Source organism: Aureimonas populi (assembly GCF_017815515.1).
Classification (GTDB): domain Bacteria; phylum Pseudomonadota; class Alphaproteobacteria; order Rhizobiales; family Rhizobiaceae; genus Aureimonas; species Aureimonas populi.
This window is the reverse complement of the sequence record NZ_CP072611.1, coordinates 958703-1016373: the sequence shown is the minus strand read 5'-3', so window position 1 is coordinate 1016373 and position 57671 is coordinate 958703. Positions and strand designations below refer to the sequence as shown.

Below are 57671 nucleotides of genomic sequence, written 5' to 3'. Positions count from 1 at the left end.
CACCGCCACGCTGGCGGGCGCGATCTCCATGCTCGGCAATTTCGCCTTCTTCTTCGGCGGCAACAACGGCGACAACCGCAACCCGCTCGGCATTATCGGCGTGCTGCTGGCCATGATCGTGGCGCCGCTGGCCGCCATGATGGTGCAGATGGCAATCAGCCGCACGCGCGAATATTCGGCCGACCGGCGCGGCGCGGAAATCTGCGGCAACCCGATCTGGCTGGCTTCCGCCTTGCAGAAGATCGCCACGGCGGCCGGCCGCACGGTGAATGTCGATGCGGAGCGCAATCCCGCCACGGCCCACATGTTCATCATCAACCCGCTCAACGGCCAGCGCGCCGACGCCCTGTTCTCCACCCATCCCGACACGGGCAACCGCATCGCCGCGCTTCAGGCCATGGCGCGGGAGATGGGGGCGGGCGCGGCGCGGGGCGAAAGCGCCTTCGGCGCGGGGCTGCGCCATTCCGGGCGCGGCGCGAGCAGGCTGCCCTCCGGCGGCTCGCGACGCGGCTCCGGCCGGGGCCCGTGGGGTTGAGCGCGCCCGCCCGCCGCCCCGCCATCGCCACGCAGGACGAGGCGCCGGGCCTTGCCTCCCGGCGCGTCGCCGCGCGGCTTCTCGCCGCCGTCGTGGAGGCCCGCACCTCGCTGGACGGGCTGACGGATGCCGGCGGCGGCCATCCCGAATACCGCCGGCTGGACGCGCGCGACCGCGGCCTCGTCAAGGCCATCCTCATGGCGGCCCTGCGCCGGCGGGGCACGGTGGAGGCGATCCTCGCCGCCTGCCTCGACCGGCCGCTGCCCGGCAAGGCGGCCTCGCTGAGGACGCTGCTGCATATCGGCGCGGCGCAGATCCTGTTTCTCGACGTGCCCGATTCGGCGGCCGTCGACACCTCGGTGGAACTGGCCCGCGCCGACCCGCGCAACGCCCGCTTCACCGGGCTCGTCAACGCGATCCTGCGGCGCGTGTCGCGGGAGAAGGAGGCGTTCCTCGCGCGCTTCGACGATCCGGCGCTCGATTGCCCGCCCTGGCTGTTCGAGCGCCTCGTGGCGGCCTATGGCGAGCCCCGCGCCCGCGCCATCGCGCTGGCGCACCGCCGGCCCGCGCCGCTCGACCTCAGCGTGAAGGCCGACGCGGCGGGCTGGGCGGAGCGGCTGGGGGGCGAGGCCCTGGCCACCGGCACCGTGCGCCTGCCCCCGCTCGACCGCGCGGTGACGGAGCTGGCCGGCTTCGCCGAGGGCGCCTGGTGGGTGCAGGATGCCGCCGCCGCCCTGCCGGCGCGGCTTCTGGGCGAGGTTTCCGGCTCGACGGTCGCCGATCTGTGCGCCGCGCCCGGCGGCAAGACGGCGCAACTGGCGGCGGCCGGCGCGCGCGTGAGCGCCTTCGACATTTCCAAAAGTCGCATGAAGCGCCTTCAGGAGAATTTCGCGCGCCTGGGGCTGAGCGCCGAGACGCATATCGGCGACCTGCGCGCCTTGGCGGCGCGCGAGCCCTTCGACGCGGTGCTTCTCGACGCGCCGTGCTCCTCCACCGGCACGATCCGCCGCCATCCGGACGTGGCCTATACCAAGGACGCCGCCGAGATCGGCAAGCTCGCGGGCGTGCAGGCCGCGCTTCTGGCCGCCGCGGCCGGGCTGGTGCGGCCGGGCGGGCGGCTCGTCTTCTCCAACTGCTCACTCGACCCCGTGGAGGGCGAGGCGGTGGTCGAAGCCTTCCTGGCGGCGCGGCCCGACTATGCCCGCCTTCCGGTGCGGCCCGCCGAGCTGCCGGGGCTGGAGGAGGCCGTGACGAGCGCGGGCGAGGTACGCACCACGCCCGACATGCTGGATCGCGGAACGCCCTCCCGCTCCGGCCTCGACGGGTTCTTCGCGGCTCGGCTGGCGCGGCTCGGCTGAGCGGGACGGCTCCATTTTAGCAAAGCGTTTACCTCGATAGCCGAAACTTGGCTCCAGCAGGGCCGGGGGCAGGATGCCGCCTCGCCTGGCTGAAGTCGGGTGAAGGCGATGACGATTGCTGCGGAACTGGTCGACGACCCGCGCCTTGCGGGTTTGATGGCGAAGGAGGCCTGGCGCCGCGCGCGCCGGCGCCTGCGCACCTCGCCCTCGCTGCTGTGGCTCGTGCATCGGCGCGCCTCCGAATCCGACCGGCTGATGGCGGTGCCGCGCCAGATCGAGCGCGGGGACCGCGCCGTCGCCGAGGCGATCTATGGCGGCCGTTTCGAGCTGGCCGGCCATGTGGCGCTGATGGGCGCGACGACGCCCTTCCGGGTGAGCGAGGCGCCCGAGGGGTGGCAGGCCGAGCTTGCCAGCTTCGAATGGCTGCGCCATCTCGCCGAGGTCGAGGACGCGCTGGCCAGCGCCAATGCCCGTGCCCATGTGGGCGACTTCTACGCGCTGCGCCGCCGCCGGCGCGCGCCGGTCGCCATGCGGCCCGACATCATCGCCCGCCGCCTCATGGCGCTCTTCACCCATGCGCCGCTGGTGCTGGCGCAGGCCGAGCCGGCCTTCACCCGCCGCTTCCTGGAGCGACTGGCGGGCGAGGCGCGGCTCCTGCGGCGCATGGCACCGGAGGTGACGGACGGCCTGCCGCGCCTGCAAGTGCGCATCGCGCTGGCCTATGCCACGCTGTGCCTGCCGGGCGCTTCGGCCATGATCAGGACGGCGGGCGCCAACCTCGCCGCCGAACTCGACCGGCAGATCTTCGCCGATGGCGGCCATGCGTGCCGCAACCCGGACGCCATCGCGCTCCTGCTCAAGCAGCTCCTGCCGCTGCGCCAGCTCTATTCGGCGCGCAACCTGGCGGTGCCGCGCGGCCTCTTCTCCGCCATCGACAGGATGCTGCCGGCGCTGCGCTTCTTCCTCCATGCCGATGGCTCGCAGGCCATGTTCAACGGCGCGGGCCTCGTCTCGCGCTCGCTCCTGGCGGGCCTCCTGCGCTTCGACGAGACCCTGGGCGACCCGGTCGGCCACATGCGCCAGTCGGGCTACCAGCGGCTGGCGCAGGGCGGGGCGGTGCTCATCGCCGATGCCGGGCTCGCGCCCGTGGCGACCATGTCGGGCGAGGCCCATGCGGGCACGCTCGCCTTCGAGTTCTCCTCCGGCCGCCAGCGCTTCGTGGTCAATTGCGGGCCCTCCCCGCGCGACGAATGGCGGCGGCTGGCCCGCGCCACGGCGGCCCATTCCACGGTGACGGTGGGGGACCGCTCCTCCTCGCGCTTCCCGCGCTCCGAGCGCCTCGGGCGCTTCCTCGGCGGCCCGCTGGTGGCCGGGCCGACGCGCGTGCCCGCCACGCGCCAGGACGGACGCGAGGGCCAGCATCTGACGCTCGCCCATGACGGCTACCGCGCCGGCTTCGGCCTGATCCACGAGCGCGAGCTGCTCCTCTCGCCCGACGGAATGCTGCTGGAGGGCGCCGACAGGCTGCACAAGGCCGCCGGGCGCGGCGTGCGCGCGGGCGAGGCGGAGGGCGCGCTGCGCTTCCATCTCCATCCCGACGTGGTGGCCGAGCAGGCCGGCAAGGGGATTCGCCTGGCCGGGGGCGGGGAGGTGTGGTGGTTCTTCGCCGACGCGCCGGTTTCGCTGGAGGATTCCATCGTCTTCTCCTGCCCCGACGCCCCCCGGCCCACCGCCCAGATCGTCGCGCGCTTCGAGCCGGGCCGCGCCGAAATCAACTGGCGCTTCGAACGCCAGCATTGAGCGGACGGAGCGCGGGGCACCGCCGGATCGTGCGCTTCACGGAGGCTCACGTCCCGCCCCCGCCCCGGCCTCGGCCGGCTCCTGCCTTGGCTCTTCGTCATCCCGGATCAAAGCCGGGATGACTACGGGAGGAATGACCAAGGGAGAGCGGATAACCAAAAGGTATGCCGGCGAAAGGTCCGCACGAGGAGCGTTCAGCCATTGAATCGGGCGCGGAACGATCCGATCTTGGGTGGATGCGCCCGATCCTTCTGTTCGCCGTCCTCTTCCTGTCCGCCTGCGGGATGACCCGCACCGTGGGTGTCCTGCCGCAGACGCTGGACAATCTGGAGCGCGACACCGCCGCCGCGCGTGAGGGCCGCGAGGCGCGCTGAACGCAATGAACGGGTTCCGGCCGCCGCCGCAATGGTCTATGGGGCGGCGGAAAGGCCCGGCCGCCGCTCCGGGCCCCCGCTGACGCGCCCGGAGATTTCAGCCCCATGGCCCTTGCCGCCAACACTTTCCCCGCCCCCGACCGCCTCCCCCTGCGCCGCGCGCTCCTGTCCGTCTTCGACAAGAGCGGGCTGGTGGAGTTCGCGCGCGGCCTGTCGGAACTCGGCGTCGAGCTTCTCTCGACCGGCGGCACCGCGAAGGCGCTTTCGGCGGCGGGCCTTGCGGTGAGGGACGTCTCGGACGTCACCGGCTTTCCCGAGATCATGGACGGGCGCGTGAAGACGCTGCATCCCGCCGTGCACGGAGGGCTGCTCGGCATCCGCGCCGACCCGGCGCACGCGGCGGCGATGGAGGCGCACGGCATTCAGGGCATCGACCTTCTGGTGGTCAATCTCTACCCGTTCGAGGAAACCGTCGCCTCCGGGGCCGAGGCGCCCGCGGTCATCGAGAATATCGACATTGGCGGGCCGGCCATGATCCGTGCCGGGGCCAAGAACCACGCCTATGTGGCGGTGGCCACCGACCCGGCGGATTACGGGGCGATCCTCGAGGCGGTGAGGGAGGGGCAGGGCACCGACCTCTCCCTGCGCCGGCGCCTCGCCGCCAAGGCCTTCGGGCTGACGGCCTCCTATGACGGCGCGGTCTCGGCATGGTTCGCGGCAAAGGCGGGCGAAGGCGCGCCGGCGCGCGCCAGCTTCTCCGGCACGCTCGCCGGAACGCTGCGCTACGGCGAGAACCCGCACCAGAGCGCGGCCTTCTACCGCACCGGCGAGGTGCGCGCGGGCGTTTCCACCGCGCGCCAGGTGCAGGGCAAGGAATTGTCCTACAACAATATCAACGACACCGACGCCGCCTTCGAGCTGGTGGCCGAGTTCGACCCGCAACGCACGGCGGCCGTGGCGATCATCAAGCACGCCAACCCCTGCGGCGTGGCGGAGGGTGAGAGCCTGGCGCAGGCCTATGGGCGGGCGCTGGCCTGCGACCCCGTCTCGGCGTTCGGCGGCATCGTCGCGCTCAACCGGCGCCTCGATGCGGCGAGCGCGGCCGAGATCGTGAAGATCTTCACCGAGGTCATCATCGCGCCGGAGGCGGACGAGGAGGCCATCGCGCTGGTGGCCGCCAGGAAGAACCTGCGCCTGCTCCTCACCGGCGGCCTGCCGGACCCGCGCGCCCGGGGCACGCTGGTGAAGTCGGTGGCGGGCGGGCTTCTCGTCCAGTCGCGCGACGCGGGACATATCGACGATCTCGACCTCAAGGTCGTGACGAGGCGCGCGCCCACGGCGACCGAGATGGCCGACCTGAAATTCGCCTTCCGGGTGGCCAAGCACGTGAAGTCGAACGCCATCGTCTATGCCCGGGACCTGGCGACGGTGGGCATCGGGGCAGGGCAGATGAGCCGGGTGGATTCGGCCCGCATCGCCGCGCGCAAGGCGCAGGACGCGGCAAGCGCGGCCGGCGGCGAGCCCCTGACGCGGGGCTCGGCGGTGGCGTCCGACGCCTTCTTCCCCTTCGCCGACGGGCTTCTCTCCGCCGTCGAGGCGGGCGCCACGGCCGTGATCCAGCCCGGCGGCTCGATGCGCGACGAAGAGGTGATCCGCGCCGCCGACGAACACGGCATCGCCATGGTGCTCACCGGCATGCGTCACTTCCGGCATTGAACGAAGCTTCGGCGCCTATCCGGCCCTGCGATCCTCCAGCCTCTCGTGCCGCGGGTCGCGGGTGGTGAGGAGGACGAGCAGGCCGGCGAGGAAGAAGGCGATGAGGGCCGACATGCCGAGGCGCGAGGCGGTGGCGGGGTCGGTGCGCGTGGCTGCAAAGGCGGTGAGGGTGGCGACGCTGAGCGGGGCGAGGAAGGAGCTGACGCGGCCCGTCAGCGCGTAGAGGCCGAAATAGCGGCCGGCCTCGGCCGGCTCGACCGACTGGGCGAGCCAGGAGCGCGAGGAGGCCTGGATCGGCCCGAAAGCGATGCCGATCAGGCCGCCGAAGAGGAGGAAGGCCTTCTCCGCCCCGCTGTCGAAGAAGCCGCCATCGGGCCCGGCCGCGAAGGTGACGAGCCCGAACAGGGTGGAGCCCGGCGCGGTGGAAACGATGCCGATGGTCGCCGCGACAAGGCACAGGATCGAGGCCATCACCACGCTTTTGGAGCCCAGCCGGCGGTCTACCAGCCCGGCCAGCCCGCAGCCGGCGATGGCCGCGACGTTCAGGATGATGCCGAAGAGGCCGCTTTCCACGACGCTCCAGCCGAACATGCCGGCCGCGAAGGGCCCGCCGAGCACGAGGACGCCGTTCACCCCGTCCTGATAGAGCACCCGCGCCAGCATGAAGCGGAAGAGCGCGGCGCGCTTTCGCACCTCCCGCCAGGTGCCGGCCAGCTCCGCCAGCCCTTCGCGAATCGCCCGGGCCGGGGGATCGGCGCGGCGGGAGCGGTCTGGCACCAGCCAGAACATCGGCAGGACGAAGACGAGATACCAGAGCGCCGAGAGCGGCCCCGTCGCCCGCGCGCCTTCGCCCTCGGCGGCGTCCAGCCCGAAGAGCGCCGGCAGGCCCAGAAGCGTCAGTCCCGTATCCGGGTCGGCGGACAGGAAGAGGACGGTGCCGATCAGCGCGATCATGCCGCCGCCATAGCCCAGCCCCCAGGCGATGTTGGAGACGAGGCCGATCGAGGGCCTCTCCACCAGGCTCGGCATCATGGAATCGTTGAGGACGATGGAAAGCTCCGCCGCCACGCTGGCGGTGACGACGAAGGCGGCTGCCAGGAAGAGGCTCGTGCCCGGCGCGGCCGTCCACAGCGCGCAGAGCGCGGCGATCTTGGCGAGGGCAAGGGCGGCAAGCCACGGTTTGCGGGGGCCCGCCCGGTCGGCAACCGCGCCGAGCACGGGCGCCGCCAAGGCGAGAAGGAGGCCCGAGACGGTCATGGCGCCCGCCCATGCCGCCTGCCCCGTCGCCGGGTCCGGCGCGAGCCGAGCGACGAAATAGGGGCCGAAGACGAAGGTGACGACGACCGTGAAGAAGGGCTGGGCCGCGAAGTCGAAGCTGATCCAGCCCCAGACGGAAGGGCGCTTGAGCGCAGGCCGCCCGTCGCCGGGCGAACCCCCTGCGGGCAATGCGGTTTCCATTCGTCCCTCCCTGCCACCGTCCGGCGGCCGGCCCGACTGTAGCGCGGGCCGGCCCGCGCGCCTACCGGGCCGGGCGTTTGCGCAGTTTCTAGCCGGCGAGGTCCAGAAGCAGGCCGACCGCCAGCGTGAGGCGGGCGACGGAAGCTTCGCCCGGCGCGGCGAGGCGGCTGACCTCGGCCACGATGCGCGGCAGCTCGGCGCCCCGGCGGCTTTCCCAGTCCGCGACCGGATCGCCCGATCCGTCGGCGCCCGCCAGCGCCTCGATCGTCATCTTGCGGCGCGCGGCGGAGAGCTGCGCGCCGGCCCGCTCAAGGGCCAGGATGTCGTAATAGTCCGTCGGGCGCATGGAATGGAGGGACGCCTCGATCTGGCCGATGCGCAGGAGGCGCGTGACGCCGAAGAAGACGCCGAGGGCCTGCGCGTGGGTGCATCCTGTTTCACGTGAAACAGCGTCGATCTCCGGGATGAGGGCGATGAGGGGCAGGAGCGCGACGGCCTGCGCCTCCTCGGGCGGCACGCCGGCCTCGATCCAGTCCGCGCGCCGCTTCTCGTACTCGGTGCGGGCCCGCTCGCTGGAGAGGCCCTGAAGCTCGCCGCGCAAGCCGGCGAGGGCGGCGGCGAGCCGCCGGGCGGTCTCGTCCATCGGCCCGCCGGCGCCGCGCAGGATGCGCAAGGTGGCGATGATGAGGAAGTTCGAGATCGCCTGGTAGAGGCCGAGCTGGACCTTACCGCGCACCCGGCCGTCCAGCGCATCGACGGCGGCGATGAGGGGCGCGGCGCCCAGGCCGTCGGCGGCCGCGACATAGGCGGACACGACACGCGCCGCGTCCGCGCCGGTGGCGTCGGACAGGAACGTCGCCGCCGCGATGCCGAGGCGGTTGACGAACTCGTTGGCCAGCGCGGTCGCGATGATCTCGCGCCGCAGGCGGTGCGACCGGATGTCCTCCGGGAAGAGCCTGCGCATCTCCTGCGGGAAATAGGCCTCCAGGCGGCCGGCCAGCGCCGGATCGTCGGGCAGGGCGCTTTCGGCCAGGCGGTCGAAGAGGTCGATCTTGGCGTAGGCGAGGAGGACGGCGATCTCGGGCCGCGTCAGGCCGCGCTCCTTGGCGCGCAGGTCGGCGAGCGCCGCGTCGGTCGGCAGGGCTTCCACCTCCCGGTCGAGCGCGCCGGTCGATTCCAGACGCTGCATGAGCCGCGCCTGGCCAGACAGGCGCTGCGGGCCGCCCGCCTCCTCCAGCGAGATGGCGAGGGATTGCAGATAGTTGTTGGACAGGACGAGAGCGGCGACCTCAGGCGTCATCGCGGCCAGAAGGCGGTCGCGCTCCGCGCGTTCCAGCCGGCCCTCGCCCATCGCCCGCTTCAGCGCGATCTTGAAGTTCACCTCCACGTCCGAGGTGTTGACGCCGGCGGAATTGTCGATGGCGTCGGTGTTGATGCGCACACCCGCGCGGGCCGCCTCGATGCGGCCCTTCTGCGTGGCGCCGAGATTGGCGCCTTCGCCCACCACGCGGGCACGCAGCTCGCGGCCCGTGATGCGCATCGCATCGTTGGCGCGGTCCCCGACATCGGCGTTCGATTCGGAGGTGGAACGGATATAGGTGCCGATGCCCCCGAACCAGAGAAGGTCCACCGGCGCGCGCAGGATGGCCGAGACGAGCTCGGCGGGCGTGCCCTCGCGCCGGTCCCAGCCCAGCGCCTGGGCCGCCTCGGCCGAAAGGCGCACGCGCTTTTCCCGCCGGGAGACGATCAGCCCGCCTTTGGAGAGGAGCGCGCGGTCGTAGTCGTCCCAGGAGGAGCGGGGCTTGTCGAACAGGCGCCTGCGCTCGGCGAAGGAGAGGCGAGGGTCGGGATCGGGGTCGATGAAGATGTGGCGGTGGTCGAAGGCGGCGACGAGCCTGATCTGTTCTGACAGAAGCATGCCGTTGCCGAAGACGTCGCCCGACATGTCGCCGCAGCCGGCGATGGTGAAGGGCTCTGCCTGGATATCCCAGGCCCTGTCGCCCTTGCCCAGCTCCCGGAAGTGCCGCTTCACCGCCTCCCAGGCGCCGCGCGCGGTGATGCCCATGCCCTTGTGGTCGTAGCCGGCCGAGCCGCCGGAGGCGAAGGCGTCGTCCATCCAGAAGCCCTGCACCTGCGCGATGGCGTTGGCGGTGTCGGAGAAGGTGGCGGTGCCCTTGTCTGCCGCGACGACGAAATAGGGGTCCGGCCCGTCATGGGCGATGACCCGCTCGGGCGTGACGGTTTCCTCGCCCACGGCATTGTCGGTGAGCGAGAGCAGCGAGGCGATGAAGACGATATAGGCCGCGCGCCCGGCCTCGAACCAGGCGTCGCGCCTCGAAGGATCGGGAAGGCGCTTGGGGTAGAAGCCGCCCTTGGCCCCGACCGGCACGATGACGGCGTTCTTCACCTGCTGCGCCTTGACGAGGCCGAGCACCTCGGTGCGGTAGTCCTGGCTGCGGTCCGACCAGCGCAGGCCCCCGCGCGCGACCTTGCCGAAGCGCAGATGCACGCCTTCCACCCGCGCGTCGAAGACGAAGATCTCGCGGAAGGGCACGGGGGCGGGCAGGCCGCCCAGCGCGTGCGGGTCCAGCTTGAAGGCCAGCGCCGGGGTGACGGCGTCGGGGCGCGAGCCCTCGTCGGCGCAGGGATCGGGGATGGCGTAGTGGTTGGTGCGCAGCGTGGCGAGGACGACCTGCGCGTAGCGGCGAAGGACGCGGTCGTCGTCGAGGCTCTCCACCGCGTCGAGCGCGGAGAGGATGGCGGCCGCGATGCGTGCGGGTGCGGCCCCCCGCTCGCGGGCCCGGGCGAGGAGCGGATCCTCCTCCTCCCGCGCGCCCTGTTCCGGCGCCTGCGGCTCGGCGGGGAAGGCGGGATCGAAGCTGGCGGCGAAAAGCGCGAAGATCTGGCGGGCGATGGCGGGCTGGCGCAGGAGCACGGAGGCCAGGAAGCCGTTGGAATAGGGCAGGCCCGCCTGGCGCAGATAGCGCCCGTAGGCGCGCAGGATATTGGCCTCGCGCCAGTCGAGCCCGCCCTCCAGCACCAGCGCGTTGAAGGCGTCGTTCTCGATGCGCCCGTCGATGACGGCGCAGAAGGTCTCCCCCAGCGCCGCGCCGTCCTCGGGCAGCGCGGAGCCGCCGCCCTGCCGGCGCGTCAGGTCCATGTCGTGGATGTGGACGGTGGAGCCGTCGGGCCGCGAAATCTCGAAGGTGCGCTCCGAGCCGACCGAGAAGCCCATGTTCTCCAGGATCGGCACGCGCGTGGACAGCGCCAGCGCCTCTCCCAGCACATAGAGCCGGAGGCGCAGGAGCCCCGCCTCGTCCGCGCCGTGGCGGTGGAATTGGACGGAGAGGGGCGCGCCCGGCGCGAGCGCGATGATGCGCCGCCCGTCCGCCACCGCCTCGGCCGGCGAGACGGCCTCGCGATAGCCCACCGGCAGGCCGGGGGCGAGCGCCGTCAGCTCGCGCGTGAGGCCGGTGCCGGCCATGGCCCGATCGAAGGCGTCGAGCCAGTTCTGCGCCATGGCGGTGATGCGCGCTTCCAGGACCGCCGGGTCCGGGCGCGGCGCCGGCCCGCCCCTGCGGCCGATGATGAAGTGGACCTGGACCAGAGGCCCCTCCGGAAAGGAGGGGTGGTAGACGGAGACGTGCCCGTCATAGCTCTCGGCCAGAAGCAGGCCGATCTCCTCGCGCAGGCGCTGGTCGTAGCGCTCGCGCGGCACGAAGACGAGCACGGAGGCGAAGCGGTCGAACGGGTCTATGCGCGGCAGCACGCGCACGCGCGGGCGCTCGCCCAGCTCCAGCACCGTGCCGATGAAGCTCTCCAGAAGATCGGTGTCTATCTGGAAGATCTCGTCGCGCGAATAGGTTTCCAGCGCGTTGAGCAGCGCCTTGGCCGAATGGGACTTGGGGTGCAGGCCGAAACGGTCGATGACCGTCTGCGCCTTCTGGCGCAGATAGGGGATGGAGAGGATGGGCTGGGTGTAGGCGGAGGCGGTGAAGAGGCCGGCGATGCGCAGCTCGCCGCACAGGCGGCCGGCCGAATCGTATTCCTTGACGCCGATATAGTCCATGTAGACGCGCCGGTGCACGATGGAGCGGGCGTTGGCCTTGGCCACGATCAGCGGCTCAGGCGCTTCCAGGAAGGCGCGGTGCTCGGGGCTGGGGCTGCTCTCCTCGCCCTCGCGGCGCAGCACGCGCACCTGCGGGTCGCGCAGGATGCCGAGGTCCGAGCCGGGCTTGCGGCGCATCGCGCCCCCGCCCGCCTGCGTGGCATATTCGAACTCGCGCACGCCCAGGAAGGTGAAATTGTCCGCCACCAGCCATTCCAGGAAGTGCGCGCTCTCCTCCACCCGGGCGCGCACGCCCGCGTCCGCCACATGCTCGGCGCGCCGCGTCAGGGCGAAGGCGGCGCGCGCGACGCGCTCGCGCATCGGGTAGAAGTCCTCGTTGGCGCGCGCGACCTGCTCGAGGATCGCCTCCAGGCGCCCCTTCAGCCGCGCCCCCGCCTCGGGGTCGGCGGGGCGCCCGGTGGCGACCTGGATGAGGCTGACGCGGCCCGGCTGGCCCGAGGCGGCCTTCCGCGAGGCGTGGAAGGAGGCGATGCGGCCCGTCTCGCCGCGCGCCACGTCCAGCACCGGGTGCGAGATGTAGTGAATCTCCGGCGCGGTGTCGGCCAGCTCGGCGATCACCGAATCGAACAGGAAGGGTCGGTCGTCGTTGACGAGGGTGACGAGCTGGAGCGGCTCGCCGCGCAGGCGGAAGCCTTGCGGCGCCTCCACGGCCACGAACGCCTTCTGCGGCTCGTGCGCCTGAAGCGCGGCGAGCGCCCGGCGGGCGGCCAGCGCCAGGGCCTCGGGGCCGAAGGCGGCCAGATCCTCGGCCGGGGGCCGGGCGAAGAGGAGGGGCGCCAGCCCGGCCGCCGCCTCATCCGATCCCAGAGCCTCCACCACGCCGCCGATCACGGCCGCCTTCTGCCTTGCCTCTTCGCCCATTTCCAAACCTTCCCGGCGCCCGCTGCCCGGCGCGCCGTCTCGCCTGCCGTGCCTCCCGCGCGGCCACCCCTCTTCAGGATCGCCGTCACGCGCCCACAGTTGGAGCAGGGCCCCGTACATGTCCATGGTGAAAAGCCGCCCGGCGCGTATCGCGCGCGCCGGCCCCGCCTTGCCCTCGCGGGGCTTTTGCGCCACGGTTCCTTCCATGAACGCCCATCACGACGACGAAGCCCGCAAGCGCGAGGCGGATGCGATCCTCACCCGTCTGCGGCAGGAGACCGAGCCGCAGATCGGCGCTTCCACCGAGCGCATGGTGCTGCGCGCCGGGGAGCATTTCAGCGCCCGCGACGTGGACCAGAGCGACCGCATCGAGGTGGTGGGAACGCGCATCGGCCGTCTGGCGGGGCTGGCCGGCTTCCTCGTCCTCGCCGTCATGTTCGTCGTGAACCATCTCCTGCCCTGATGACGCAGCCGACAGCCGCCGAGGCGACGAACGGAGCCGACAAGCCCGCCGTCATCGCAATCTCCAGCCATGTGGCGCGCGGCACGGTGGGCAACCGCGCGGCCGTGCTGGCACTCGAATCGCTGGGCTTTCCCGTCTGGTCCGTGCCCACGCTGACGCTGCCCTGGCATCCGGGGCGGGGGCCGGCGACGCGGATCGTGCCCGAGGACGACGCCTTCGCGGCGCTGATGGGCGACCTGACGGGCGCGCCGTGGCTGGGCGAGGTTGGCGCCGTGCTGACCGGCTATTTCGGCTCCCCGCGCCAGATCGAGCCGGCCGCGAGCCTGGTGGAGGCGGTGCGCAAGGCCAATCCGCGCGCGCTGTTCCTGTGCGACCCGGTGGTGGGCGACGAGGGCGAGGGCGGCGGGCGGCTCTACCAGCCGCAGGAAACGCTGGAGCAGATCCGCGACCGGCTCCTGCCGCTGGCCGACATCGCCACGCCCAATCGATTCGAGCTGGAGTTCCTGACGGGCCTGGAATTCTCCGACAACACCCATCTGATCGAGGCGGCCTCGACGCTGGGGCCCCCTTGCGTCATCGTCACCTCCGCCTTCGCGATGCTGCGCGGGGGTATCGGCAACCTCCTGGTGGACCGGAACGGCGCCCTCCTGGCCGAGCACCGGCGCATCGAGGGCGCGCCGCACGGGCTGGGGGACCTCACCTCGGCCGTGTTCCTCGCCCGCACCCTGAGCGGCGCCGGCCCGGAAAAGGCGCTGCAGGCGACGACGGCGGCCGTCTACGAAATCCTGGCGCGCACCACCAAGCGCGGGGCGGACGAGCTGACGCTGGAAACCGACGCGCAAAGCCTGAAGACGCCGATGGCGATGGTGCAGATGCGCCGCCTGCCGCTGCCCGGCGGCCGGCGGGCCTGAGAAACCCGTCCGAGACTTCGGGCGGGTCGGTCCTGCGGGTCTTGTCCGCCGCCGCCGCGTCACCGATCCTCGACGACCACGAAAAATCCCTCGCACGCCCTCCGCCGCCGATTTCTCGAACGGTCTCTCGGCGCGGCCCCGAAGGCCGGCGTGGCCGGCTGCGCTTCCGGCGCTTGACGCGCGGGGCCCGGCGGGCTTCAAACCCGGACGGCCTTCGCGCCGTCCTTGCCGCCGCCAACCGTCCCAGGAGCCCGTTCGCCGATGAAGCTGCTTCCCGATCATCTTCTCGAGGGCTATCGCAGCTTCATCGAGGGGCGATATCTGGCAGAGACGCAGACCTATCGGGCTCTGGCGCGCGACGGGCAGACGCCGGAGACGATGGTGATCGCCTGCTGCGATTCGCGCGCCGCGCCGGAGACGATCTTCGGCTCGGCCCCCGGAGAGCTGTTCGTGGTGCGCAACGTGGCCAATCTGGTGCCGCCCTATTCGCCGGACGGCGAATTCCACGGCACCTCCGCCGCGCTGGAATTTGCCGTGGCGGCGCTGAAGGTGAAGCATATCGTGGTGATGGGGCACGGGCGCTGCGGGGGCATCTCGGCCGCGCTCTCGCCAGACGCCGAGCCGCTTTCGAAGGGCGATTTCATCGGCAAGTGGATGAGCCTCGTGCGACCCGCCGCCGAAGCGGTGGGCGCCAACGCGCTGATGACGGCGGGCGAGCGGCAGACGGCGCTGGAGCGCATCTCGATCCGCCATTCCGTCGCCAGCCTGCGCTCCTTCCCCGACATCGCGGCGCGCGAGGCGGCGGGCGAGCTTTCCCTGCACGGTGCCTGGTTCGACATCTCCTCGGGCGAGCTGTGGGCGATGGACCCGCAGACCGGCGATTTCGAGCGCCCGCTGGCGGGGATCGAGCCTCTCCCGACATCGGGCTGAGATCCTTTTCGTGTCCTTGCGGACACGGAGCGGGTGGGGACGCGCGCGGCGGAGAGGGACTTGGCCTTGCGAAAACCGTTAAATATCCATTTAAAAGAGAACGGGACCGGTGCCTTTCGCGACGGCTCCCCATCGACAGGCACGGCTCGAGGAACGGCCCACCCATGATCCACTGGATGAAGACAGGCGCAGCCCTGGCTGCGATCGCGGCGCTTGCAGGCTGCCAGCAGACGGCACCCACCTTCGGCGGCGGCCAGCGGCCGGCGGCCCAGTCGCCCGCGCCGCTGACGCCGGCCCCGCAGGGGCAGGTCTATTCCAACCAGCTTCCGCCCCCGCCCGCCCCCACGGCCCCGGCGACCCCGCCCGTCGCGGACGCTTCCGCCCCCGGCGCCGCCCCCGTGCAGAGCGCCTCGGCCGGTCCGGTCACGCGCGAAGGGCTGGTGGGCGCCTGGCGCGTCTCCTCCGGCGGCGGCAACTGCCAGATCTTCATGGCGCTGACGCAGTGGACGGGCGGCTACCGCGCCGCCTCGCGCGGCTGCCCCGGCCAGGTCGCGGACGTCTCGGCCTGGGACGTCTCGGGCAGTCAGGTGGTGCTGAAGGATTCGGGCGGCGGCACGGTGGCGACGCTGAACAATGCCGGCGGCACCCGCTACGAGGGCTCCACCACCGGCGGGCAGCAGATCTCGCTCTACCGGTAATCCAAAGGCGCGCCGGGCTTCCCGGCGCGGCCTCCGGCGAAGGTCGCCCTTGACCATGAGTTCCCTTGCGGGCCACGGGTCCGTTCCCCCATCGCACGGGCGCGTGCGCGCCGAGATCGAGCGGCGCGTCCTTGCCGGCGAGCTGAGCGCCGATCCCGTGCAGCTCGACCTGGCCAGCGGGCTCGACGCGGTGGAGGCGGGGCTCGCCGCAGCTCCGCCTGCGCCCGGAAAGAGCGCGCTCGGCTGGCTGCTCGGCCGGCGGGCGGCGCCCGAGCCGGTTCGTGGCCTCTACATCTTCGGCGAAGTGGGGCGGGGCAAGTCCATGCTGATGGACCTGTTCTTCGAAAAGAGCGCCGAGAAGAGGAAGCGCCGCGTGCACTTCCACGCCTTCATGGGCGAGGTGCATGAGCGCATCGGCCGGCACCGCGCGGCGGTGAAGGCCGGGCGGGCGCGTGGCGACGACCCCATCCCGCCCGTGGCCGAGGCCATCGCGGGCGCGGTCCGGCTCCTGTGCTTCGACGAGTTCACCGTCACCGACATCGCCGATGCGATGATCCTGTCGCGCCTGTTCGAGGCCCTGTTCGCGCGGGGCATCGTGCTGGTCGCCACATCGAACGTCGCGCCGGACGACCTCTACCGGGACGGGCTGAACCGCCCGCTCTTCCTGCCCTTCGTAACGCTGTTGAAGCGCCATGTGCAGGTGTTCCGGGTGGACGCGCCGACCGATTACCGCCTGGCCTCCATCGGCGGGGACGATCTGTTCCTGCACCCTCCCGGCCCGCAGAGCGCCGCGCGCTTCGAGGCGCTGTGGCGTTCGGTGCTGGAGGGGCGGGAGGAGGCGGCCGAGAGCCTCTCGGTGAAGGGGCGGCGCATCGAGGTGCCGCGCGCGGGCAACGGGGCGGCGCGCTTCACCTTCGACGAACTGGTGGGACGCCCGCTCGGCGCGGGCGACTATCTGGCCCTCGCCGAGCGTTTCGATACGCTGTTCGTGGAGGGCGTGCGGGTGATGGGGCCGGCCGAGCGCAACGAGGCCAAGCGCTTCATCATCCTCGTGGACACGCTCTACGATGCGGGCCGGCGGATCGTGGTGAGTGCCGAGGCGCCGGCCGACCGGCTCTACCAGGGCCGCCGGGGCACGGAGGCCTTCGAGTTCGACCGCACCGTCTCGCGGCTGATCGAGATGCGCTCGGACGATTACGGGGCGCGGTTCGAGGCGGGGCGAAACCGCTCGACCGGGACGGCGCCGGCGGCGCGGCCCGAAGCGGGCGCGGCCGGGCCGGGCGCGACCTCGACGCGGTTGCGGCCCGATTCCTTGGCGAGATAGAGCGCGGCGTCCGCGCGCGCGATGGCCGCGGGCAGGCCCGGCTCGCGCGCATGGGCAAGGCCGATGCTGACCGTCATGAACAGATCGTCCTCCAGCATGTCGAGATGGCGCTTCTCCGCGCTCGCGCGGATGCGCTCGGCGACATGCAGCGCGTCCTCCGGCGCGGTGTCGGGCAGGACCAGGACGAACTCCTCGCCGCCATAGCGCGCCACGAGGTCGCCCGCCCGCGCGCAGGCCCGCAGGATGTCGGCCATGACGCAGATCGCCACGTCGCCCGCCTCGTGCCCGTAGCGGTCGTTGATCGTCTTGAAGCGGTCGATGTCGAGGAGAAGGACGACGAAGCCGCGCGTGGCCGAGGCGGCCATGATGCCCGCCTCCTCCTCCCGCAGCGCGCGGCGATTCGGCAATCCGGTCAGCGGATCGGAATGGGCGTCGAGGATCAGGGCGCGCTCGCGCGCGATCAGCCGGTTCTCCCGGTCCATCATCGTGCCGAGGACCTGGGTGGCGAAAAGGACGGTGATCGACAGGCTGAGGGAAAAGGTGAGGATGAAGTCCAGCGTCAGGGCCACCGGGGCCAGGACGACGAAGACGAGCTGCGAGGAGATTCCCAGGCCGAGATAGAGCAGGCCGAGCGGCGTCACGGGCCGGCGCTTGAACCACAGATTGCGCCAGAGCAGGCCGGCGACGAAGGCGAGGTTCAGCGTGATCAGCCCGACATGGACGCCGGCGCCGCCGAGATAAAGGCGGTAGAGCGCCGCCATGACCATGGCGATGATGCCGGCCTGCAGGCCGACGAAGGCCGCCGCCATCGCGACCATGATGGCGCGTACGTCGAGGATGACGCCGTCGGCGACCAGAACGGGCGTGGCCATGGCGACCATCGCGCCGAAGCCGAAGCACGCGCCGTGCAGGGCCGAGCGCACCCGCCGATGCAGGCGGAGCCGCTCGATGGAACCGTAGCTGATCGCCACGAGAGCCATCAGGCCCAGTCCGTTGATCAAAGTGACGGCGACGTGGACGTGATTCATGAAGCTCCGAGATCCGGGCCTTCCCAAAGGGCATCTTACAGTGCCTGCATCGTAGCAATACATGCCAGCGGCCCAAAGGATGCGTCATCTCGGGCGTGACCACGAAAATTTCCTGCCGCAGTGCGGCAAAGGGGTCCCCTCATTCATGAAACCAAATGACGTTTACGTCAATGTAACTAGGTTTAACCGTTTGAAAAAATTGGGGGCGGCAAAGAACGGTTGCGCGATGGGCCTTCATGGGCTTAATGCCGGAACGAACGGCTGCGACGGCCGTGCGCCGTTCTCGCCGGACGGCGTGGCGGGCCCGCCACGGCGGAACGGCGAGGAGGAGGGGCGCGTGCCGTCCTCCATCAAACGGGGAACATCTTCATGGCTCGTGCAAAGATCGCGCTCATCGGCTCCGGAATGATCGGCGGGACGCTCGCCCATCTGGCGGGGCTGAAGGAGCTGGGCGACATCGTGCTCTTCGACATTTCCGAAGGCACGCCGCAGGGCAAGGCGCTCGACATCTCGCAGTCGGCCCCGGTGGAGGGCTTCGACGCCCGCCTCTCCGGCGCGAACGACTATGCCGCGATCGAGGGCGCGGATGTGTGCATCGTCACCGCCGGCGTGCCGCGCAAGCCCGGCATGAGCCGCGACGACCTCCTGGGCATCAACCTGAAGGTGATGGAGCAGGTGGGCGCGGGCATCGCCAAATACGCCCCGAACGCCTTCGTGATCTGCATCACCAACCCGCTCGACGCCATGGTCTGGGCGCTGCAGAAGTTCTCCGGCCTGCCGAAGAACAAGGTGGTGGGCATGGCGGGCGTCCTCGATTCGGCCCGCTTCCGCACCTTCCTGGCGCAGGAGTTCAACGTTTCGGTGGAGGACGTGACGGCCTTCGTGCTCGGCGGCCATGGCGACACGATGGTGCCGCTCACGCGCTATTCCACCGTCGCGGGCATTCCGCTGACGGACCTCGTGAAGATGGGCTGGTGCACGGCCGAGCGGCTGGAGGAGATCGTCCAGCGCACCCGCGACGGCGGCGCCGAGGTGGTGGGTCTGCTCAAGACCGGCTCGGCCTATTACGCCCCGGCGGCCTCCGCCATCGAGATGGCCGAGAGCTACCTGAAGGACAAGAAGCGCGTGCTGCCCTGCGCGGCGGCCCTGAAGGGCGAATACGGGCAGAGCGACCTTTACGTGGGCGTGCCCTGCGTGATCGGCGAGGGCGGCGTGGAGCGCGTCATCGAGATCGAGCTGGACGGCGAGGAAAAGGCGCAGTTCGAGAAGTCGGTCGGCTCCGTGAAGGGGCTGATGGAGGCTTGCCAGGGCATCGCGCCGAATTTGAAGTGATCCTTCGGGCCGCCTCCTTCCGCGAGGCGGCCCTTCGTTTTTCCGCTCCTGTCCAAGGGACCGTCATTTCATGAACATCCACGAATATCAGGCCAAGCAGGTCCTCAAGGGTTTCGGCGCGCCCGTGGCCGCGGGCGTCGCCATCACCTCGGCGGACGAGGCCGAGGCCGCCGCCCGGCAGCTTCCCGGCCCGCTCTACGTCGTGAAGAGCCAGATCCACGCCGGCGGGCGCGGCAAGGGCAAGTTCAAGGAGCTCGGCCCGGACGCCAAGGGCGGCGTGCGGCTGGCCAGGTCCATCGAGGAGGCCGTCGCCCATTCGCGCGAGATGCTGGGCAACACGCTCGTCACCGCGCAGACCGGCGAGGCCGGCAAGCAGGTGAACCGCCTCTATATCGAGGACGGCGCGGATATCGACCGCGAGCTGTATCTCTCCATCCTGGTGGACCGCGCGGTGGGCAAGGTGGCCTTCGTGGTCTCCACCGAAGGCGGCATGGACATCGAGGCGGTCGCGCATGACACGCCGGAGAAGATCGTCACCGTGGCCATCGACGCCGAGGCCGGCGTGACCGAGGCTGACGTCGCGGCGATCACGCAGGCGCTGAAGCTGGAGGGTGCGGCGGCCGAGGACGGCAAGAGCCTGTTCCCCGTGCTCTACAAGGCCTTCGTGGAGAAGGACATGGCGCTCCTGGAGGTGAACCCGCTCATCGTGATGACGGACGGGCACCTGCGCGTCCTCGACGCCAAGGTCTCCTTCGACGGCAACGCGCTGTTCCGCCACGAGGACATCAAGGCGCTGCGGGACGAATCGGAGGAGGACGCCAAGGAGATCGAGGCCTCCAAATACGACCTCGCCTATGTGGCGCTGGACGGCGACATCGGCTGCATGGTGAACGGCGCGGGCCTGGCCATGGCGACGATGGACATCATCAAGCTCTACGGCAAGGAGCCGGCGAACTTCCTGGACGTGGGCGGCGGCGCGAGCAAGGAGAAGGTCACGGCGGCCTTCAAGATCATCACCGCGGACCCGAACGTGAAGGGCATCCTCGTCAACATCTTCGGCGGCATCATGCGCTGCGACGTGATCGCGGAAGGCGTGATCGCGGCGGTGAAGGAGGTCGGCCTGACGGTGCCACTGGTGGTGCGCCTGGAGGGCACGAACGTGGAGAAGGGCAAGCAGATCCTCAACGAAAGCGGCCTTGCCATCACCGCGGCGGACGATCTCGACGACGCGGCGCAGAAGATCGTCGCGGCGGTCTGAGCCCCTTCAACGGCGGGGCGCGCCAGGCGCCCGCCAGAGCCCCTTTCCGCCGATCGACCCTTTCGGAGTCTCGCTAAAGCCCATGTCCATTCTCGTCGACAAGAACACCAAGATCCTCGTGCAGGGCCTGACCGGCAAGACCGGCACCTTCCACACCGAGCAGGCGCTGGCCTATCACGGCACGCAGATGGTCGCCGGCATCCACCCCAAGAAGGGCGGCGAGTCCTGGAGCTCGGGCGTGGACGGCACCAGCCTGCCGATCTACGCCACGGTGGGCGAGGCGAAGGAAGCCACCGGCGCCAACGCCTCCGTCATCTACGTGCCGCCGGCCGGCGCGGCCGACGCCATTCTCGAGGCGATCGAGGCGGAGATTCCCTTCATCGTCTGCATCACCGAGGGCATCCCCGTTTCCGACATGGTGCGGGTGAAGGCGCGGCTGGACCGTTCCAAGTCGCGCCTCCTCGGCCCGAACTGCCCCGGCGTGCTGACCCCGGACGAGTGCAAGATCGGCATCATGCCCGGCTCGATCTTCAAGAAGGGCAATGTCGGCATCGTCTCGCGCTCCGGGACGCTGACATACGAGGCGGTGTTCCAGACCACCAACGAGGGCCTGGGCCAGACGACGGCGGTGGGCATCGGCGGCGATCCGGTGAAGGGCACCGAGTTCATCGACGTGCTGGAGATGTTCCTGGCCGACGAGGAGACGCAGTCGATCATCATGATCGGCGAGATCGGCGGCTCGGCCGAGGAGGAAGCCGCGCAGTTCCTCCAGGACGAGGCGAAGAAGGGCCGCAAGAAGCCCATGGTCGGCTTCATCGCCGGCCGCACGGCGCCCAAGGGCCGCACCATGGGCCATGCCGGCGCCGTGGTTTCGGGCGGCAAGGGCGACGCGGAATCGAAGATCGCGGCCATGGAGGCGGCGGGCATCACGGTGTCGCCCTCGCCCGCGCGGCTCGGCAAGACGCTGGCCGAGGTCCTGAAGGGCTGAAGGCCGGAACCGGAGAATTCCGGCGGGACGCCACCAAATCGGCGTCTTCACCGGGTCTGAGAAGGCCCGGCAGCATAAGCCGGCGGGCGGCACGGGGGCACATCCCCCGAGCCCCTGCCATTGAGGTTTTCGAAGGAGGCGGCGACCGGGAAGCCGGCGCCCGCGATACGAAAAGATGGCACGCAATCCGGCGAACGAGACCTTCGCGCTCACCTCCTTCCTCTACGGCGGGAACGCCGATTACATCGAGAGCCTGCACGCGGCCTTCGAGAAGGACCGCTCCAGCGTCGCGCCCGAATGGCAGGACTTCTTCGGGCAGATGAAGGACGACCGGGCGAGCGTGGAGAAGAGCGCGTACGGCCCGTCCTGGGAGCGCGCCAACTGGCCGATCCCCGCCAATGGCGACCTCGTCTCGGCGCTGGACGGCAATTGGGCGGAGGCCGAGAAGAAGGTCGGCCAGAAGGTGCGCGAAAGCGCCAAGGCGGCCGGGCGTGAGCCCGCCGAGGGCGAGGTCTCGCAGGCCACGCGCGACAGCCTGCGCGCCCTCATGCTGATTCGCGCCTTCCGCGTGCGCGGCCATCTCCACGCCAAGCTCGACCCGCTCGGCATCGCGACGCCGGAAGAGGACTATAACGAGCTCAGCCCCGAGAATTACGGTTTCACGCCGGCCGACTACGACCGCAAGATCTTCATCGGCAACGTGCTCGGCATGGAGTTCGCGACCGTTCGCGAGATCGTGGACATCCTGACGCGCACCTATTGCTCCACCATCGGCGTGGAGTTCATGCACATCTCCAACCCCGCCGAGAAGCAGTGGATCCAGGAGCGCATCGAGGGGCCGGACAAGGGCGTCGACTTCACCGACCAGGGCAAGCGGGCGATTCTCAACAAGCTGATCGAGGCCGAGGGCTTCGAGAAGTTCATCGACGTGAAGTACAAGGGCACCAAGCGCTTCGGCCTCGACGGCGGCGAGGCGCTGATCCCGGCGCTGGAGCAGATCATCAAGCGCGGCGGGCAGCTCGGCCTCAAGGAGATCGTGCTCGGCATGGCCCATCGCGGCCGGCTGAACGTCCTGGCGCAGGTGATGGGCAAGCCGCACCGCGCCATCTTCCACGAGTTCAAGGGCGGCTCCTTCAAGCCGGACGACGTGGAGGGCTCGGGCGACGTCAAGTACCATCTGGGCGCCTCCTCGGACCGCGAGTTCGACAACAACTCGGTCCATCTGTCGCTGACGGCGAACCCCTCGCATCTGGAGATCGTCAACCCGGTGGTGCTGGGCAAGGCGCGCGCCAAGCAGGACCAGATCTTCGGGCGCACGCGCACCGACGTGGTGCCGCAGGAGGTGCGCAACGAAGTGCTGCCGCTCCTGATCCACGGCGACGCGGCCTTCGCGGGGCAGGGCGTGGTGGCCGAGTGCTTCGGCCTGTCGGGCCTTCGCGGCCACCGCGTGGGCGGCTCGATCCATGTCATCATCAACAACCAGATCGGCTTCACCACCAATCCGCGCTTCTCGCGCTCCTCGCCCTACCCGTCCGACGTGGCGAAGATGGTGGAGGCGCCGATCCTGCACGTGAACGGCGACGACCCGGAAGCGGTGGTCTATGCCGCCAAGATCGCCACGGAATACCGGCAGACCTTCCACAAGCCTGTCGTCATCGACATGTTCTGCTACCGGCGCTTCGGCCATAACGAGGGCGACGAGCCCGGCTTCACGCAGCCGATCATGTACAAGACGATCCGCGCCCACCGCACGACGCTGGAGATCTACAGCGACAAGCTGGTGGCGGCGGGTGTCCTGACGAAAGAGGATGTCGAGACGCGCCGCGGCGAGTGGCGCGCGCATCTGGACGCCGAATTCGAGGCGGGGCAGGCCTACAAGCCGAACAAGGCGGACTGGCTGGACGGCGCTTGGTCCGGCTTCCGGCGCGCGGCCGACGAGGAGGAGCCCCGGCGCGGCGCCACGGGCGTGCCGATCAAGACGCTGAAGGAGATCGGCAAGAAGCTCACCGAGATTCCCGAGGGCTTCAAGGTGCACCGCACCATCCAGCGCTTCCTGGACAACCGGGCGCAGGCGATCGAGAGCGGCGAGAACATCGACTGGGCGACGGGCGAGGCTCTGGCCTTCGCCTCGCTGATGGCCGAGGGCCACCCGGTGCGCCTCTCCGGCCAGGATTCGGAGCGCGGCACCTTCTCGCAGCGCCATTCGGTGCTCTACGACCAGGAGAACGAGAACCGCTATATCCCGCTGGCCAACATCCAAAAGGGCCAGGCCTTCTACGAGGTCATCAACTCGATGCTCTCCGAGGAGGCGGTGCTCGGCTTCGAATACGGCTACTCGCTGGCCGAGCCGAACGCGCTGACGCTCTGGGAGGCGCAGTTCGGCGACTTCGTGAACGGGGCGCAGGTGGTCATCGACCAGTTCATCTCCTCCGGCGAGGCCAAGTGGCTGCGCATGACGGGCCTCGTCATGCTCCTGCCGCACGGCTACGAGGGGCAGGGGCCGGAGCATTCCTCCGCGCGGCTGGAGCGCTTCCTGCAGCAATGCGCGCAGGACAACATGCAGGTCGCCAACTGCACGACGCCGGCCAACTACTTCCACATCCTGCGCCGGCAGATGAAGCGCGACTTCCGCAAGCCGCTGATCCTGATGACGCCCAAATCGCTGCTGCGCCACAAGCGGGCGGTGTCGGACCTGTCCGAGTTCGCCGGCGAGAGCAACTTCCATCGCGTGCTCTGGGACGATGCGGAGCTGAAGAAGGGCTCCACCGTCAAGCTGGTGAAGGACGCGAAGATCCGGCGCGTCGTCCTGTGCACCGGCAAGGTCTATTACGACCTCCTGGAGGAGCGCGAGAAGCGCGGCATCGACGACATCTACCTGCTCCGCGTGGAGCAGCTCTATCCCTTCCCGGCCAAGGCGCTGATCAACGAATTGTCCCGCTTCAAGGACGCCGAGATCGTCTGGTGCCAGGAAGAGCCCAAGAACATGGGTGCCTGGAGCTTCATCGAGCCCTATCTGGAATGGGTGCTGGACCGCATCGGCCCGGAGAAGAAGCGCGCGCGCTACACCGGGCGCCCGGCCGCGGCCTCGCCGGCGGTGGGCACCATGTCCAAGCATCTCGCCCAGCTCGAGGCGTTCCTCGAGGACGCGCTCGGCACACCGAACGCCTGACAAGACGCCTTTTGGCCCCCACGCGACGAACCGGAAACGAACCGATCATGAGCACCGAAGTCAAAGTCCCCACACTCGGCGAAAGCGTGACCGAGGCCACGATCGGCCAGTGGTTCAAGAAGGCCGGCGACAGGGTGGAGCAGGACGAGACCATCGCCGAGCTCGAAACCGACAAGGTGACGGTGGAGGTGCCCGCGCCCGCCGCCGGCATCCTGGCCGAGATCGTGGCGAAGGAAGGCGAGACGGTGGAGCCGGGCGCGCTCCTGGCCGTGATCGGCGAGGGCGAGGGGGCGGCCTCCGGCGCCAGGGCGCCGGCCGAGAAGCCGGCGGCCACCGGCGGCGGCGAGGCGGCCAGCGCCAAGACCGAGGGCTACGGCAACGCCTCCGAGGCGCCGGCCGCGCCGACCGCCGCGGGGCAGGGCGCAGGGCAGGGGGGCGCTTCGGCTATGCCGGCCGCGCCCTCGGCGCAGAAGCTTCTGAACGAGAAGGGCCTTTCGGCCGGTGACCTCGACGGCTCGGGCAAGCGCGGGCAGGTTCTCAAGGGCGACGTGCTGGAGGCCATCGCCAAGGGCGCGGGCGCCGCGCAGGCCAAGGCCCCGGCCGCGCCGCGCGCGCCTTCGGGCGCGGCGGACGAGGCGCGCGAGGAGCGGGTGAAGATGACCCGCCTGCGCCAGACCATCGCGCGCCGCCTGAAGGACGCGCAGGACACGGCCGCCATGCTCACCACCTTCAACGAGGTGGACATGACGGCGGTGATGGAGCTGCGCAAGAAGTACAAGGACCTGTTCGAGAAGAAGCACGGTGTGAAGCTGGGCTTCATGGGCTTCTTCACCAAGGCGGTGACGCACGCGCTGAAGGAGATTCCGGCGGTGAACGCCGAGATCGACGGCACGGACCTCATCTACAAGAACTACGCCCATATCGGCGTGGCGGTGGGCACGGACAAGGGCCTCGTCGTGCCCGTGGTGCGCGACGCCGACCAGATGAGCATCGCCGAGATCGAGAAGGAGATCGGCCGCCTGGGGCTCGCCGCGCGCGACGGCAAGCTCGGCATGAGCGACATGCAGGGTGGCACCTTCACCATCTCGAACGGCGGCGTCTACGGTTCGCTGATGTCCACGCCCATCCTCAACGCGCCGCAGTCGGGCATCCTGGGCATGCACAAGATCCAGGAGCGGCCGGTGGCGATCGGCGGGCAGGTCGTCATCCGCCCGATGATGTATCTGGCGCTCTCCTACGATCACCGGATCGTCGACGGCAAGGAGGCCGTGACCTTCCTCGTGCGCGTGAAGGACAGCCTCGAGGACCCGGAGCGCCTCGTCCTCGATCTGTAAGACCTCCGGCCGGCCCCCTGCCGGGGCCATGCCCGCAGCATCTGGCCGAAGGGAGAGGGCCGACATGCAGAGCAGCTATCTTCCAGAGCCTGCGGCCCTCATGGCGGTCTTCTCTTTCGCCATCGTGGCCGGCGCGCCGATGCTGTGGTTCGTCGGCGTGTCGCGCTTCTTCACCGTTCCCGCAAGCCGGCAGGGCTTCCTCAGGGCCGGCCGCCGGATCATGCGCGCCACGGGGCTCGTCTTCATCGGGCGGGGGCTGAGGCTCGCCACGGAGCGGATGCATGGGTGAACGCGCGGCCCTTTCGCTGATCGCCGGGCTCGCCTTGCAGGCCGCCCTCGCCGCGCCGGCTTTCGCGCAACCGGCGCCCGCCGGCGATGCGGTGCCGGACTACCGCGACGACCGCTCCACGCCCGAGGCGCTGATCGCCTCGCTTTACAACGCCGTGGAGCGCAAGGAATATCTGCGCGCCTGGTCGTATTTCCGCGAGGAGCCGGGCCGGCCTGACGCCGAGACCTTCGCGGCCGGCTATGCCGATACGGCGCATGTGCGCGTAAGGACCGGGACGGGCACGAGCGAGGGGGCGGCCGGCTCGATCTTCTTTTCGCTGCCGGCGGTGGTGGAGGCCACCGGCACGGATGGCGCGCCGACTGTTTACGCGGGCTGCTACGAACTGCGCCTCGTCCAGCCCGTCAACCAGATTGAGCCGCCGTTCCGGCCGCTCGGCATCGTGGCGGCCGAGTTGAAGGAGGTTTCGGCCTCCTTCGAGGCGGCCGAAGGCGATTGCCCCGAGGAGGGCCTTTGAGATGGAAAGCCTGCCGGCCGAAATCCTCGTTCTGGCCCTCGGGGTCGTGCTTCTCTTCGTCCACACCACGCTTCAGGGCATGCTGGCCACGAAGGAGCGGGGTTCGCAATGGAACGCGGGCCCGCGCGACGGGGAGGCCAAGCCCCTCGGCGTCCATGCCGGGCGTGCCCAGCGGGCGCTCGACAATTTCAAGGAAACCTTTCCGGCCTTCATCGCGCTGGCGCTGGCGCTTTCCGTCACGCAGCGCACCGGGGGGATCGGGGCCGTGGGCGCCTGGCTGTGGCTCGTGGCCCGCATCGCCTATATCCCGCTCTACCTTCTGGGCGTGCCCTATGTGCGCAGCCTCGTCTGGCTGGCCTCGCTCCTCGGCCTCGTCCTGATGCTCATCCGCCTTTTCTGACCCGAACCGAAAGACCGTCCGAGCCATGTCCGAAACAACCGCCTTCGATCTCGTCGTCATCGGCTCCGGCCCCGGCGGCTATGTCTGCGCCATCAAGGCCGCGCAGCTTGGCCTGAAGGTCGCCGTCGTCGAAAAGCGCAAGACCTATGGAGGCACCTGCCTGAATGTCGGCTGCATCCCCTCCAAGGCTCTCTTGCACGCCTCGGAGATGTTCGAGGAGGCCGGGCACAGCTTCGCCGATCTCGGCATCGAGGTGACGCCGGCGCTGAATCTGCCCCGGATGCTGGAGCACAAGGACAAGACCGTGAAGTCGAATGTCGACGGCATCGGCTTTCTGTTCAAGAAGAACAAGATCGAGGGCATCATCGGCACGGGGCGCATCAAGGCGCCCGGCACGGTGGAGGTCGTGGCCGAGGACGGCGCGACGCGTGCGCTCGCGGCGAAGTCCATCGTGATCGCCACCGGCTCCGAGGTGGCGGGCATTCCCGGCCTCGCGGTGGAGTTCGACGGGCAGGTTGTGGTCTCTTCCGACCATGCCATCGCGCTTCCCAAGGTGCCGGAGACCATGGTGGTCGTGGGCGGCGGCGTGATCGGGCTCGAGCTCGGCTCGGTCTGGTCCCGCCTCGGCGCCAAGGTCACGGTGGTCGAGTATCTCGACAAGGTGCTCGGGCCGATGGATTCGGAAGTGTCCACCGCCTTCCAGAAGCTTCTCGCCAAGCAGGGCTTCGATTTCAAGCTGGGCGCCAAGGTGACGGGCATCGCCCGTGACGGCGACAAGGCGAGCGTGACCTTCGAGCCGGCCAAGGGGGGCGAGCCCGAGACGCTTTCGGCCGATGTGGTGCTGGTGGCGACCGGCCGGCGGCCCTACACGCAGGGGCTGGGCCTCGAGGAGGCGGGCGTCGCGCTCGACAAGGCAGGGCGCGTGGAGATCGACGCGCACTACAAGACCAATGTGGACGGAATCTACGCCATCGGCGACGTGGTGAAGGGGCCGATGCTGGCCCACAAGGCCGAGGACGAAGGCGTGGCGCTGGCCGAAATCCTGGCGGGGCAGGCCGGGCACGTGAATTACGGCGTGATCCCCTCCGTCGTCTACACCCAGCCGGAGGTCGCCTCGGTGGGCGTGACGGAAGACGAGCTGAAGGCCTCGGGCGTCGCCTACAAGGTCGGCAAGTTCCCCTTCATGGCCAACGGGCGGGCGCGCTCCATGCTCTCCACCGACGGCTTCGTGAAGATCCTGGCCGACAAGGAGACCGACCGTGTGCTGGGTGTGCATGTGCTCGGGCGCGGCGCGGGCGAGCTGATCGCCGAGGCGGCGGTGCTGATGGAGTTCGGCGGTTCCTCAGAGGACCTCGCCCGCACCTGCCACGCGCACCCCACCCTGTCGGAGGCCATGCGCGAGGCCGCCTTCGCGACCTTCGCCAAGCCCATCCACATCTGACCGGCCGACCGGAAAAGCGAAAGCCGCCGTGCGGGACGACGCACGGCGGCTTTTTTCATCGCGCCAAGGGCGCGATGAAACCTTATCGGGCGGCAGCCGCGCCGTTGCCGGCCGCATTGTCGTTGGCGGCGCCGCCACGCCCGCGATAGGCCGCCAGCGCCTCGTCCACGAGGGAGATGGCGGTGGCGGCGTCCTCGTAGCCGTTCAGCTCCACGCGCTTCCGGCCGGCGGGCAGGTCCTTGTAGACACGGAAGAAGGCTTCCAGCCGCTCGAGCTCGACGGCCGGCATGTCCGCCAGCTCTGCGATGGCGTCATATTGCGGGTCCACGTCGGAGACCGGCACCGCCACGACCTTGTCGTCCTCCTCGCCGCCGTCGATCATCTTGAGGATGCCGATGGCGCGGGCGCGGATGATCGCGCCGGGAACGATGGGCTCGCGCGTGTAGACGACGGCATCCAGCGGGTCGCCATCTCCGGCGAGCGAGGAGGGGATGGAGCCGTAATTGGCGGGGTAGACGACGGGCATCGACTGGAAGCGATCGACGATCACATGGCCGTTGTCGGGGTCGATCTCGTATTTGGTGAAGCTGCCTGCCGGGATCTCGATCACGACGTTGAACTCGCCGCCCTCCTCGGGCTGCGGGTAGGCGTAGGGTGCGACGAAGCCCTGTGCGAGGGAGGGCGTGCTGGCGAGCGCGAGAAGGGCGGCGGCGCGCAGAAGAGTCTTCATGACGGTCTCTTTCGACAGTTGTCCGGGACCGCCTGCCGATAGGGCCCTTGCACGAACTCTACGCGACGATGCGATGACGCTCCGATGACGGGGGGCGATGTTTCACGTGAGTCAATCCGCCCGTGAAACGCGCCAGCCTTGCGCGCGCAGCAGCTCCACCAGGCCTTCCTCGCCCGGCAGGTGAAGGGCGCCGACGGCGACGAAGACGCCGCCCGCCTCGATGGTGGGCGCCAGGCGTTCGGCCATGGTGCGGTTGCGCGACAGGATCACCCGGTCCTCGAAGGCCGCATAGGCGGCGGCCGTCCGCTCGTCGCTCCGCGTCTCGGCCAGCCCTTCGAGGGCCGGGCGAATCGCGCCGATGCGCCCCTGCAGGTAAAGATCGATCATCGTCTCGAAAAGGTCGGGCAGGCGGTCGATCATGTCGAGCGTGGCGAGGAGGTTCAGCGCCTGGAGATCCTGCGGAAGCGCGGCGAGGGCCTGCATCTGCTCCTCGGCGGACTCAAGGCCCACGAGGGCCTTGCCGTCCTCGCTCGCGCGCTCGGCGAGGCGCAGATCGAGAATCGTCTCGCCCGCCGCGCTCCGCTGCGCCTCGCAGGGCGGCGCGACGAGTGCGAGCGTGACGAACCAGGGCTGAAGCGTCGTGACCGAGTGCGCCGGCACGCCCTGCGCCTCGAGCGCGGCCGCAAGGCCCGCGCGCCGCTCGGCCGGAAGCAGGTCTTCCAGCGCCGTGCCGGGCGGCAGGAGCGTCAGGTCGGGACGGGAGAGGAGGAGGCCGGCCAGCCGGCTCTCGTCCGTCAGGTCCGTGGTCTCGATGACGAGCGTCCGCGCGCCCGCAAAGGCGCTTTCCGCCTCGGCGGTCAGCGCGACCACCCGTGGATCGGACAGATGCATCGTGCCGAACAGGAAGGAGGCGGGGCGTTCGTCGCGCTCGATGCGGAAGAGCCGCCCCTCGCCATTCGGAACGCCGGCCGCTTCGCCTTCGATCCTCTCGATCAGCGCGGGCTCGGCGTCCGCCATCAGGCTGGCGCCGGCCTGGCAGGCTTCCTGCGCCCGCGCGGCGCCCGTGAAGGACAGGCACACGAGGAGGCCGGGCAGGACAGCCGACCGGATGGCGGCCGCGAGGCGGCCGGTTCGCAGTGAAGGCATCGGGATACTCGCCGCTCGGTTGCGATCGGATCGTTCAATAGAGCATTCGCGCGGAAAACCGAATCGGGAAGGACGAGCAGGCTCGCCCGTTTCCCCTCTGCCGGTTGACCGGCGCTCAGCGGCGCGCGCGGGGGTGGGCGTTCTCGTAGACCGCCATCAGCCGCACGGAATCGACGGCCGTATAGGCCTGCGTCGTGGAGAGGGACGCGTGGCCGAGCAGGTCCTGGATGGTGCGCAGGTCGCCGCCGGCCGCCAGCAGATGCGTGGCGAAGGAGTGCCGGAGGGCATGGGGCGTCGCCGATTCGGGCAGGCCGAGAAGCCCGCGCAGCCGCGCCATCTCGCGCTGGACGATCTGCGGCCGCAGCGGCCCGCCCCGCGCGCCGCGAAACAGGGGCGCCTCTCCCGTCAGGTCGAAGGGGCAGAGCCGCCGATAATCGGCCACCGCCGCCAGCACGGCCGGCAGCAGGGGGACGAGGCGCTCCTTGCCGCCCTTGCCGGCCACGGCGATGGACCGGGCGCGGGGGTCTGCCAGCGCGTTGCCCGGCAGGCCCAGCGCCTCGGAGATGCGCAGGCCGCAGCCGTAGAGAAGCGTCAGCACCGCCACGTTGCGCGCCGAGATCCAAGGCTCGGTGGCCATGGCCCCCGCCTCCTCGGTCACGGAGAGCGCATCGACGGGGCTGAGCGGGCGGGGCAGGGAGCCGCCGTGCCGGGGCGCGCGCAGGGCGCTGGCACCGGCCGTGGAGGCCAGCCCCTCCCGCTCCAGATGGCGCAGGAAGGAGCGCAGGCCGGCCAGGCCCCGGCCGAGGCTGCGCGCGCCGACGCCCTCCCGCCGCCGGTCCGCCAGGAAGGCGCGCAGATCGGCCGGGCGCAGATCGGCCAGATCGGCGAGGCGCGCCGGGCGCCCCTCGTGCCGGGTGAGGAAGACCAGGAACTGGCGCACGTCGCGCTCATAGGCCGCAAGGGTCTGCGGCGAGGCGCGCCCGCCGGCCGCGAGGCGCTCCAGCCATTCGGCCTTGCGCGCCAGAAGCGCCGGCTCGCCATGAACGAGAAGAGACGTGGTCATCGAATCGATCCCCCCTCGGGACAGGACATGCGCGGGCACGGGGCGCGGCGAAGGCCCGCACTGGACGAAACGAGCATACGGACCATTTGCGATGCTGACGCGGCGCGCGGCCCGACCGGACGCCCGCACGCTGAACCCCACAGGGAGACGTTTTTCCATGAAACGACACGCAACCGCCATCTGGAACGGCGCGCTCGGCGACGGCAAGGGCACGATCACCACCCAGTCCGGCGCGCTCGATGCGCATGGCTATTCCTTCAAGGCGCGCTTCGAGGACGAATCGGGCCGTTCGGGAACCAACCCGGAGGAGCTTCTGGCCGCCGCCCATGCCGGCTGCTTCGCCATGCAGCTTTCGCACTTCCTGGCCGAGAACGGCACGCCGGCCGAAGAGTTGAAGGCGCGCGCGGTGGTGAGCGTCGAGCAGGGCGCGGCCGGCTTCGAGATCACGCAGAGCGCCATCACGCTCGAGGCCAAGGTTCCGGGCATCGAGGAGGCGGCGTTCCGGGAGCTGGCCGACAAGGCCAAGGCCGGATGCCCCGTTTCCAAGGCGCTGGGCGCGATCACGGTCTCGCTCGACGCCAAGCTCCTCTGACGAAGGGCGCCGCCCGGGCCGATCAGCGCGGGCGGCGCTTCCTGGCATAAAGCTCCAGCCGGTGCGAGACGATCTCGTATCCCAGCTCCTTGGCGATCTCCTCCTGAAGCGCCTCGATGCGTTCGGAGCGGAACTCGATGACGTCGCCCGAATCGATGTCGATCAGGTGATCGTGGTGGGCGCCGTCCGCCTGCTCGAACCGCGAGGGCCCGTCGCCGAAGGCATGGCGATGGATGGCGCCCTTCTCCTCCAGCACCTTCATGGTGCGGTACACGGTGGAGAGGGAAATGGACGGATCGACCGCGCAGGCGCGGCGGAAGATCTCCAGCGCGTCCGGGTGATCGCCGCCGTCCGTCAGGATCGTCAGGATCGTGCGGCGCTGGCGCGTGATCCGCACGCCGGCCGCGCGCAGCAGCGATTCGTAGTCTTGTGCTGGCTGCGCCGGCTCTGCCATGGATCGTTCCGCTTCCCTCAACTGGCTGTGCACGGCGAGCGCCGGACCCCCGTTTTGTCAGAAAGGCCGCGCGAGGAAAACCGCCCGCACACAAGGGTGCGGCGAGATCGGCCGGGCGAGGCGCCGGCGCGGGGGCCGAAAGAAGAGTGGGGGAACCAGCGCACGGGCCACCGCGTTCAACCGGCGATCATCAAGGAGGCCGGCATGCGGGTTGAGACGTTCGTATCTGTGTTCGTGAATCTGACCTTCTTCACCCTCTTCCTGACCGGCGGGACACTGGCCTTCAACATCCTCTTTCCCTGACACGAGCCGGGGCCTGCTTGCCGAACCCGGCATGAGCCTGGACGACAAGGGCGCGAAGTCTCGCCGGCCCGCCCGTTGTCGTCAGGACAGGATATCCAGCCGCACGCTGCCGACGCCCGAGCTGACGATGCCCAGCCTGCTGGCCGCGGCGCGGGAGAGGTCGATGACGCGGTTGCCGTGGAACGGCCCGCGATCGTTGATGCGCACCGTGACGGTCCGCCCGTTGTTGCGATTGGTGACGCGTACCTTGGTGCCGAAGGGCAGGGAGCGATGGGCGGCCGTCAGCCCGTTCATGTCGAAGCGCTCGCCATTGGCTGTCTTGCGGCCGTGGAACCCGGGCCCATACCAGGAGGCGGGGCCGGAAACGGTGCGCACCACGGCCGGCTCCGCGAGAGCCGGGACGGCCATGGAGGCCGTGGACAGGGTGCAGGTGAGACAGGCCAGGGCGAAGGCCATCCTCGGCATGAGCGTCATGTGATCATCCGTGCTCGTTTCGGGGCGCTTGAAAGCAGCGGCCTCTTGGGCATCGGACATGTCGAGAATGAGGGGGGCGACCGGCGCAAATAAGGTCATTTCGCGACGCGGGAACCAATTCGGCTCTCGCGCAACCCCTTGCGGGGGCTCGCTTTCGGCCTCAGCCGGCCGGGGGCGGGGGCGAGTTTTCCAGGATCGACAGGGGCATCCGGCAGCGGAACAGGGTGCCTTGCGCCAGGCGCTCGGCCTCCAATGTCGCGTCGAGCTGCCGGGCCAGATTGAGGATGATGCGCATCCCGAAGCTGGGGCGCGGGGCGGCGAGATCGAAATCCTCCGGCAGCCCGGCGCCGGCGTCGCGCACCTCCAGCACAAGCTCGCCTTCCTTGCGCGCCAAGGCGACGTTCACGGTGCCGCACCCGTCGGAATAGGCGTATTTCAGCGCGTTGGTGACGAGCTCGTTGACGATCAGGCCGATGGGAATCGCCTGATCCGCGCCGACGGACAGAGGCTCGATCGCACTTTCGATGACGATTCCCCCGGCGCTCTCGGCCAGGTTACGGCATAGATCGCCCAGGAAGGCGGGCAGGGCGACGACGCCCACCGTGCCGCCGCGCCAGAGGTGGTCGTGCACCTTGGCGATGGTCATGACGCGGGCCTCGGCGTCTTCCAGCGCCGCCTGCGCGCCCGGATCGCGCGTCGTCTTGGCGTTGACGCGCAGCAGGCTGGCCACGATGCCGAGGCTGTTCTTGACCCGGTGGCTCATCTCGCGCGTGACGAAGGCCTGCCGCTCCAGCGCCTCGCGGAGCCTGTCCTCCGAGCGCAGGCGCTCGATCGCCACGCCCAGAATGCCGGCGCAGCCCGCCAGGAACTCGGCATCGGCCGCGTCGAAGCTGCCAGGATCGGGACTGTCGACCTCCAGCACGCCGTAGCGATCCTGCTCCTCGCCGCCGCGCTCGATCAGGACGTTGAGGGCGCGCCTTATCCGGTAGCGCACGAGGAGATCGGGCGTGCGGAAACGGCTCTCGCTGCTCAGATGGTTGGAGAGGACCGGGGTTCCGTGCTGGAACGCATAGCCGGCCGGCGAGGCGGGGTCGATCTGCAGGACGACCGCGCCGATCTCCTCGCGTGCCCAGCCCACGCCCGCTCGCAGGAGCAGGTCGCCCGACTCGGGCCGGTATTCCAGCACCTTGCCGTAACTCGCCTCGAGCCCCTGGGCCGCCAGCGCGCTTGCTTCATCGAGAAGCTCCTCGTGCGTGGAGGCCTGCAAGGCCATGCGCGCGAAGGCCACGAGCAGCCTCTGCTGGCGAAGCCGGTAGGAAAGCTCGTCGGCCCGTCCCGGCCCCTCGCTCTCGCTGTGCATGATCAACCCCCTTCGGCGATCCGTATCCCCGGGCGGATGCGCGAACGCCGCTCCCAGATAAGCGTGGCGATGCGCCGGGAAAAGGGCGAAACGCGCAGGAACAGGCCCGTGAGGCCCGATGAACAGGCGTTTGAGCGCGCATCGACGCGCCGGTGACCGGGGGATGACGGGCCGATGACGATTGCGCAGCCGCCAAGTTATTGACCGGAAAAGCCTTTCGAAAAAAGTTCGGCTGACCGCCAAAAAAGCGATTGACCCGGATCGGGAATGCCCCCTATAAGCCGCTCATCGACGACGGCGGTGGGCGCCGGGGCGGTTTGGACGGGGCGGGGACGCTGTGTTCTGGACTGCCGGAAAGTTGAGCTGGCGGTTGGGTTTCGGGGATTTTCCTTGGGGTTCGGCTGTACCGGCTCGGTTTTGCGCCTTTGGATGCTGTAGTTGGTACGATATTCGGAGTGTCTTTGGATGCTTTGAGGCTGGGTTCCCGGAAGGGGGTTTTGGCCGAGCGGCGAGCTTTTGGGTTTTGCCGGGTTCTTTGAGAATTGAAGATTGAAGAAGAAAGAGAGACGTGGACGGCGGTTGTCTGCGGGGACCGAGGGGTCTGGCTTTGGCTGGGTCTTGAGGTTTCTGGAGAGATGAACCGACGGTTCACAGGTCTCTGACGATAGAGAGTGTACGTTTCTCATCTGGCGCGGGGCTGGTTTTGGCTGGTTTTGCGAGGATGGGGAGTGGGATCGGTTGATTTTGTCTGGTTGGCTTTGGCTGGCCGGGCGTTTGGCCGTTTTCGATAACTCTCGTCGATGCTTTGAGACAGTGACTAGTCGGGATAGCTCTTATTACAAACCTGAGAGTTTGATCCTGGCTCAGAACGAACGCTGGCGGCAGGCTTAACACATGCAAGTCGAACGCATCCTTCGGGGTGAGTGGCAGACGGGTGAGTAACGCGTGGGAATCTACCCAACCCTACGGGATAGCTCCGGGAAACTGGAATTAATACCGTATACGCCCTTTGGGGGAAAGATTTATCGGGGATGGATGAGCCCGCGTTGGATTAGCTAGTTGGTGGGGTAAAGGCTCACCAAGGCGACGATCCATAGCTGGTCTAAGAGGATGATCAGCCACATTGGGACTGAGACACGGCCCAAACTCCTACGGGAGGCAGCAGTGGGGAATATTGGACAATGGGCGCAAGCCTGATCCAGCCATGCCGCGTGAGTGATGAAGGCCCTAGGGTTGTAAAGCTCTTTCAGTGGGGACGATAATGACGGTACCCACAGAAGAAGCCCCGGCTAACTTCGTGCCAGCAGCCGCGGTAATACGAAGGGGGCTAGCGTTGTTCGGAATTACTGGGCGTAAAGCGCACGTAGGCGGACATTTAAGTCAGGGGTGAAATCCCGGGGCTCAACCCCGGAACTGCCTTTGATACTGGGTGTCTTGAGTCCGGAAGAGGTGAGTGGAATTGCGAGTGTAGAGGTGAAATTCGTAGATATTCGCAGGAACACCAGTGGCGAAGGCGGCTCACTGGTCCGGTACTGACGCTGAGGTGCGAAAGCGTGGGGAGCAAACAGGATTAGATACCCTGGTAGTCCACGCCGTAAACGATGGAAGCTAGCCGTCGGGGGGTTTACCTTTCGGTGGCGCAGTTAACGCATTAAGCTTCCCGCCTGGGGAGTACGGTCGCAAGATTAAAACTCAAAGGAATTGACGGGGGCCCGCACAAGCGGTGGAGCATGTGGTTTAATTCGAAGCAACGCGCAGAACCTTACCAGCTCTTGACATGCCACGACGGTTGCCGGAGACGGCTTCCTTCCTTCGGGACGTGGACACAGGTGCTGCATGGCTGTCGTCAGCTCGTGTCGTGAGATGTTGGGTTAAGTCCCGCAACGAGCGCAACCCTCGCCCTTAGTTGCCATCATTCAGTTGGGCACTCTAGGGGGACTGCCGGTGATAAGCCGAGAGGAAGGTGGGGATGACGTCAAGTCCTCATGGCCCTTACGGGCTGGGCTACACACGTGCTACAATGGCGGTGACAATGGGCAGCCAGCCAGCGATGGTGAGCGAATCCCAAAAAGCCGTCTCAGTTCGGATTGTTCTCTGCAACTCGAGAGCATGAAGTTGGAATCGCTAGTAATCGTGGATCAGCATGCCACGGTGAATACGTTCCCGGGCCTTGTACACACCGCCCGTCACACCATGGGAGTTGGTTCTACCCGAAGATGGTGCGCTAACCCGCAAGGGAGGCAGCCAGCCACGGTAGGGTCAGCGACTGGGGTGAAGTCGTAACAAGGTAGCCGTAGGGGAACCTGCGGCTGGATCACCTCCTTTCTAAGGACGATCCCTCACGGCCCTCCGGCCCGTCATCCTGTCCTTCGGGATTGGGCGACTGCCCGGACAGAACCGTATCGGATTGTTTTAGAACAAGGTGTCGACCAGTCAGGTTGATGCCGCGCATACAAAAGCGCCATGCCATCCTCGGATGGTTGTGGTCAGGCAGGCGCCGCCGCCCTCGTTTCTCTTTCTTCACTGGATGTTTGGCCCGTGCAGCCCTTGGGTTGCCGGGCGAGCCGAGATCGGGCCCGTAGCTCAGTTGGTTAGAGCGCACCCCTGATAAGGGTGAGGTCGGTAGTTCGAATCTACCCGGGCCCACCAGACCTGACGCTCGTTTGTCGGGTCTGGTGGACCCGGGCAGGCGATCGGGGCTTTAGCTCAGCTGGGAGAGCACCTGCTTTGCAAGCAGGGGGTCGTCGGTTCGATCCCGACAAGCTCCACCACTTCTTTCGGGGAGTGCGTGTCGAGCGCGGGGTCGTCATCCAGGGGAAAGAAAAGGTTTGCAGCCTTGGCCAACGGGTCGAGTGTCTGCCTGTTCTGATGACAATGTGAAGAGAAGACGGGTCCTGAGGGATCGCTGGCGCCTGAGTGCGATGCGATCCCGTCCGGGGCAGGGTGCCAGGAGGTTCATCGCCTCCTGGAGTTCATTCTGCGCCATACCCGCCCGAGCGGTTCGCCGTTCGGGTCGAGCGATTGATGTGCCTGACCGCCATCATCGGGTCCCGTCTCTGGAAGCTGGTCTTTCGTCAATTCCGTCCCGAGCGGATGGAGTTGGCATGAAGCGCCGTCGCAGGACGCCGATCCCCGTTGCACGCGGGCCGGTGTTGTCGGCGCTTCTGAAGAGAATGAAGCGACAATGCTCGTCTCTCTCTTGTTCGAGTTGTTCATCCTCCGAAGGACGTGACGCCGATCGAACCCTTTTGGGTTCGCGAGGCCGAACGGCCGTCGGTCCTGATGGACCGCGCCCTGCGCAGACGGCGATCCCGATGGATCGCCGGCGTGAGCAGGCGGGCAATGATGAGCATTGGCGATGAGAACGATCAAGTGTCTTAAGGGCATCTGGTGAATGCCTTGGCATGCACAGGCGATGAAGGACGTGATACGCTGCGATAAGCCATGGGGAGCTGCGAATAAGCTTTGATCCGTGGATTTCCGAATGGGGCAACCCACCTTTGATCCTTGGAAAATCGGAACGGCACTGGAGGGCGCGAGCTTTCCGGTGGCGCTGCGGTTTCCAAGGATCGTCAAAAAGGTATCTGACTCTGAATACATAGGGGTTAGAAGCGAACTCGGGGAACTGAAACATCTAAGTACCCGAAGGAAAGGACATCAACCGAGACTCCGTCAGTAGCGGCGAGCGAACGCGGACCAGGCCAGTGGCCTCATATGAGAGAAGCCGAACAGGTTGGAAAGCCTGACATGAGTGGGTGATAGTCCCGTAGGCGCAATGCTCTTTGAGGTCCTCGAGTAAGGCGGGACACGTGAAATCCTGTCTGAAATTGGGGGGACCACCCTCCAAGCCTAAGTACTCGTGCATGACCGATAGTGAACCAGTACCGTGAGGGAAAGGTGAAAAGCACCCCGACAAGGGGAGTGAAAGAGAACCTGAAACCGGATGCCTACAAACAGTGGGAGCCATCATTGGTGACCGCGTACCTTTTGTATAATGGGTCAGCGACTTAGTCTGGCGAGCGAGCTTAAGCCGGTAGGTGTAGGCGCAGCGAAAGCGAGTCTGAACAGGGCGTTCAGTTCGTCGGATTAGACCCGAAACCGAGTGATCTAGCCATGAGCAGGTTGAAGGTGCGGTAACACGCACTGAAGGACCGAACCCGCATCTGTTGCAATAGATTGGGATGACTTGTGGCTAGGGGTGAAAGGCCAATCAAACTCGGAAATAGCTGGTTCTCCGCGAAATCTATTTAGGTAGAGCGTCGGATGAACACTCCAGGGGGTAGAGCACTGGATGGGCTAGGGGGACTCACCGTCTTACCAAACCCAACCAAACTCCGAATACCTGGAAGTGCTGTCCGGCAGACACACGGCGGGTGCTAACGTCCGTCGTGGAGAGGGAAACAACCCTGACCACCAGCTAAGGTCCCCAAGTTATGGCTAAGTGGGAAAGGATGTGAGAATCCCAAAACAACCAGGATGTTGGCTTAGAAGCAGCCATCATTTAAAGAAAGCGTAACAGCTCACTGGTCTAGATTTAAGGGTTCTTGCGCCGAAAATGTACCGGGGCTCAAGCCATACACCGAAGCTGTGGGTTTGCATCTATGATGCAAGCGGTAGCGGAGCGTTCCCTAGGCCGTTGAAGCCGGACCCGTGAGGGCCGGTGGAGGTATGGGAAGTGCGAATGCTGACATGAGTAACGATAAAGGGAGTGAGAGACTCCCTCGCCGAAAGTCCAAGGGTTCCTGCTTAAAGTTAATCTGAGCAGGGTTAGCCGGCCCCTAAGGCGAGGCCGAAAGGCGTAGTCGATGGGAACCACGTTAATAATCGTGGGCCTGGTGGTGAGTGACGGATCCTGTGTGTTGTCGATCCTTATCGGATTGGTTCGGCAGCGAAGGGGTCCCAGGAAATAGCCCCACCGTATAGACCGTACCCGAAACCGACACAGGTGGACTGGTAGAGCATACCAAGGCGCTTGAGAGAACTGCGTTGAAGGAACTCGGCAAATTGCACGCGTAACTTCGGAAGAAGCGTGACCTCCATGCGGGCAACCGTATGGTGGTGGCACAGACCAGGGGGTAGCGACTGTTTATCAAAAACACAGGGCTCTGCGAAGTCGAAAGACGACGTATAGGGTCTGACGCCTGCCCGGTGCTGGAAGGTTAAGAGGAGAGGTGCAAGCTTTGAATCGAAGCCCCAGTAAACGGCGGCCGTAACTATAACGGTCCTAAGGTAGCGAAATTCCTTGTCGGGTAAGTTCCGACCTGCACGAATGGCGTAACGACTTCCCCGCTGTCTCCAACGCAGACTCAGTGAAATTGAATTCCCCGTGAAGATGCGGGGTTCCTGCGGTCAGACGGAAAGACCCCGTGCACCTTTACTATAGCTTTACACTGGCATTCGTGTCGGCATGTGTAGGATAGGTGGTAGGCTTTGAAGCGTGGGCGCCAGCTCGCGTGGAGCCATCCTTGAAATACCACCCTTATCGTCATGGATGTCTAACCGCGGCCCGTCATCCGGGTCCGGGACAGTGTATGGTGGGTAGTTTGACTGGGGCGGTCGCCTCCCAAAGAGTAACGGAGGCGCGCGATGGTGGGCTCAGACCGGTCGGAAATCGGTCGTCGAGTGCAATGGCATAAGCCTGCCTGACTGCGAGACAGACAAGTCGAGCAGAGACGAAAGTCGGTCATAGTGATCCGGTGGTCCCGAGTGGAAGGGCCATCGCTCAACGGATAAAAGGTACGCCGGGGATAACAGGCTGATGACCCCCAAGAGTCCATATCGACGGGGTTGTTTGGCACCTCGATGTCGGCTCATCGCATCCTGGGGCTGGAGCAGGTCCCAAGGGTTTGGCTGTTCGCCAATTAAAGCGGTACGTGAGCTGGGTTCAGAACGTCGTGAGACAGTTCGGTCCCTATCTGCCGTGGGTGTAGGAATATTGACAGGATCTGTCCCTAGTACGAGAGGACCGGGATGGACGTACCTCTGGTGGACCTGTTGTGGCGCCAGCCGCAGTGCAGGGTAGCTATGTACGGTCGGGATAACCGCTGAAGGCATCTAAGCGGGAAACCCACCTGGAAACGAGTATTCCCTATCAGAGCCGTGGAAGACCACCACGTCGATAGGCCGGGTGTGGAAGTGCGGCAACGCATGAAGCTTACCGGTACTAATAGCTCGATCGGCTTGATCGTTCTCATTCGCCAATGCTCATCGCTCTCGCGACGGCAATGGCGCTTCGTCTCAATACCAGCTTCCAGAACAGATGTGATTTGCCGACCTGGTGGTTCCAGCGAGGTGGCTGCACCCGATCCCATTCCGAACTCGGCCGTGAAACGCCTCAGCGCCTATGATACTTCGTCTCAAGACGCGGGAAAGTCGGTCGCTGCCAGGTCTGCAAATCACATCCCCCTCCCTTCACACCCCATCCAAGCCCTCGCACGGTCAAAACCGGCGGGGGCTTTTTGCGTTCGCACACCCACGCGGAACGCCCCGGCGATCCCGGGCACATAGCCGCGATCACCGAGCAGCCACTGTGCCTTGGGCAGATCGTCCAGCAGTGCGGCAGCCCCGGTGTAGTCGCTGACCGGTCCGGCGGTCACGAAGAAGCTCAAGGGACGACCCTCCGCATCGGCAACGGCGTGGAGCTTGGTGTTCATGCCGCCTTTGGTACGACCGATCAGGCGTCCGAGACCCCCTTTTAAACCACCAAGCTCGACGTCGTGCGATGCGCCTTCAGATAGGTCGCGTCGATCATGATCGTCTTCCGCTCGGCACCTGCCGCAGCCAGCCCCTCCATCATCCGACGAAGACGCCCATTTCATCCCAACGCTTCCAGCGATTGTAGAGCGTCATCGCGGGCTGTTCAGTCCCTGATATGGCATTTAATAATCGTAGCTATCGCCGAATCCCATGAGCCCGTCAAGCAACGAAGACCGTCGCACATCGTCCAGAAAGGCGGTCTGCACGCGCTTGCCGGTTTCGCCGTCTCGTCGGATTATGCAGACCGGCACGGGCTGTGCAGGGTGAAGCGGCCTGAACGTTAGCCTGTAACGGCTGCCGGCCATGGCAGTGAGCGAATCGACGAGCGTCACGCCGATGCCTGTTTCGGCCAGAAGGCAAGCAAGGGTGCTGTATCGCACCTCTGCCACGGCCTCGGCCCGCATTCGCTCGGTCACGAATCCTTCTCCCAACATAAGATTCAGCCGGCTCTGCGGCTCGTAGAGCACGAGCGGATGGCCCTGGAGATCGGCCGCCGTCACGGCGAGCTTGTTCTCCAGAGGATGCCCCGGCACGAAGGCGCAGACCACCTGCCCCCAGGCGATCCGCTCGCTGACCAGCCCATCGCGCGTCGGCGGGTTGAGCGCGAAGCCGACATCGGCACTGCGCGTTTCCACCGCCTCGAGAACGCCGTCGATACGCCGCGTGTCGAGGCTGACGCGTACGCCCGGCCGCGCCGCCAGGAAATTCCTGATCGCCAACGGCGCCAGGGCGTTTGCCAAGGGCGGCGTGCAGACAATGCGCAGATTGCCCGCGGCGCTGTTGCGCCGGCTTTCGATCCGGTGCGTCAGCGCGTGATAAAGGCTGAAGATCGCCTCGCTGTCGCGATACATCTCCTCCGCGTCCGGCGTCGGGATGAGACGATTGCCGATCCGTTCGAAGAGTTCGAACCCCACCTGCCCTTCCATCTGCTTGATGGCGTTCGACACGGCCGGTTGCGAGACGCGCAACGCCTTTGCCGCGCCCACGGTCGTGCGCGTGCGCATGACATGACGAAACGTCTCCAACTGCCGGAAGGTGAGCATAAAATCTCCTGTCAGCATCCTTCTTGGGCACCATCACCCAATCTTATAAAGAAGGTCTGATTTTTAATAATGAGATGATGTTGCGGCTCAAGCCTTGGCTGTGTTGATCTCGCGTCCAGGCGACAATCTCGTTCCCTCGCCCCAACCGATCACTCTCCCGGCCGACCGGGATGGACCGCTCGCAACATGCGTCGTCGGCAAACGATGGCGCGCGCCCATCAGGAGTTTCGACATGAAGCTGCATCGCACCGCCATGAGCCTGGGGCTGGCCACGCTCCTCTGCGGAACGGCGTCCGCCGAGACCCTGCGCTGGTCCTCGCAAGGCGACGTCGTGACCCTGGACCCCTACGCTCATACCGAGAGCTTCACGGCCAGCGTGCTCCATCATGTCTACGAACCGCTGGTGCGGCGCTCGCGATCGCTGGAGATCGAGCCCGCGCTGGCCACGTCCTGGGAGATCGAGGAACCCACGCGCTGGCGCTTCAAGCTGCGCGAAGGCGTGACGTTCCATAACGGAAACAGCTTCACGGCCGACGACGTGGTCGCCTCGCTCGAACGGCTGATGCATCCGGATGCGCGGGCACGCGGCAATATCTCGGGCATCGCCCGGGTGGAAAAGATCGACGACCTGACCGTCGATTTCCATCTCGAAGGCCCGCATCCGCTCCTCCTGAACGAATTGTCCGGCGTCTACATCATGGATCGGGAATGGATGGAGGAGCATGATGCCCTCGCACCCGGCAACGTCTCCACCGGCACCACCTCCTACGCCTCGACGAACGCCAACGGCACGGGGCCCTTCGTGCTCGACAGCTACCGCCCCGACATGGGCACGGTGATGAGCGTGAACGAGGAGTGGTGGGACACGCCCGAGCACAATCTCACAGGCATCGAGTTCCGGCCCATCACCTCGGATGCGACGCGCGTGGCCGCCCTTCTCTCGGGCGAACTCGACATGATTGCTCCAATTCCCCTGCAGGATATTCAGCGGGTGGAGAGCGCGGACGGCTTCACGGTGGAGCAGGAGCCCGCGCTGCGCCTGATCTATCTGGGCTTCAACTTCAACGAACATCTCCACGCCATGCCCGGCGAGCCCAATCCGCTGCTCGACGAGCGCGTGCGCAAGGCCCTGTGGCACGGGATCGACCACGACGCCCTGCGCGAGCGCATCATGCGCGGGAACTCGCGCACGGTGGGCATCATGGTCGCCCCCCAGGTGCCGGGCTACGAGGAATCCATCGACCAGCCCTATCCCTACGACCCGGAACAGGCGTCGGCGCTCCTGGCCGAAGCCGGCTATGGCGAGGGCTTCACCGTCAAGCTCGACTGCTCCAACGACCGTTACATCAACGACGAGCAGATCTGCGTGGCGGTCAAGGCGTTCTGGGAACGGCTCGGCATCACGGTCGACCTGACCACCGAGAGCCGGTCCACCTTCTTCCCGAAGGTCGACCGGGGGGAGACCGACATCTACATGTCCGGCTGGGCCACGCTCCCGGCCATGGACGGTTTCAGTGTTCTGCACGCCCTCCTCGCCACGCGCGATGGCTCTCGCGGCGGCAACAATCCCAATGGCCTGTCCGATCCGCGCATCGACGAACTGGACGTCAGCGCCGCTACGGAGCTGGACGAGGAGGCACGCAGGGCCATGCTGGCGGAAGCCTTCCGGATCACGCGCGATAAAGCCTATTACCTGCCCCTGCACCAGCAGCCGGTGGCGATGGCGGTGCGCGAGGGGGTCAGCGTCCCGCAGTTCGCGGACGAATATGTCCGCCTCTGGTTCGCGACGATCGGCGAGTAGGTTCGGTGGCGCGCCTCTTTCTCGCGCGGCTGGCTCAGGCGGTTCTCGTGATGCTCGCGGTGACCGCCATCGCCTTCGCCATGTTCCGTTTCGTGGGCGATCCGGTCCAGTTGATGGCGCGAGAGGATGCGAGCATCGCCGAGCGAGAGGCGCTGCGCGCGAGTCTGGGGCTGAACGACGCGATCGTCATCCAGTATGGGCGCTTCCTCGGCCGCGTCGTCCAGGGCGATCTGGGCATCAGCTACCGCAACCAGCGGGAGGTGTTGGCCCTGATCGCCGAGCGCGCGCCGGCCACGCTCGAGCTGGTGCTGGCCGCCACGATCCTCGCTCTGGCCCTCGGGATCCCGGCGGGCGTCCTGTGCGCGCTGCGGCCGAACGGGGTTCTCTCGCGCCTCGTGCAGGCCGTTTCGCTGGTCGGCATATCCGTGCCGACCTTCGTGACGGGCACCTTCCTGATCCTCGTCTTCGCCGTGAACCTCCAGCTTCTGCCCTCCTTCGGACGAGGGCAGATCGTGGACATCGGCGGCTGGAGCACCGGCTTCCTGACACCTTCGGGACGGCGCGCCCTGATCCTGCCGGCCCTGACGCTCGCCCTCTACTCCACCACGCTGATCATGCGGCTCGTGCGCTCGGAGATGATCGACATCATGTCCACCGACTATATCCGATACGCCCGTGCGCGCGGTCTTCCCGCCCGCCGTATCCATTTCCGGCTGGCGCTGAAGAACGCCCTGATGCCCGTCATCACCGTGACGGGCCTCCAGGTCGGCTCCCTGATCGCCTTCGCCATCGTCACGGAGACCGTGTTCCAGTGGCCGGGCCTCGGCCTTCTCTTCATGCAGGCGGTGATCTTCGTCGACATCCCGGTGATGACGGCCTACCTCCTGTTGGTCGCGCTCGTCTTCGTCGCGATCAACACCGTGGTGGACATCCTCTACGCGGTGATCGATCCGCGACTTCGCGAGAGGGCGGGCTGATGGGCGCCGCCATCCGCCGCCTGCGCCGCGCCATGCCGCCCTATGTGATGCTTGCCTGCGCCCTGTGCTGCGCCATCATCCTGACAGCCCTCCTCGCGCCGCTGATCGCCCCCAGCGACCCCACCTCGACCTCGAGCTTCAACCTCCTCGACAGCGAGCTGCCGCCTGCCTTCCTGGAGGGCGGCGATCCCCGCTACGTGCTGGGAACCGACAATCAGGGCCGCGACCTTCTGTCGGCCATCCTCTACGGGACGCGCATCTCTGTGATGATCGGGCTCGGCGCGGTCGCGTTCGCGGCCACGATCGGCATCTCGCTCGGCCTTCTCTCGGGCTATCTCGGGGGCTGGGCGGACGTGCTCGTCATGCGGATCGCCGACGTGTTCCTCAGTCTTCCCACGATCCTTCTCGCTCTTCTGGTCGCGGGGATCGCACGGGCCGTCATCCCGGGGGCGAACACCGTGTTCTGGGCGCCCATCATTCTGATCGGCGCCATCGGCATCAACGAATGGGTGCAGTATGCGCGCACCGTGCGCGCGGCCACCATGGTGGAGGCGTCGCGCGACTATGTGCGCGCCGTGCGCATCATGGGCCTGCCGGTGCGGCGCATCCTGTTCCGCCACATCCTGCCGAATGCGATGGGGCCGATCCTGGTGATCTCGACCATCAACCTGGCCGCCGCCGTGCTCACCGAGGCGACGCTCTCCTTCCTCGGCGTGGGCATGCCGCCGGACTACCCCTCGCTCGGAACGCTCATCCGCATCGGCAACGAATACGCTTTTTCCGGCATATGGTGGATATCGACCTTCCCGGCGCTCACGCTGGTCGTGCTGGTGCTGTCGGTCAACATCGTCGGAGACTGGCTGCGCGACCGTTTCAACCCGAAGCTGGAGGAGCGTTCGTGAGCGCGGCGCTGGCCATAGAGGGACTGCGGGTCGAGTATCCGGTGCCCGACGCCGAGCCGTTCGTGGCCGTGCGAGACCTCGACCTCAGGATCGAACCCGGCGAGATACATGCGCTGGTCGGGGAATCGGGCGCGGGCAAGTCCACGGTCGGCAACTGCGTCATGGGCCTGCTCGACCGGCCCGGACGGATCGTGGCGGGCAGCCTGTCGATCGCCGGCCGGCCTGTCGATACGCGCACCGGGCGGGCCGAGGGCATTCGTCCGGGCCGCGACATCGGCGCGATCTTCCAGGATCCGATGACGAGCCTGAACCCGCTCTTCACCATCGAGGAACAGCTCTGCGAGACGATGCGCCACCATCTGGGGTTCTCGCGCGCGCAAGCGCGGACCAAGGCGCTCGATCTCCTGCGCGCGGTGAAGATCCCGGAGCCCGAGCGCCGGCTGCGCCAATATCCGCACCAGCTCTCGGGCGGCCAGCGTCAGCGGGTGGTGATCGCCGCCGCGCTCTCCTGTGATCCGGGCCTCCTCGTGGCCGACGAGCCCACCACAGCGCTGGACGTCTCGGTGCAGGCGACCATCCTGGAGCTTTTGCGCGATCTGGCGACCCGTCGGCACGTGGGCGTCCTCCTCGTCACGCACAATATGGGCGTCGTGGCGCAGATCGCCGACAGGGTCACGGTCATGCGCCATGGCGAGGTGGTCGAGCAGGGGCCGACGCGCGAGATCCTGGGCGCACCGAAGGCGCCCTATGCACGCGCGCTGATCGCCGCGGTGCCGCGGCTCGACCGAAAGCTCGACCGCTTTCCCGTCACCGATCCGCAGAACCCGGGCGAAGCCGAGGCACAGGCCCGTCTCGGGACGATCGCCGCCCATCGCGGCGAGGGGGAACTGCTGGCGGTGGAGAAGCTGTCGGTGGTCTACGGCGGCGGATTGTTCAACCGCACCGCCGGCTACCGGGCGGTGGACGATGTGAGCTTCTCGGTCAAGCGCGGCGAAATCTTCGGGATCGTCGGCGAATCGGGCAGCGGCAAGTCCACCCTTGCCGCCGCGATCGCCGGTCTTGCGACGCCGACATCCGGCCGTATCGCCTTCGACGGCCGGGAACTTGCCGCGCGCCGGCCCAGGGCGGTTCGGCAAGCCATCCAGATGATCTTCCAGGATCCCTATTCCTCGCTCAACGCGCGCATGCGCGTGGGCGCGGCAATCCAGGAACCGATCGCCTTCTTCGGCACGGGCGACGCATCGGGGGCCCGGACGCTGATCGAAGCGGTGGGCCTGCCACCGGAATCGGCCAGGCGCTTTCCCCATGCCTTCTCCGGCGGCCAGCGCCAGCGCATCTCCATCGCCCGCGCGCTCGCCAGCCGGCCGGAGCTTCTGATCTGCGACGAGCCGACTTCCGCGCTGGACGTGTCGGTGCAGGCGCGCGTGCTCAACCTCCTGAAGGACCTGCGCGACCGCACCGGCCTCACGATCCTCTTCATCAGCCACGACCTCGCGGTGGTGCGCCAGATGTGCGACCGGATCGCGGTGATGAAGGCCGGGCGGATCGTCGAGCTGGAAGCTTGCGAAACCCTCTTCGACCAGCCGCGCGATCCCTACACGCGCGAACTCCTTTCCCTCATCCCCTCGCTCGACGGACTCGCCCCGGCGTCTCCGCCGGCGATAGCCACCGGAGCTTGAATTGGCAGACCTGATCGTCACCAACGCCGTCGTCGTCACCGTGGACCCGCAGCGGCGTGTCCTGCACGACGCCGCCATCGCCATCGAGGGGGAGCGGATCGTCGATATCGGTCCTACCGGCGAGGTCGCGGCACGCCATCCCGCCCGTGAGGTGATCGACGGAACCGATATGGTGGTGCTGCCCGGCCTCGTGGACGTGCATGCCCATGCGGGCCACGGCTTCATCAAGACGCTGGCGAGCGGCGATAGCGCCCGCTGGTTCGAGGCCTGCCGCATCGCCTACACCGTCGCGTCCACGCCGGAGTTCTGGCACGCGGAGGCGCAACTCGCCGCGCTGGAGCGCACGCGTTTCGGCGTGACGACCGGCGTCTCGCTGCTGGGCGGCGGCGATTCCATCATGCGCACCGACGACCCCGCCTATGGCGACGCCCATTGCGAGGGCGTTCTGGAGGTCGGAACGCGCTCCGTGGTGGCCGTCGGCACCACGCGTCCGCCTCATCCGCTCACCTACGCGCGCTGGAACGGGGAGGAACGGCACGACTATCCCGTCGATTTCGAGACGCAGCTTGCCACCGCCCTCGACCTTCTCGCCCGCTGGCATGGCACGCATGGACGGCGCATCAACATCGCGCTGCTCACCCCCACCTTGCGGCCGGAGGAGGGCGACGCGGCCGCCGATGCCCATCGGGACGAAGCGACCCGACAGGCCCGGCGCGTCAGCCAGGAAGCGCGCGCGCATGGCGTCGTCTTCACGCAGGACGGTCACCGGCGCGGGTCGGTGGCTTACGCGAACGAACTCGGGATTCTCGGGCCGGAGGCCCTGCTCTCCCATTCCACCGGCCTGACGGAGGAGGAGATCGCGATCTGCGCCGCCACCGGCACCAGGATCGCCCACAATCCCAGCGCCATCGCCTCGGTGTTCGACCGCTGCCCGGCCACGGAGCTGATGGAGGCGGGCGTATGCGTCGCGCTGGGCTCCGACGCGACCGCGCCGGACCGCTCCGGCGACATGTTCCGCCACATGCAGCAGCTGATGCACTATCACCGCCGCCACCATCGCGACCCATCCTGGGTTCCGCCCGGCAAGGCGCTGGAGATGTGCACCATCGAGGGAGCGAAGGCGCTCGGCATGGAGGACGACATCGGTTCGATCGAGATCGGCAAGAAGGCCGACCTCACGCTGGTCGACATGCGCCGGCCCCACCTCTACCCCGCCAACATGCACGTCTCTCACGTCATCAACTTCGCCAACGGCAACGACGTGGACACGGTGATCTGCAACGGTCGCATCCTGATGCGCGGCCGCAAGGTTCTCACCGTGGACGAAGACCGCGTCCTGGACGAAGCCCAGCGCCAGACCGAGCTGATGCTGGAGCGCGGCGGACTGACAGCCCTCACGAAGCTGCCCGAGACATTCTGGAATTCGCTTCGCATGGGAGGCGGCCGCGCCTGACGCGAACCAGCGCCGGTCAACGCCGGGCGCGAAGCCCGGCGCTTCGCGTATCGTGCGCTCCGCGGACGATGCCGTCTCAGTCCGCCGCGGTCACGCCGGCCTGACCGGCGAAGGGCTGAGCGCGGGAAGCGGCGCGACGTCGCGACCGGGCGCGAGAAGCGTTGTGATCGTAGCCTCCTCGACGGGTTCCTAGAGTTCCAGGGAGAACGAGCGAACGTGTCTGCCGCTGGCCCTCGACAGACGCTTCTTTCACGACGGCCCCGGACGGTTCTCGTGTTCGTGGGGGAGCCAGCGGGAATCTTTTCTGATCGCCATACCGAGCAACGCCTCGCTTCGGGTTATCAGGTCTTAGGACTGCCACGTTGTCCCGGTGGCTCGATCATGATGACCTCTGACACCCGCTCCCGCAAAATCCGTTTTGCAGCGATGGCAAAGCGTTCGAAATCCTCGGATCGAGCGCTGGTTTTGCGCCAGGCGATACCGATCGCCCGGAAGGGAACGTCGCCAGCAATCGACCTCGCTACCACCAACTCCTCCCGTTGCACCTCCGAGCGTACGTAGAGCGACGGCAGGAGCGCGATCCCCATGCCCATCGCCACCATTTGGCGAAGCGTGTCGAGGCTCGTACCCTCATAATCGTTCGACACGAAGGCACCTGCTTCCGCGCAGATCTGGCTGACCAATTCGAACAGCCTGTGTCCGCGCTCCATCGTGAGAACCGTTTCGCCCTTGAGGTCGGCGCGCTCGATGGTCTCGCGTCCAGCCAGTGGGTGGGATCGAGGAACGACGACCTGCAACGGCTCGCGGAAGATCGGCGCGAAGGTGAAGTCGTCACGCAGCATGGGAAGCGGGCAGATCACGATGTCATGCCGTCCCTCGTCGAGATGATCGAGGAGGATGTCCGGCAATTCATCACGCACGTAAAGCCGCAGGCCCGGATAGGTTTCGCGCAGGCTCGGGACGAGGATCGGCAGCAGGTAAGCGCCGAGCGTGTTGACGACGCCCACGCGCAGCACGCCTGTCAGGCCGCCCGCGCCGGCCTTTGCGAGCGAGTGTATGTCCGCGACCTCGTTCAGGATCGCCCGCGCGCGCCGCACGATCTCGTTTCCGACGGGTGTCAGGAAGACGCGGGATCGATTGCGCTCAACGAGCCGCGTACCAAGCCTTCGTTCCATATCGCGCAACTGCATCGAGAGCGTTGGCTGGGTGACATGGGTCAAACGAGCGGCGCGACTGAAGCTTTTCGTATCGGCGATGGCGACAAGATAACGAAGCTGCTGCAGGGACGGCATTGCACGCCTCTTATAGATTTTCTCGATCCTCTATCGCTTGGTTTTCGATTTTACAAATCCGTCTTGCGTGGCCATGGTCGTGTTCGTGGGCGTTGGCCCGCAAGAGATGGCTTCAAGCAAAGCAGACGGGCGCCGTACTGCGGGGCGAGAACTCGAAACCATATGGACCGCACAGCTTCGAGACCGTCCGCTTTCACAGGTTTGTTGCGTTTCTTGCCCGCCGGCTTTCTTACGGCTCTGTTCGTCGCGTTCGCCGCCGCGCTTCCGGTTATCGCCGCCGGCCAGGTTCTCGACTGGAACGCCGAGTGGGTGCCGTCTCTCGGGATAGGCTTCGCCGTCCGCCTCGATGGCCTGTCGCTGGCCTTTGCTCTCCTCGTGACGGGGATCGGCGCCCTGGTGATGCTCTACGCCGCCAGCTACTTTCGCACCGACGCGCGGCTCGGCCGTCTGCTCGTTCTTCTGTCGCTCTTCGCTGCCTCGATGCTCGGCCTCGTTCTGGCCGACGACGTCATCACCTTCTTTCTGTTCTGGGAAGGCACGACGATCACCTCCTTCCTTCTCGTCGGCTTCGATCACGAGAAGTCGAGCGCGCGCAGAGCTGCGCTTCAGGCGCTTATGATCACCTCCATCGGCGGGCTCGCCCTTCTGGCCGGCCTCGTCCTCATGGCGACGACCACCGGAAGCTGGCGCTTTTCGCAGATCAACGCCGGCGGCGAGCTTCTTCAGGCGAGCGCGGCCTATCCGGCCATCCTCGTGCTGGTCGCGCTCGGGGCGCTGACCAAGTCGGCGCAGATGCCGTTCCATTTCTGGTTGCCGAACGCCATGGCCGCGCCGACGCCGGTGTCGGCCTATCTGCATTCGGCGACCATGGTGAAGGCCGGCGTGTTCCTCCTGGCCCGTCTCTCACCCTCTCTGGGGGGGAGCGATCTCTGGCTCTGGCTTTTGGTGCCGTCGGGTGCGGCGACCATGCTGATCGGCTCGGTGTGGGCGCTGCGGCAGACCGACCTGAAGCTGATGCTGGCCTTCACGACGCTGATGGCGCTGGGGCAGATCGTGATGCTGCTCGGCCTCGGCACGGTGGCGGCCGTGACGGCCGCGATGGTGATGCTCCTTGCTCATGCTCTGTATAAGGCAGCGCTGTTCTTGGCCGTCGGCATGATCGACAAGGGCGCGGGCACACGCGAATATCCCGAACTCGGCGGGCTCGCGCGAGCCATGCCCGTGACTTTCACCGCTATCGCCCTCGCCGCGCTTTCCATGGCGGGGGTCGCCCCGTTTCTCGGCTTCGTGGCCAAGGAACTGGTCTACGACGGCTCTCTCCACGCGCCATGGGCGATCGCCGTGGTGTCGGCCGTGCTCCTTTCCAATGCGCTGATGGTGGCCGCGGCCGCGATGGTCTCCCTGCGCCCCTTGCGCGGAGCCCTTCGCGCACCCAAGGCTTCGCCCCGAGATCCAGGCTGGACATTGGCCGCCGGCCCGATGCTGCTCGCTGGCGCCGGTCTGATCTGCGGTCTCATGCCGGCGGCGATCGGACAGCATCTTGTCGGGCCGATGGTCGAGGCCGTGACCGGCGCTCCGATGAGCGGCGATCTCGGCCTCTGGCACGGGTTCAACGTGGCCCTTCTCCTCAGCGTCGCCACCTGGGGACTCGGCGCGCTTCTCTATGGGCGGCTCGATGCGATCCGCGACGCGCTTGCCGCTGCGCAGGGCCGGCTGCCGCGCTTCGAAGGCTGGTACGACGCGATGATGGTCGTGATCGTTCAAGGGTCCAAGGCCGTCACCGCCCGCATTCAGTCCGGCCGCATGACCGCCTACCTCGCGATGAGCTTCGCAACGCTCGCCGCGCTTCTCTGGGTGGCGGTCCTCTCCGGTGAGGCGGCATGGCCTGCCCTTCCCAGATTGGCACTGATGGAGGTCGCCATTCTCGTGACGATCTTCGCCTCGATCGCCGCCGTCCTGCGCGCGCGCTCGCGCCTTGCCGCGATCACGGCGCTCGGCGGCGTCGGCGCGGGCGTCGCGATGATCTTCACCCTTTACGGCGCCATCGACGTCGCCATGACGCAGCTTTTCGTGGAGATCCTCGTGGTGATCTTCATCGCGGTCGCCTTCGTGGGCCTGCCGATGGGTGAGCGGCCACGCTTTCGCCCCGGCCATGCCGGCATCGCGCTCGCCCTCGGGCTCGGCGTCACGCTGACCATGCTCTCGGTGCTCGGCACCGACATGGACCGCAGGCTGACGGACTTCTTCGAGGCGGCGAGCTATGAGGAGGCCCATGGGCGCAACATCGTCAATGTGATCCTCGTCGATTTCCGTGGGTTCGATACGCTGGGCGAGATCGCCGTCCTGGTGATCGCCGGCATCGCCACCATCGCGGCGCTGCGCGCCGGGCGGACGACACGCAGGACATGAACTCGCTCATTCTCACGACGATGACGCGTCTCCTCGTGCCTTTGATCCTCGCGCTGGCGATCTTCATCCTCCTGCGCGGGCACAACGCGCCCGGCGGCGGCTTCATCGGCGGGCTGCTGGGGGCCATCGCCTTTGCCCTCATCGAGAAAGCGCAAGGGCTGGCGGCCGCGCGCAAGGCCCTTCGCTTCGAACCGATGACCGTTGCCGGGCTCGGGCTTGGCGCCGCGCTTCTCGCCGGCCTGTGGGGCGGTCTTGCGGAAGGCGATTTCCTGCGGGGAATGTGGCCGTTCTACGCGCCCGTGCCCGAAGGGGGCATGACCGGCTGGCCGATCGGCTCGGTGCTGCTGTTCGACATCGGTGTCTGCCTCGTGGTGCTCGGCTCGGTGACGGGCATCCTCTTCGCGCTGGAGGAAACGGTGAGCGAGGCCAAGGAAACCGGAAAGGACGCCTCGTGGAAGTGATGATCGCGGTGAGCGTCGGCGTGCTGGTCGCGGCGGGCTCCTATCTGATGATGTCCGGCCGCCTCCTGCCCTATCTGTTCGGGCTCGTGCTTCTGAGCAACGCCGGCAATCTCGCCATCTTCGGATCGGGCCGGCTGACCTACGCGCGGCCGCCTTTGGTGCCCGAGGGCGCGCAGGCTCTCGAACTGGCGAACGCCCTGCCGCAGGCGCTGATCCTGACCGCCATCGTGATCGGCTTCGGCCTGATGAGCTATACGCTGGCGCTCTCCCTGCGCAGCTGGCAGGAGACCGGGACCACCCGCATGGACGAGATGCGTCTGGCCGAGCCCGAGGAACGGGGCTGATGCTGCTCGTCTGGCCGGTGGCCGTGCCGATGGGCGCTGCGGTGCTCACATTGCTGGCCGCTCGCTCCGTACGCGCGCAGCGGGTGCTGTCGCTCGCCGGAGCGCTGGCGCTTCTCGCGGCGGGAACGGTTCTTCTCGTCACGGTGCTTCGGGAAGGACCGCAGGCCGCGCAGATGGGCGGCTGGGCGGCGCCTTACGGCATCACCATGGTAGCCGACCTCTTCTCGGCCGCGCTCGTCTTCGCCACCGGCCTGATGGCCGTCCTGACGATCTTCCACGGTCTCGTCCGCCCTGGCGACACCGGTGAGCACTTCGGCCACCATCCGCTGACGCAGTCCCTCCTGCTCGGCATCTGCGGCGCGTTCCTGACGGGCGATCTCTTCAATCTCTACGTCTGGTTCGAGGTGATGCTGATCGCCTCCTTCGGCCTCCTGGTCGTCGGCGGGCGACGTGAGCAGTTCGACGCCGCCGTGAAGTATGCCGGCCTCAATCTCGTGGCGACGCTGACCTTCCTCACCGGCGTCGGGCTTCTCTATGGCGCTGCCGGCACGCTCAACATGGCCGACCTGCATCTGACCTTGGCCGGGCGTTCCGGCGAGACCGCCGTCCTGGGGGCGGCGATGCTGCTTCTCTTCGCCTTCGGCGCCAAGGCCGCGCTGTTCCCGGTATTCTTCTGGCTGCCGGCCTCCTATCACACGCTCTCGATCACGACCTCGGCGCTCTTCGCCGCCTTGATGACGAAGGTTGGCGTCTACGCGCTGATCCGGGTGTTCACGCTCGTCTACGACGCCGGCGAGCCGCCGATCGCCAGCCTGCTTCTGTGGGGCGGCGTGCTCTCCATGGTGGTGGGCGTTCTGGGCGCGGCCGCTCAGATGGAGATCCGGCGCATCCTCGCCTTTCACAGCGTCAGCCAGATCGGCTACATGGTGCTCGGCCTCGCGCTCCACACCGGTCTCGGTCTGGCCGGAGCGATCTACTATCTCTTCCACCACATCGTGGTGAAGTCGAACCTCTTCCTCATCGCCGGCGCGGTGCGCGATCGGACGGGTTCGGAAGATTTGCGGACAATCGGCGGATTGTGGAAGCGCTCCCCCGGCCTTTCGATCCTGTTTCTCGTCTCGGCCCTTTCGCTCGCCGGGCTGCCGCCTTTCACCGGCTTCTGGGCGAAGCTTCTGGTGCTGCGCGCAAGCCTTGACGCCGAGCGTTATGTCGCGGCCTTCGCGGTCCTTGCCGTCGGCCTCCTCACCTTGTTCTCCATGACGAAGATCTGGAACGAGGCCTTCTGGAAGCCGCATCCGGGAGACGCGCGAAGGCGCTTTTCGTCACGTCTTGCGCTGATACCCGTGGCGCTGCTCGCTGCGATTACGTTGGCAGCCGGCGTCGTGGCCGAACCGTTCATCGACGCCGCCACGGAGGCGGCCGCGCAGATCGTCGACCCAGCCCGATATCTCCAGGCCGTCGGTGTGACGAGGGAGCTTTCCCCATGACCGTTCTTCGCAAGCTCTGGTTCGCCGCCCTGCTCGCCGTGCGGTTCCTGTTCGACCTGACGATGTCGAGCATTGCGGTCGCCCGGGTGGTGTTGTCGCCTCGCGCACAGGTGCGTCCGCGATTCGTGTCGATCCCCCTGGCCTCGCGCAGCCCCCTGGAGGTGACGCTGGTCGCCAACTACATCACTCTGACGCCCGGCACGCTGACGGTGGATGTCAGCACCGATGCCCGAACTCTCCTGATCCACGATCTGAGCGCCGGCGACGACAGCGCGTCGAGCCGAGCGGGTGTCACGGAAGGCATCGAGCCGCGTGTGCTCAAGGTGACGCGATGATCGTGATCGAAACCGCTGGCGGCGGCATCTTCGCTCTTGCCCTGAACCTCACCGCCGCGATGCTCGCCCTCGCGCTCCTCGCAGCGATCTGGCGCCTGATCGTCGGCCCGACCGGGCCTGACCGCGTCGTCGCCCTCGACATGGTGGCGATGCTTCTGGTGGTGTTCCTGCTGGTCTTTGCCATGGCGACGGCAACCTACGCCTATGTCTACGCCGCGATCGCGCTCGCCCTGATCGCCTTTCTCTCCACCGTGGCCTTCGCCCACTATATCGAGCGCACGATGGACAAGAGCGATGAGTGACTGGTTTGCAGCGCTTCTTCTGGTCTCAGGCGGCTTCTTCTGCCTTGTCGCCGGCATCGGCGTGCTGCGGCTCGGCGACGTCTACTGCCGCATGCACGCCGCCACCAAGGCCGGAACGATGGGTCTGGCGCTGGTCGCTCTTGCCATGATGGTCCGAGCCGATAGCCTGGTCGCGATGGTGGAGCCCTTCGCCGTCTTCCTGTTCATGATCGCGACTGCCCCCGTGGGCGCCCACCTCATCGGCCGAGCGGCTTTGCGCAGCGCTTCCCCGGTCGTGCCGGAGACGAGCGCCGACGAGGGGTGCGAAGCTTTCGACATTCCGGCGAAGCAAAGCAGCGAAAGCTGACCGAACCAAGCCGGATGCGGGTCATGCACTGTGTCCGCTCCACGACATCATCAAAGCCCATGTCCTGACCGCCGAGCGCCTTTACAGCGACGATACGACCGTGCCGATCCTCGCCAGGGGCGAGACGGTCGAGGCGGAGGCACGCCGGGAACCGGCAAAGAGTATCACACTATACTTCCCGTCGCCTCCCCAAAACCCGACAATCACGTTTCAAAAGGGGAGCAAGGCATGTCGCCGTGATCTTGAAGCCTTGCGGGAGGAGAAACGCATGAACCGCCGAATGATCATTCTGGCAGCAACACTGGCCCTCGTCGCGCCCTGGAGCGCGCCGGCGCTGTCGCAGGCAGCCTATCCCTCGCAGCCGGTGATCTGGGTGGTGCCCTTTCCGCCCGGGGGGGCGATGGACGTCATGGCGCGCGCGCTCGGCGGCGAGCTGGCGCAAGCCCTTGGCCAGCCTTTCGTGATCGAGAACAAGCCCGGAGCGGGCGGCAATATCGGCCTGAGCGAAGTCGCGCGCGCCGAGGCGGATGGCCACACCATCGTCATCGTCGCCAACGGAATGGCGGTGAACCCGTATCTCTACACCGAGCCGGGCTACGATCCCGTGGAGGATTTCGAGCCCGTCGTCATGGTGGGCGTGGTTCCCAACGTGCTCGTCGCCAACCCGCAATACAATTCCGCCGAGACGGTGGAGGAGGTCATCGCCCAGGCGAAGAAGGCGCCCGGCGAGATGAGCGTCGGTTCGGCGGGCATCGGTACCTCGATCCATCTCGCCTCGGAACTGTTCCAGTCGCTCACCGGGACGGAGTTCCTGCACGTTCCCTATCGCGGCAGCGGGCCGGCCATCCCCGACATCCTGGGCGGCCGGATCGACTACATGTTCGACAGCGTCACTTCCGCTCAGCCGCATATCGCCTCCGGCGCGCTGCGCGCGATCGCCGTCACGACCCCGCAGCGATCCGCCGCCCTGCCCGACGTGCCGACCATCGCGGAAGCGGGCGTGCCGGGCTACGAATTGATCCCGTGGTTCGGGGTGTTCACACCGGATGGAACGCCGCCCGAGACCATCGCCGTTCTCAACGAGGCGATCAACGAAGCGCTCGCCAGCCCGCAGGTGCTGGAGCGTTTCGCGGCGATCGGGGCGGAACCGATCGGCGGAACGCCGGAGGAGCTTCGGGACCATCTCCGGCACGAGATCAATGTCTGGGGCGTCCTGGTCCCCGAGCGGGGCATCCGGGCCGAATAGGGCGCGCTCCGACCCTGTCGCACAACGCTATCACCCGCTGCGCGCGCGCAGGCCCGCCGAGGTCTGCCGGACGGGGCGCCTGCACCACCGGGACCATCCCGCGCGGATCGATCGCCCGAGAGGCCCGGACCGCCTCCCGCCCCGTTGCGGGCGGCTTCAGACCGCCCGGGAGACCGGATGCACTGTCCGTCGCTTCTCCCGGTCGAAGAAGGCGCAAGGGTCGGGGTCCGGTTGGACGCCGATCCCCGGCCCCGCCGGCAGTTCCACGGCGAAGTCGCGATAGACAAGGGGCTTGGCCAGTATCTCGTGGGCGAAGAGAAGGGGGCCGAAGAACTCCGTTCCCCATTCCAGCGTCTCGGCGGTGGCGAAGAGATGCAGCGAGGCCGCCGTCGCCACCCCCGATTCC

The 57671-nt window shown here is 67.7% G+C and carries 44 protein-coding genes, 2 tRNA genes, 3 rRNA genes and 2 pseudogenes (2 of these 51 running past the window's edge); 38 read left to right on the top strand and 13 right to left on the bottom strand.

The genetic code is table 11. From position 1 onward, the window contains the following. The 5 genes from htpX to purH all read left to right on the top strand — a co-directional run. Positions 1 to 535, top strand: partial view of a zinc metalloprotease HtpX gene (gene htpX / locus J7654_RS04690; RefSeq protein WP_209738640.1) — the 3' portion only. Its footprint begins 434 nt before the window's first position; 535 of the gene's 969 nt are visible here — the last part of the coding sequence; its start codon lies beyond the left edge, outside the window; the stop codon is at positions 533 to 535. Next, positions 532 to 1893, top strand: a complete 1362-nt coding sequence (locus tag J7654_RS04685; RefSeq protein WP_245195644.1) for an RsmB/NOP family class I SAM-dependent RNA methyltransferase — start codon at positions 532 to 534, stop codon at positions 1891 to 1893. Before htpX ends, J7654_RS04685 begins: the two co-directional genes overlap by 4 nt. 108 nt (positions 1894 to 2001) lie before the next feature. Then, entirely contained in the window at positions 2002 to 3693 is a 1692-nt protein-coding gene (locus tag J7654_RS04680) for a heparinase II/III family protein (RefSeq protein ID WP_209738636.1), read from the top strand. A gap of 236 nt (positions 3694 to 3929) precedes the next feature. Next, entirely contained in the window at positions 3930 to 4067 is a 138-nt protein-coding gene (locus J7654_RS04675; RefSeq protein WP_209738635.1) for a hypothetical protein, read from the top strand. Positions 4068 to 4172: 105 nt separating this feature from the next. Further along, positions 4173 to 5783: a bifunctional phosphoribosylaminoimidazolecarboxamide formyltransferase/IMP cyclohydrolase gene (gene purH / locus J7654_RS04670; protein ID WP_209738634.1), complete on the top strand. Its 1611-nt coding sequence runs from the start codon at positions 4173 to 4175 to the stop codon at positions 5781 to 5783. 15 nt (positions 5784 to 5798) lie between these two features. Here the strand turns inward: purH and J7654_RS04665 are convergent, their stop codons facing one another. Then, positions 5799 to 7241: an MFS transporter gene (locus tag J7654_RS04665; protein WP_209738633.1), complete on the bottom strand. Its 1443-nt coding sequence runs from the start codon at positions 7239 to 7241 to the stop codon at positions 5799 to 5801. An 88-nt stretch (positions 7242 to 7329) separates the two neighbouring features. Beyond that, the gene (locus tag J7654_RS04660; RefSeq protein WP_209738632.1) at positions 7330 to 12231 is read right to left on the bottom strand and encodes an NAD-glutamate dehydrogenase; all 4902 of its coding nucleotides are present in this window, start codon (positions 12229 to 12231) and stop codon (positions 7330 to 7332) included. 118 nt (positions 12232 to 12349) lie between these two features. On the opposite strand from J7654_RS04660, the gene J7654_RS04655 reads away from it, so the two are divergent. The 5 genes from J7654_RS04655 (at position 12350) to zapE (ending at position 16557) form a co-directional block, all read left to right on the top strand. Then, positions 12350 to 12694: a hypothetical protein gene (locus J7654_RS04655; protein ID WP_209738631.1), complete on the top strand. Its 345-nt coding sequence runs from the start codon at positions 12350 to 12352 to the stop codon at positions 12692 to 12694. After that, a complete protein-coding gene (gene pdxY, locus J7654_RS04650) occupies positions 12694 to 13605 on the top strand; it encodes a pyridoxal kinase PdxY (RefSeq protein ID WP_209738630.1) in 912 nt (303 codons plus the stop codon). The genes J7654_RS04655 and pdxY overlap by 1 nt, the downstream gene beginning before the upstream one ends. A 261-nt stretch (positions 13606 to 13866) precedes the next feature. Then, positions 13867 to 14535: a carbonic anhydrase gene (locus tag J7654_RS04645; RefSeq protein WP_209738627.1), complete on the top strand. Its 669-nt coding sequence runs from the start codon at positions 13867 to 13869 to the stop codon at positions 14533 to 14535. Positions 14536 to 14699: 164 nt separating this feature from the next. Further along, complete coding sequence (locus J7654_RS04640; protein ID WP_209738625.1) at positions 14700 to 15233, top strand: protease inhibitor Inh/omp19 family protein; 534 nt, start codon at positions 14700 to 14702, stop codon at positions 15231 to 15233. Between the two features lie 55 nt (positions 15234 to 15288). Then, positions 15289 to 16557 carry a cell division protein ZapE gene (zapE, locus tag J7654_RS18290; protein WP_245195643.1) on the top strand — a complete coding sequence of 423 codons (1269 nt, stop codon included), beginning with the start codon at positions 15289 to 15291 and terminating at the stop codon, positions 16555 to 16557. Between the two features lie 17 nt (positions 16558 to 16574). On the opposite strand, the pseudogene J7654_RS04635 reads toward zapE, so the two are convergent. Then, a pseudogene (locus tag J7654_RS04635) lies at positions 16575 to 17429 on the bottom strand (GGDEF domain-containing protein); the annotation flags it as partial. Between the two features lie 525 nt (positions 17430 to 17954). Between J7654_RS04635 and mdh the strand changes: the two are divergent. From mdh to lpdA, 9 genes are all read left to right on the top strand, one after another. Then, a complete protein-coding gene (gene mdh / locus J7654_RS04630) occupies positions 17955 to 18917 on the top strand; it encodes a malate dehydrogenase (protein ID WP_209738622.1) in 963 nt (320 codons plus the stop codon). A 70-nt stretch (positions 18918 to 18987) separates the two neighbouring features. Continuing rightward, positions 18988 to 20175, top strand: coding sequence for an ADP-forming succinate--CoA ligase subunit beta (gene sucC / locus J7654_RS04625; protein ID WP_209738621.1), 1188 nt, complete (start codon positions 18988 to 18990; stop codon positions 20173 to 20175). Between the two features lie 82 nt (positions 20176 to 20257). Further along, positions 20258 to 21163, top strand: a complete 906-nt coding sequence (gene sucD / locus J7654_RS04620; RefSeq protein ID WP_209738620.1) for a succinate--CoA ligase subunit alpha — start codon at positions 20258 to 20260, stop codon at positions 21161 to 21163. A 175-nt stretch (positions 21164 to 21338) separates the two neighbouring features. Then, complete coding sequence (locus J7654_RS04615) at positions 21339 to 24332, top strand: 2-oxoglutarate dehydrogenase E1 component (protein WP_209738619.1); 2994 nt, start codon at positions 21339 to 21341, stop codon at positions 24330 to 24332. Positions 24333 to 24379: 47 nt separating this feature from the next. Beyond that, positions 24380 to 25666: a 2-oxoglutarate dehydrogenase complex dihydrolipoyllysine-residue succinyltransferase gene (gene odhB, locus J7654_RS04610; protein ID WP_209738618.1), complete on the top strand. Its 1287-nt coding sequence runs from the start codon at positions 24380 to 24382 to the stop codon at positions 25664 to 25666. A gap of 64 nt (positions 25667 to 25730) precedes the next feature. Further along, positions 25731 to 25955, top strand: a complete 225-nt coding sequence (locus J7654_RS04605) for a hypothetical protein (RefSeq protein WP_209738617.1) — start codon at positions 25731 to 25733, stop codon at positions 25953 to 25955. Next, on the top strand, positions 25948 to 26469 hold the full coding sequence (locus J7654_RS04600; protein ID WP_209738616.1) for a hypothetical protein: 522 nt from the start codon (positions 25948 to 25950) through the stop codon (positions 26467 to 26469). The genes J7654_RS04605 and J7654_RS04600 overlap by 8 nt, the downstream gene beginning before the upstream one ends. A 1-nt stretch (position 26470) precedes the next feature. Next, the gene (locus tag J7654_RS04595; protein WP_209738615.1) at positions 26471 to 26869 is read left to right on the top strand and encodes an MAPEG family protein; all 399 of its coding nucleotides are present in this window, start codon (positions 26471 to 26473) and stop codon (positions 26867 to 26869) included. Positions 26870 to 26894: 25 nt separating this feature from the next. After that, positions 26895 to 28310 carry a dihydrolipoyl dehydrogenase gene (lpdA, locus tag J7654_RS04590; RefSeq protein ID WP_209738614.1) on the top strand — a complete coding sequence of 472 codons (1416 nt, stop codon included), beginning with the start codon at positions 26895 to 26897 and terminating at the stop codon, positions 28308 to 28310. An 82-nt stretch (positions 28311 to 28392) separates the two neighbouring features. Here lpdA and J7654_RS04585 read toward each other — a convergent pair whose 3' ends face one another. The 3 genes from J7654_RS04585 to J7654_RS04575 form a co-directional block, all read right to left on the bottom strand. Continuing rightward, positions 28393 to 29040 (bottom strand): inorganic diphosphatase, encoded by a 648-nt coding sequence (locus tag J7654_RS04585; RefSeq protein ID WP_209738613.1) that lies wholly within the window; start codon positions 29038 to 29040, stop codon positions 28393 to 28395. Positions 29041 to 29151: 111 nt separating this feature from the next. Further along, a complete protein-coding gene (locus J7654_RS04580) occupies positions 29152 to 30186 on the bottom strand; it encodes a TraB/GumN family protein (protein WP_209738612.1) in 1035 nt (344 codons plus the stop codon). 115 nt (positions 30187 to 30301) lie between these two features. Further along, positions 30302 to 31249, bottom strand: coding sequence for a tyrosine recombinase XerC (locus J7654_RS04575; RefSeq protein WP_209738611.1), 948 nt, complete (start codon positions 31247 to 31249; stop codon positions 30302 to 30304). A 157-nt stretch (positions 31250 to 31406) separates the two neighbouring features. Here J7654_RS04575 and J7654_RS04570 point away from each other — a divergent pair, with 157 nt between their 5' ends. Beyond that, positions 31407 to 31841 (top strand): OsmC family protein, encoded by a 435-nt coding sequence (locus J7654_RS04570; protein WP_209738610.1) that lies wholly within the window; start codon positions 31407 to 31409, stop codon positions 31839 to 31841. A gap of 22 nt (positions 31842 to 31863) precedes the next feature. Here the strand turns inward: J7654_RS04570 and J7654_RS04565 are convergent, their stop codons facing one another. The 3 genes from J7654_RS04565 to J7654_RS04555 all read right to left on the bottom strand — a co-directional run bounded on the left by J7654_RS04565 (position 31864) and on the right by J7654_RS04555 (position 34432). Then, the gene (locus tag J7654_RS04565; RefSeq protein WP_209738609.1) at positions 31864 to 32295 is read right to left on the bottom strand and encodes a Fur family transcriptional regulator; all 432 of its coding nucleotides are present in this window, start codon (positions 32293 to 32295) and stop codon (positions 31864 to 31866) included. A gap of 384 nt (positions 32296 to 32679) precedes the next feature. Next, on the bottom strand, positions 32680 to 33072 hold the full coding sequence (locus J7654_RS04560) for a septal ring lytic transglycosylase RlpA family protein (RefSeq protein ID WP_209738608.1): 393 nt from the start codon (positions 33070 to 33072) through the stop codon (positions 32680 to 32682). Between the two features lie 160 nt (positions 33073 to 33232). Continuing rightward, complete coding sequence (locus tag J7654_RS04555) at positions 33233 to 34432, bottom strand: sensor histidine kinase (protein ID WP_209738607.1); 1200 nt, start codon at positions 34430 to 34432, stop codon at positions 33233 to 33235. A gap of 840 nt (positions 34433 to 35272) precedes the next feature. On the opposite strand from J7654_RS04555, the gene J7654_RS04550 reads away from it, so the two are divergent. The 5 genes from J7654_RS04550 to rrf all read left to right on the top strand — a co-directional run bounded on the left by J7654_RS04550 (position 35273) and on the right by rrf (position 40820). Beyond that, positions 35273 to 36757 (top strand): 16S ribosomal RNA (locus tag J7654_RS04550). 247 nt (positions 36758 to 37004) lie between these two features. Next, a tRNA-Ile gene (locus tag J7654_RS04545) sits at positions 37005 to 37081 on the top strand. 46 nt (positions 37082 to 37127) lie between these two features. After that, positions 37128 to 37203 (top strand) — tRNA-Ala (locus J7654_RS04540). Positions 37204 to 37798: 595 nt separating this feature from the next. Beyond that, positions 37799 to 40620: ribosomal RNA gene (locus J7654_RS04535) — 23S ribosomal RNA — on the top strand. Between the two features lie 85 nt (positions 40621 to 40705). Next, a 5S ribosomal RNA gene (gene rrf, locus J7654_RS04530) occupies positions 40706 to 40820 on the top strand. Together the 16S, 23S and 5S rRNA genes with 2 tRNA genes alongside form the textbook arrangement of a ribosomal RNA operon. A gap of 115 nt (positions 40821 to 40935) precedes the next feature. On the opposite strand, the pseudogene J7654_RS04525 reads toward rrf, so the two are convergent. Both J7654_RS04525 and J7654_RS04520 read right to left on the bottom strand, forming a co-directional pair. Further along, positions 40936 to 41287: pseudogene (locus J7654_RS04525) on the bottom strand (transposase); the annotation flags it as partial. A gap of 23 nt (positions 41288 to 41310) precedes the next feature. Next, positions 41311 to 42231, bottom strand: coding sequence for a LysR family transcriptional regulator (locus J7654_RS04520; RefSeq protein WP_209738606.1), 921 nt, complete (start codon positions 42229 to 42231; stop codon positions 41311 to 41313). 232 nt (positions 42232 to 42463) lie between these two features. Here J7654_RS04520 and J7654_RS04515 point away from each other — a divergent pair, with 232 nt between their 5' ends. From J7654_RS04515 to J7654_RS04495, 5 genes are read left to right on the top strand one after another with little or no spacing between them, the layout of a single operon-like run. Continuing rightward, positions 42464 to 44032: an ABC transporter substrate-binding protein gene (locus J7654_RS04515; RefSeq protein ID WP_209738605.1), complete on the top strand. Its 1569-nt coding sequence runs from the start codon at positions 42464 to 42466 to the stop codon at positions 44030 to 44032. A 50-nt stretch (positions 44033 to 44082) separates the two neighbouring features. Then, positions 44083 to 45009, top strand: a complete 927-nt coding sequence (locus J7654_RS04510) for an ABC transporter permease (protein ID WP_209740219.1) — start codon at positions 44083 to 44085, stop codon at positions 45007 to 45009. Continuing rightward, positions 45009 to 45911, top strand: coding sequence for an ABC transporter permease (locus tag J7654_RS04505; protein WP_245195642.1), 903 nt, complete (start codon positions 45009 to 45011; stop codon positions 45909 to 45911). Before J7654_RS04510 ends, J7654_RS04505 begins: the two co-directional genes overlap by 1 nt. After that, positions 45908 to 47590, top strand: coding sequence for a dipeptide ABC transporter ATP-binding protein (locus tag J7654_RS04500; RefSeq protein ID WP_245195641.1), 1683 nt, complete (start codon positions 45908 to 45910; stop codon positions 47588 to 47590). Before J7654_RS04505 ends, J7654_RS04500 begins: the two co-directional genes overlap by 4 nt. Before the next feature lies 1 nt (position 47591). Further along, positions 47592 to 49043 carry an amidohydrolase family protein gene (locus J7654_RS04495; RefSeq protein ID WP_209738603.1) on the top strand — a complete coding sequence of 484 codons (1452 nt, stop codon included), beginning with the start codon at positions 47592 to 47594 and terminating at the stop codon, positions 49041 to 49043. 341 nt (positions 49044 to 49384) lie between these two features. On the opposite strand, the gene J7654_RS04490 is transcribed toward J7654_RS04495, so the two are convergent. Next, positions 49385 to 50335, bottom strand: coding sequence for a hydrogen peroxide-inducible genes activator (locus tag J7654_RS04490; protein WP_209738602.1), 951 nt, complete (start codon positions 50333 to 50335; stop codon positions 49385 to 49387). Positions 50336 to 50548: 213 nt separating this feature from the next. Between J7654_RS04490 and mbhE the strand changes: the two genes are divergently transcribed. The 8 genes from mbhE (at position 50549) to J7654_RS04450 (ending at position 57265) form a co-directional block, all read left to right on the top strand. Beyond that, positions 50549 to 52744: a hydrogen gas-evolving membrane-bound hydrogenase subunit E gene (gene mbhE / locus J7654_RS04485; protein ID WP_209738601.1), complete on the top strand. Its 2196-nt coding sequence runs from the start codon at positions 50549 to 50551 to the stop codon at positions 52742 to 52744. After that, positions 52741 to 53205, top strand: coding sequence for an MnhB domain-containing protein (locus tag J7654_RS04480; protein ID WP_209738600.1), 465 nt, complete (start codon positions 52741 to 52743; stop codon positions 53203 to 53205). Before mbhE ends, J7654_RS04480 begins: the two co-directional genes overlap by 4 nt. Further along, positions 53205 to 53549, top strand: coding sequence for an NADH-quinone oxidoreductase subunit K (locus J7654_RS04475; RefSeq protein WP_245195742.1), 345 nt, complete (start codon positions 53205 to 53207; stop codon positions 53547 to 53549). Before J7654_RS04480 ends, J7654_RS04475 begins: the two co-directional genes overlap by 1 nt. Continuing rightward, the gene (locus J7654_RS04470) at positions 53549 to 55036 is read left to right on the top strand and encodes a proton-conducting transporter transmembrane domain-containing protein (RefSeq protein ID WP_209738597.1); all 1488 of its coding nucleotides are present in this window, start codon (positions 53549 to 53551) and stop codon (positions 55034 to 55036) included. The genes J7654_RS04475 and J7654_RS04470 overlap by 1 nt, the downstream gene beginning before the upstream one ends. Beyond that, positions 55033 to 55371, top strand: coding sequence for a Na+/H+ antiporter subunit E (locus J7654_RS04465; RefSeq protein WP_209738594.1), 339 nt, complete (start codon positions 55033 to 55035; stop codon positions 55369 to 55371). Before J7654_RS04470 ends, J7654_RS04465 begins: the two co-directional genes overlap by 4 nt. Then, positions 55368 to 55673 carry an MrpF/PhaF family protein gene (locus J7654_RS04460; RefSeq protein ID WP_209738592.1) on the top strand — a complete coding sequence of 102 codons (306 nt, stop codon included), beginning with the start codon at positions 55368 to 55370 and terminating at the stop codon, positions 55671 to 55673. The genes J7654_RS04465 and J7654_RS04460 overlap by 4 nt, the downstream gene beginning before the upstream one ends. Continuing rightward, complete coding sequence (mnhG, locus tag J7654_RS04455; protein WP_209738590.1) at positions 55666 to 56019, top strand: monovalent cation/H(+) antiporter subunit G; 354 nt, start codon at positions 55666 to 55668, stop codon at positions 56017 to 56019. Before J7654_RS04460 ends, mnhG begins: the two co-directional genes overlap by 8 nt. A gap of 268 nt (positions 56020 to 56287) precedes the next feature. Then, positions 56288 to 57265, top strand: coding sequence for a Bug family tripartite tricarboxylate transporter substrate binding protein (locus J7654_RS04450; protein ID WP_209738588.1), 978 nt, complete (start codon positions 56288 to 56290; stop codon positions 57263 to 57265). 156 nt (positions 57266 to 57421) lie between these two features. Here the strand turns inward: J7654_RS04450 and J7654_RS04445 are convergent, their stop codons facing one another. Next, on the bottom strand, positions 57422 to 57671 hold the 3' portion of the coding sequence (locus tag J7654_RS04445) for a muconate/chloromuconate family cycloisomerase (protein WP_209738586.1). Its footprint extends 905 nt past the window's final position; only the last 250 of its 1155 coding nucleotides appear in the window; its start codon lies off the right edge, out of view; its stop codon occupies positions 57422 to 57424.

Coding starts and splice junctions, on each gene's coding strand:
- J7654_RS04480 (WP_209738600.1), top strand. CDS start 52,741: ATGAACTCGCTCATTCTCACGACGATGACGCGTCTCCTCGTGCCTTTG.
- odhB (WP_209738618.1), top strand. CDS start 24,380: ATGAGCACCGAAGTCAAAGTCCCCACACTCGGCGAAAGCGTGACCGAG.
- J7654_RS04640 (WP_209738625.1), top strand. CDS start 14,700: ATGATCCACTGGATGAAGACAGGCGCAGCCCTGGCTGCGATCGCGGCG.
- zapE (WP_245195643.1), top strand. CDS start 15,289: ATGAGTTCCCTTGCGGGCCACGGGTCCGTTCCCCCATCGCACGGGCGC.
- J7654_RS04595 (WP_209738615.1), top strand. CDS start 26,471: ATGGAAAGCCTGCCGGCCGAAATCCTCGTTCTGGCCCTCGGGGTCGTG.
- J7654_RS04615 (WP_209738619.1), top strand. CDS start 21,339: ATGGCACGCAATCCGGCGAACGAGACCTTCGCGCTCACCTCCTTCCTC.
- J7654_RS04565 (WP_209738609.1), bottom strand. CDS start 32,295: ATGGCAGAGCCGGCGCAGCCAGCACAAGACTACGAATCGCTGCTGCGC.
- J7654_RS04460 (WP_209738592.1), top strand. CDS start 55,368: ATGATCGTGATCGAAACCGCTGGCGGCGGCATCTTCGCTCTTGCCCTG.
- J7654_RS04555 (WP_209738607.1), bottom strand. CDS start 34,432: ATGCACAGCGAGAGCGAGGGGCCGGGACGGGCCGACGAGCTTTCCTAC.
- J7654_RS04515 (WP_209738605.1), top strand. CDS start 42,464: ATGAAGCTGCATCGCACCGCCATGAGCCTGGGGCTGGCCACGCTCCTC.
- J7654_RS04575 (WP_209738611.1), bottom strand. CDS start 31,249: ATGACCACGTCTCTTCTCGTTCATGGCGAGCCGGCGCTTCTGGCGCGC.
- J7654_RS04660 (WP_209738632.1), bottom strand. CDS start 12,231: ATGGGCGAAGAGGCAAGGCAGAAGGCGGCCGTGATCGGCGGCGTGGTG.
- J7654_RS04470 (WP_209738597.1), top strand. CDS start 53,549: ATGCTGCTCGTCTGGCCGGTGGCCGTGCCGATGGGCGCTGCGGTGCTC.
- J7654_RS04600 (WP_209738616.1), top strand. CDS start 25,948: ATGGGTGAACGCGCGGCCCTTTCGCTGATCGCCGGGCTCGCCTTGCAG.
- J7654_RS04570 (WP_209738610.1), top strand. CDS start 31,407: ATGAAACGACACGCAACCGCCATCTGGAACGGCGCGCTCGGCGACGGC.
- J7654_RS04520 (WP_209738606.1), bottom strand. CDS start 42,231: ATGCTCACCTTCCGGCAGTTGGAGACGTTTCGTCATGTCATGCGCACG.
- J7654_RS04665 (WP_209738633.1), bottom strand. CDS start 7,241: ATGGAAACCGCATTGCCCGCAGGGGGTTCGCCCGGCGACGGGCGGCCT.
- J7654_RS04475 (WP_245195742.1), top strand. CDS start 53,205: ATGATCGCGGTGAGCGTCGGCGTGCTGGTCGCGGCGGGCTCCTATCTG.
- J7654_RS04465 (WP_209738594.1), top strand. CDS start 55,033: ATGACCGTTCTTCGCAAGCTCTGGTTCGCCGCCCTGCTCGCCGTGCGG.
- J7654_RS04580 (WP_209738612.1), bottom strand. CDS start 30,186: ATGCCTTCACTGCGAACCGGCCGCCTCGCGGCCGCCATCCGGTCGGCT.
- J7654_RS04680 (WP_209738636.1), top strand. CDS start 2,002: ATGACGATTGCTGCGGAACTGGTCGACGACCCGCGCCTTGCGGGTTTG.
- lpdA (WP_209738614.1), top strand. CDS start 26,895: ATGTCCGAAACAACCGCCTTCGATCTCGTCGTCATCGGCTCCGGCCCC.
- J7654_RS04560 (WP_209738608.1), bottom strand. CDS start 33,072: ATGACGCTCATGCCGAGGATGGCCTTCGCCCTGGCCTGTCTCACCTGC.
- mnhG (WP_209738590.1), top strand. CDS start 55,666: ATGAGTGACTGGTTTGCAGCGCTTCTTCTGGTCTCAGGCGGCTTCTTC.
- J7654_RS04605 (WP_209738617.1), top strand. CDS start 25,731: ATGCAGAGCAGCTATCTTCCAGAGCCTGCGGCCCTCATGGCGGTCTTC.
- J7654_RS04505 (WP_245195642.1), top strand. CDS start 45,009: ATGGGCGCCGCCATCCGCCGCCTGCGCCGCGCCATGCCGCCCTATGTG.
- J7654_RS04490 (WP_209738602.1), bottom strand. CDS start 50,335: ATGCCGTCCCTGCAGCAGCTTCGTTATCTTGTCGCCATCGCCGATACG.
- J7654_RS04675 (WP_209738635.1), top strand. CDS start 3,930: ATGCGCCCGATCCTTCTGTTCGCCGTCCTCTTCCTGTCCGCCTGCGGG.
- sucC (WP_209738621.1), top strand. CDS start 18,988: ATGAACATCCACGAATATCAGGCCAAGCAGGTCCTCAAGGGTTTCGGC.
- J7654_RS04450 (WP_209738588.1), top strand. CDS start 56,288: ATGAACCGCCGAATGATCATTCTGGCAGCAACACTGGCCCTCGTCGCG.
- J7654_RS04585 (WP_209738613.1), bottom strand. CDS start 29,040: ATGAAGACTCTTCTGCGCGCCGCCGCCCTTCTCGCGCTCGCCAGCACG.
- J7654_RS04510 (WP_209740219.1), top strand. CDS start 44,083: ATGCTCGCGGTGACCGCCATCGCCTTCGCCATGTTCCGTTTCGTGGGC.
- J7654_RS04645 (WP_209738627.1), top strand. CDS start 13,867: ATGAAGCTGCTTCCCGATCATCTTCTCGAGGGCTATCGCAGCTTCATC.
- purH (WP_209738634.1), top strand. CDS start 4,173: ATGGCCCTTGCCGCCAACACTTTCCCCGCCCCCGACCGCCTCCCCCTG.
- mdh (WP_209738622.1), top strand. CDS start 17,955: ATGGCTCGTGCAAAGATCGCGCTCATCGGCTCCGGAATGATCGGCGGG.
- J7654_RS04655 (WP_209738631.1), top strand. CDS start 12,350: ATGTCCATGGTGAAAAGCCGCCCGGCGCGTATCGCGCGCGCCGGCCCC.
- pdxY (WP_209738630.1), top strand. CDS start 12,694: ATGACGCAGCCGACAGCCGCCGAGGCGACGAACGGAGCCGACAAGCCC.
- sucD (WP_209738620.1), top strand. CDS start 20,258: ATGTCCATTCTCGTCGACAAGAACACCAAGATCCTCGTGCAGGGCCTG.